The following is a 56845-nucleotide window of genomic DNA, read 5'->3' on the forward strand; positions in this document are numbered from 1 at the left end:
TAGAGGCCCTCCTTCCTGGCGAGCTTCGCTGTGTCGAGGACGAACTCGTACCATATAACCGGCTCGTTGTAGGTGTAGGCTATGCTCTCGCAGCCGTAGCGCTTGGCCATCGCGACCACCATTTCTGGCGTCATGTCGTGGAGGTAGGGAAAGTCCTCGTCGCTCTGGCTTATCTCCCAGTTCTGGCAGTGCTTGCAGTGCATGTTGCAACCGACCGTCGCTATCGAGAAGGCACAGGAGCCGGGCCAGAAGTGAAAGAGCGGCTTCTTCTCCACGGGATCCGCACCTATGGCGGAGACCTTACCGTAGTTGAGGGTGTAGAGTTTTCCACCGATGTTCTTCCGTATCCTGCAGGAGCCGCGATGGCCCTCTTCGATTATGCAGTTGAGGGGGCAGAGCCTACAGCGAACCCTCCCTCCATCCAGCGGCTCCCACCAGGCTGCCTCACGCATGGTATCACCATAAAAAAGTCGGCTCACTCACGTTTAAGGTTTCCGTAGAGATCGTAGTACTCCCTCATCGTCAGGAACCTAGCGCCCATGGACTTGTAGTGGTCTATCAGCATCCCGAGGAGTTCCACGGCCCTGTCGCCGGTGTTGAATTTGCAGTCCCATCTGATCTTCTCCTTCTGCATCGGCACGAACTCCCAGGGGTGTGCGAAGTAGATCCTCGGCTCCTTGAGACGGGAGTGGATGAGGCTCTGAAGCCTCCAAGGGAGCCTTATTACAGAGCTCGTTGTCGAGGCAGGAACCTCGAGGACCTCCCCAAAGAACCTCACGCCCTTCTTGTACCCCTTGTAGGTGGCCTTTGATGAATCAACGAGAACGCCGTTCCTCTCGAGAACGCCGTAGTAGTAATCCGGGAACTGGAGGTTGGGAGCGCGGAAAGATACAACGTCGCCGAACTCCCTGAGAACCCGGAGGGACTTCCCGATGACCTTACTCCCCTCGTCCTTAGTCAGCTTGTCCAGCCTCTCGTGGTTGTAGTTGTGGCTCCCGAGCTCGTGCCCCTCGTCCACAACGCGCTTCACCAGCTCCGGAAAGCGCCTCGCCATCTCCGCGGTAAAGAAGAAAGTGGCCTTAACCTTCTTCTCAGCCATCAGGTCAAGAAGCCTCGGAAGGCCCTCTTCCATACCCCTCGTTGTTGTGAGGTAGGGAGGGCAGTCGTGCTCAACGTCGAAGGTTATTGAAACGATCATCCCGAAACCCTCCTCCAGAGCTTGTAGAGGAGATACCTCTTGTCCACCCCATCGCTCGCTTCAATGGTGGCCCTGTAAACTTCGAGGATCCTCTTCAGCACCACGTCCCACGAAAACTCCTCCACAACGCGCTTCCTGGCCTCTCTGCCCATCTTCTCGATGATCTCGGGGTTTGTAAGGACTTCCCCGAGCTTCTGGGCAACCTCCCCCTCGCTGTCCCCGAGGAAGCCCGTTGTCCCGTCCAGGATAAGATCTGAGAGGCCGCTCTCGTTCCTCCCGACTATCATCCTTCCTGTTGCGGAAGCCTCAAGGCCGACCATTGGGAACGCTTCCAGAATACCGGGCATCAGAACGATGTCGGCGGCCCAATAGAACTCTATGAGTCTGTCCCTGGGAACGAAGTCGAAGAGGAGGGTTCTCCCCATCAGATTGGTTCTCCTCAGGTTCTCCTCGAATTTGGCCCTCATCTCCCCGTTGCCAACGGCGACGAGTCTGATCTTTTCTCTGGGAACACCCGAGACCTCTAGAGCCTTGGACACTATGAACGGGAGCCTGTGGGCCTGCTTCCTCTCAGTCATCCTGCCGGTGTAGAAGAGAACTATCTCATCTGCGAGGCCGAGGGCTCTTCTGGCGTTTTCCCTCTCCTCCGGCTCTGGGGGACGCCACTTCTCCGTATCTATACCGTTGGGAACCACGATGACCGGCCTTCCGTTAAGCCTTTTCCCGAGGAGCCGCTTGGTGTCTCTGGCCACGGGGGTGCTGACGGCGACGAACGAATCAACTCTCCTGAGGTAGTACCTTAGCATCGGGCCTATTATGGGATCAGCCTTTGGATCGCCGTAGAAAGAGTGGTTGGTCGCAACCACTGGAACGTCGCGGATACCCCTGGAGAGGTTCGCCACGGCTATCGAAAAAGGGGAGTATATGCTGTGGACGTGGGTTATATCGAAGCGGATCTCCTTGTAGAACTGGTTTATCTTCCAGAGCTGGGAGGGACTCAGGCTTATGTGGTAGCTCTTCAGGTATATCGATGAGTGGAACCTCTTAACGGGGTAGGGGAACCCGTCTTCGTAGGGCCCCATGTGTCTGTAATCATGGGTTATGACGTAGGGCTCGTGCCCGGCCGCGAGAAGGTTGCGGGCGAGCTCGTCCATGTGAGTCTCAATCCCTCCGATTTTAGGAAAAAACCAGTCGCTCGCTATGGCGATTTTAAGGCTCTCCATACCTCTCTTCCCCCCGAGGTCAGCAGTACTACGAACCCCACGATGGTGCTGAGTACATAGGATATAAAGCGCTCCACGAGGGTTACGGAGACTGCGAGGGTTATTGGAAGACCGAAGTGGGTGAGCGTTCCCACAAGACCGCCCTCCACTATTCCAACCCCACCCGGAGTGAGGGCCACCAAGCCGAGCAGGAGGTTGGCTATGGATACGACGACTATCAGCGGAAGGCTCAAGTGGAGACCAAAGGCGAGGGTTATGAGTTTAAGGCGGACGACGTCGAGGAGCCATATCGAAGAGCTTAGGAGGATTCCCCCCAGGGTTATGTTGTGGGAGCGCCTGAGAGAGAGGATCTTCTCCATCTCCTCCTCGTCCACGGAGGCCTTAAAGACGCGCAGGGATATCCTGACGAAGTCCTCCCACCTGATCCATATGAGCGCTACGGCAACGACCCCCAGGACGAACAGCACCCCGGGCATCGAAGAGAAGTACAGCATCCCCACTAAAAACAGGACGAAGACTGGAACGGTCTCCAGGATGCGCTCGTAGACGACGCTCATCGTGGAGAGCCCAAATGGAACACCGCCCCTCCTACTTATCCAGGCTATCCTCAGTATCTCGCCGCCGCTGCGGCTCATGGGGGTTATGTTGTTCATGAAGATCGACGCCAGGATCGATTTAACGAGCTCGAAGAATGGGACGTCCTTTCCCATTCCCCTCAGAACGAGCTTCCACCTAATAGCGTATATGAGAACGCTGAAGTAGTACACAAAGATAGCCAGAAGGAAGTACGGCAGGGAAACGCGCCCGAGAACAAGGAGGTAATTACGGCCTTCCTCTAAAATACCGCCAATCATCAATTTTTAACCCCCACAGGCGTTCTCAACCTTTCCTCACCTTGTGGGTAATAGACGGCGGGATTATAAACTTTTCTTCCATGCCCATCGAAATGAAAAGAGAATCAACCGCCCAGATCCCTCTCCCTGTACTTCTCCAGGGTTTTTCCAAGGGCTTCGTCAAGATCGATCCCGTAGTAGTTGGCTATGCAGGAGAGGGCGAAGAGGACATCGCCGAGCTCTTCCTCAAGCCGTTCTTTTCCGGCACGGCCCTTAACGCCCTCCAGGGCAAGCATGACATCCGCCAGTTCACCCACTTCCTCGGTGAGGGCCGCCAGCATCTCAAAAGGCTTCCAGTAGCCACCCATGGATCTTATCAGGGCGTCCACTTCCCTCTGACCCTTCACACGCCATCACCGAGGAGCTCAGACGAAAGGGCCTTCATGTAGCGCTCCAGTACTTCCCGGTTAACCCTGTAGAAGCGGAGCTTCCCCTCCCTTTTCTCTTCCAGGAGGTCCAGGAGCTTCAGCGTGCGGAGGTGGTGGCTGATGAGGGTCTGATCCTGGTTCAGGGCTTTCGCGATGAGGCAGACGCAGAGCCAGCGGTCCCTGAGCATCTTGAGGATACCCATCCTTATCGGGTTGGCTATAACCTTGGAGAACTCAACAACGTCCCTCGGGATCTCAACTGGTATTTCCTCATCGAGATCGATCAAATTGCACTTTTCAAGACAGCCCTCCACACTCTTCCTCTGCCTGTCGGGAAGCTTATCCATGAGCTCTTTGACTTTCATAACGACTCACCCAGAATAAAAGCGCATCCCCGCTATTTAAAAATTTTCATTTGAAACTCATATTAAGTGCTCCCACCCCTTTGGCTCCATGGGCCTGCCGTCAAGGTAGAGGCCACTTCCCTCGGTCACCCTCCCGATCACGGTGAAATCAAAGCTCAGTCCTTTGATCTCCCCTGGGGGAATTGTAAAGACCAGCTCGAACTCTTCACCGCTGGCGAGGGCGATATCAACGGGATCCATCCCCACGAGCCGGGCCACCTCAAAAACCTCTTTCCTGATCGGCAGGCTCGCAGACCTCACCTCAATCCCAACGCCGCTCATCTTAGCTATCAAACCCAGCTCCTTGGAAAGGCCGTCGCTTACGTCTATGGCCGCGTTGGCCACACCGCTGAGGAGAACTCCCTCCATGACCCTCGCCTTTGGGGAGAGGAACTTCTCGTAAAGCGACTCCCTTACATCCCCCGGAACTTCAAGACCGTGCCTCCACACGAGGTATCCAGCGAGAGCCCGTCCGAGGTCGCCGGTAACGCAGACGAGGTCTCCGGGCTTCGCGCCGGAGCGCGTGAGGAGTTTTTTCGTCATCCCAAGGGCGATGCCGTCTATTATCAAATCGTCGGCTTCGTTGGTGTCGGCGCTCAGAACTGGAAGGCTATAGAATTCGAGCGCTTCCCTTATCCCCTTTGCAATTCCCTCCAGATACTCCTCACCCACATCGCGGGGAACGCCGAGGGAGAAGAGAAAGCCAAGGGGCCTGGCTCCCATAGCTGCCACATCGCTCACGTTCATGGTGACAGATTTAAAGCCGACCTGCTCCGGCGTCATTATATCCGGAACGTCCGTCTTCCTAACGAGCATGTCGTTCGTCGCTACGAGCCACTCATCGCCGATCCTCAGCGCTCCGGCATCGTCTCCAAGGGGAAGGTCGCCCTGATTTTTCAGGTGCTTGAGGAAGAGCTCGATTATCTCGGATTCCCTCATTTCACTCACCCGCCTTAAGGAACCTCATCAAACTCGTCTGCTTCGGCTTGTAGTCCTCGTTCTCCACCTTGACTTCGATGCTCTCAAGCTCTTCAATCTTAGCCGTTCTTATCTCCTCCGGGAGCCTAATCTCGCCGTACTTACCTCCTCCGCCGGGGATGACGATGAGCTTGCCCTCTCTGTATGCCCACACCGCCTTCGCCACATCCTCGTGAATCTCGGCAAGAGCCTCCAGGGGCGCATCAACCAGAACCCTTATTTCGCTCCCGAACTCCCTCAAAAAGCGCTCCCAGATTATTCTAACGGACTTGGTTTCCACTCCCTTCCCAATGACCATCCCTATTATCTCCGCGAGCGGGGCGAGGTGGAGGTAGGGCGGCCTCTCCTTCGGCCTCTCCTCGGTATCGGCGAGCTCAAGGATCCTGTCCTTCACGCCCTTCTTTATCCTCCCGCCGCACTTCGGGCACTTCCATTTGAAGGCCCTTGCCTCCCCCAGCGTGTACTTCGTGTAGCAGCGGGAGCAAGCTGTCAGGTGGTACTTCCCGAGCCTCGGATCTAAACCGGCGTTGAGGACTATTCTCCTCCCGCCGCGCTTCAGAATGGCCTTCCGCACCTCCTCGAAGGTGGCATCCTCGACCTCAAAGCGGTTGAACTCCCTACCAAGGCGGTGGGGCATTGGAGAGTGTGCGTCGCTGTTGCTCAGGTAGGTTAGTTTGTGGTGGGCCTTGATTTTATCCGCCATCCCGCTGTCAGCCGAGAGGCCCAGCTCGAGGAACTGGATTTTCGCCCCATCGTAGGCCTCTTTCAAAGAGTCGTACTCCTTGTAGAGGCTAGTCCAGGGGGTAAAAGCGTGGGCGGGACCGATTAAAACGTCGAGCTCGTTGGCCAAATCTGCAATCTCTGCCGCCGAAAGGCTGAGGTGGGGTCTTCCCTCGGTTTCAATATCCGCAGAATACGGCCTCAATCTCTCCCTCATCCCGCGGACCGCTTCTATACCCGGAAAGATGAGAACGTGGTGAACCCTTCTGCTGTCCTCGACCTCCGTCGTGAGCAGAAACCTAACGCCGCTCCTCTCGTAGGTGCCTTCATCAACCTTTCCAGCGTGTTTGAGAAGTTCCTCTTCCCATTTGGGGTTGAGTATGTCGCCCGTTCCGACTATGCCCAGCCCCTTGAAGCGCGCGTTCTCCGCAAGATTCGGTATCGTCATTGCCTTCGAGACGGCCTTTGAGTAGCGCGAGTGTATGTGGAGATCGGCATCAACCTGCATGGAACCACCTCATTCTATGTACATTCCCTCAAGGCCCCGGTAGTAGGCGCGGTATATGTCCCTTTTGGTCACCACACCGATGAGCCTCCGGTTTGCGGGGCTCTCCACCACCGGGAGAAGGTTCTGGTCGTAGGCCATGAGCTTTTCAAACGCGAGTTCGGCTGTCTCAGTTGGATAAGTGATGCCGTATGCCCTTCTCAAGAAACGGCGCACGTTCATTCGCTTCAGCGAGCCGGGCTTCTTGAGTATGTCCTTGATCCCGATTATTCCTATGACCTCCATGTCATCGTTGACCACGGGGAAGCAGTCATGACCAGTTTCTCCTATGAGGTGCTCAACCTCGAAGAGCGTCATGCTCTCCCGTACATAAACGACTTCTCGGGTCATTATCTCTGCAACGGAGATCGTCTCCAGTATAACGGGCTTTCCGGTTTTAACACGGTACCCCTTCCTGATGAGCTTAAGGGTGTAGATGGACTCACCACGAAGGAAGAACCTAGCTGTGAGAAAGCCCATTGTAGCAGAGGTCATAACCGCAGGGAGAACGGCATAGCTCCTGGTCAGTTCAGTAACCATGAGGATCTGCGTTATCGGGGCTTGGGTCATGCCGCTGAAGAACGCCGCCATGCCCGCGAGGGCGTAGACTGTGGGATTTGCCTGGAGAAAGGGGAAGGCAAGCTTAACTATCTCTCCAAATGCGGCACCGAACATGGTTCCTATGTAAAGGCTCGGAGCGAAAACTCCACCGCTCTGACCCGAACCCACGGTAAGGGCCGTGGTCAGCATCTTCACCGCGGCCAAGGTCAGGAGGATGCCAACTGCAAGTTCTCCGTAAAAGGCCATTTTCATACCCTCGTAGCCGATTCCGAATATTCCGTAAGCTGGAAAGAACATTCCGAGCACTCCAACGCCAAAGCCACCCAGGACAGGTTTTAAAGCCTCCGGCAGTTTGGATTCCGAGAACCTGTCCACCACCCAATAGAGAAACCGGGCGTAGAAAGCTGCAAGAACACCCAAAAAAAGCCCCAAGAGGAAGAAAAACGGCAGCTCTGGAAGGGTATGCCCGATTCCACCGGGTATATCTATCTCCACGGCCCTTTTTAGAACGGCGAGAGTGACCGCGTTGCCCGTCACAGAGGCGATGAATATCGGAACCAGGTTTATTGAAAAGGCCCCCATATAAACGACCTCAAGGGCGAACATTGCGCCTGCCAAGGGGGTGTTGAACGTTCCCGCTATTCCCGCCGCCAGGCCGCAGGTGACCAGGAGCTTCTTCATGTCCCTCGAGAGGTTGAACCACCGGGCAAGCATCGAGGTGAGTGAAGCACCTATGAATCCTATCGGCCCTTCACGCCCCACACTGCCCCCGGAGCCTATGGTTATCGCCGTTGCGATTATTTTTATGGCAGCGAAGCTCCCCGGGATGTTGCCTCCCTTAAAGATAACGGCTTCAATAACCTCCGGGATCCCGTTCCCCTTTATATCCGGGTATTTAGCTACAAAGATGGAGACGATAAGCGCACCAAGAGTCGGGAGAAAAACGTACCCAAAGTTGAGGCCTCCTGCCCTGTAGGCAAATACCCGAAGAATCCTCCCGAAGAAAAGATCGTGAACGAACGATATCATGACCCTGAAAACCACGGCCCCCAATCCACCCACTAGGCCCGCGAAGATGGAGAACCCTATTACCACACCCCACCTCTTGATGTAGTTTCCGTTTTCCAGTTCCATCGAATAGAGTTTGACCTCGGGGATAATAAAGCTTAAGCTTTTATAGGCCCTCCCCGAATTCCCTCCGGTGAAAACATGAAGGTTGAAGGATTCGTTGCAAAACTCAGGGAAGCCGAGACTATAGGCGAGCTCTTCAGGATACTGGCCGAGAACGGGGCCCCTCTAGCCGAGCTGGACGGGAGCAGGTTCCTTATCGTCGTCGAGGGCGACTTCGAGGGGAGGAAGTTCTGGACCGAGATAAACGGCGAGAGGGCCAACCAGGCACTTGGGGATGCGATGCTGAACTCATCGAGCTTCCCCTTCAAGTGCAAGAGGCCCTACACCGGGGGAAACGTCATATTTGTGAGCTTCGACGACATAGAGGTGGAGAAGTTTCTAGTTGCGTACCGCGACCCCGACTACGGGATGTTCTACATCGTCGAGAAAGGGGAGGCAAAGGAGATAACCGGTGAAGAGTACGAGAAGCTGAAAGGGGAGATGCCAGAGTTCCAGATAAAGGGAATGAGTGAGGAGCAGATGGACATGATGGGGGCGTTCTTCGGCTGACGCCCTCACGTCCTTCTCCCCACTGCCCCCATGAAGTAGAAGAGCAGCTTCGCAGCAGTCAGCGCCGTTGGATCGCCCAGGTTCTCACCGGCAACCTCCATTATGTCGAAGCCGGCTATCCTCTTGTTCTCAACGAGCCACTCTATCGCCTCAATGACGTCCCAGAACCTCAAGCCACCCGCTTCCGGTGTTCCAGTCGAAGGCACGAGCGGGAGATCGAAGGCATCTATGTCGACCGAGAGGTAAACCGGCTCTGGAAGGGGCTTCACCAGGTCAACGAACGCGTCGAAGTCGTAGTCCCTCGCGTGAACCCACATGATTCCATTTTCCTCCGCGTACTCCACTTCATCCTTCGTGCCGCTCCTTATTCCGAACATGGCCTCCTTAACCCCAAGCTCGCTTATCCTCCTCGCAACGCAGGCGTGGTTGTAGGAGTTGTCCTCGTAGGAATCGCGGAGGTCGAGGTGGGCGTCGAAGACGACGTAGCTTGCCGGCTTCAGCGCTTCAACGGCTCCGAGGGTCTGCGAGTGCTCGCCGCCGAGGAGAACTGGAATGGCATCCGGATTTGCCCTCTTAAGCTCCTCAATGGTCTCTCTAACCCTGTCCGCCGTCTTCCTCGGATCCCCAGCGACGACCGCGACATCGCCTATATCAGCTATCGGGAGCTCCGCTATGTCAATGCCGTAGTCGAGGATATAGCTCTCAAGGTTCAGCGTCGCGTGCCTTATGAGAGTTGGACCGAAGCGCGCGCCGGGCTTGAAGCTGGTCGTTCCGTCGAAGGGAACGCCCGTGATGACGAACCTAGCATTCTCCGGCTCAGTAAGCGGGAACTCAAGTTTGAGAGTATCGTACGTGTAGAGGAACTCCATGTTCTCACCCGGCCCCAGAAGAGACAACGGGTAAAAAAGGTTTTTGTAGTTGAAGAGCGTAGGTTTTACGGTGACCAACGTGACGAAGGAACAGGTTCTCGAGTGGCTGAGGAACGGGAGTGAGGGGGCGGAGGACATAGTTGACCTCCCTTGGAACGTTAAGGAGGAAGGAGAAAACCACTACGTAGCCGAGCACCCAAAGATACCGTTTCTCCTGAACGTTCTCTTCCTGGACGGCTTCGTTAGACTAGCGGTTCCCTCCGGCGTGGAGACGATAGCCATGAGACTCGAGGACAAGGTGAAAGTTTATCACACACTCCTGGTTCTGAACGAGCGCATGAACCTCCTGAAGTTCACCCTCAGCGGGATGAACGACGAGATAACCCTCCGCGTTGATCTCGATGAGAAAACCCTTGGAAAGGAGGAGTTCAACGATGCATTAACCGCTCTCCTCGTCGGAATGAACGTCCTCATGGAGTCCCTAGGTTTGACCCAGGAGTTCCAAGAGATGATATTCGAGAGGCTGGCCCTGATGGTCATTGAGAGGATGCAGAACGGCGCCAGCGAGAGGGAGATAGTCGAGTTCCTCACGAAGAAGGTGGGGATGGAGAAGAAAGAGGCCGAGGCCCTTCTATCGGAGCTCAAAAAGGCCGTCAAGGAGGACGAGAGGGGGTACATCTGAGGCAACTTACCGGGGGGTAATTTGTAAGAAAATGAAATGTCAACTGAAGCTTGCAAAGCCTATCTCGTAGAGTTGGCGGAGCATGTGAAGGACTTTCTTGGCTGTGTGCTTAAAGCGGAAGTTGTTCTTTTGGACTTGCCAGTTCTTTAATATTTCAACAATCTCAGCCCTACCAAGGTTGTCAATGCTGATCTCCAAGCTTTCCCCACTGCAGAACTTCAAGACTTCTTTTAACGGCTTCTCAAGCTTCTTTCTGTTGCCGTGGAACTTGGGAAGGACTTTCATAAGCAGTGCCAAGTCAAAGATTTCATCATGGCTCTCGAACTTCACAATGCCCTTTCCTTCACTTTCCTTTGCGTTTTTGAAGAACAGGGCGATTTCATCAACAACCCTGTAGCCAAAGTGCAGGTCGTAGGGTTCAAGGGCCCTGTTAAGGTCTTGGAGGATTTGCCAGTACTCTTTTGTTTTGAGCTCATTAACCACCTCGTTTATCTCTTTCTTCCTGTTAGCAAGAAACTTTCCGTTGGAGCCCCTCAGATCACACAGCAATGAATCCCTCAAGCCTTCAAAGTTTTCTGATGAGTTTCCACCGGCAGGTGGATAGTTCCCAAGGTCAACATCGTGGAACTCCACCACAAAGGCCCTGTCAAGGACTTTTGGGCTGAAGGCGTAAGTTGTCTCGTCCATATTGACGGTTCCGATTATGTAAAGGTTCGGTGGGAGTTTAAACTCCTTTGGAATCCCCTGCTTTTTAGCAATCTCATCATTATCATGGAGCCTGAGCGGTTCCTTACTAAAGCCATTTTCATCTCTCCCACTCTCAAGGACGCTGAGGAAGTCTGCGAAGTAGTACTCAACGTGGGCCAGGTTCATCTCGTCAAGGAGGAGGAAGTAGAGCTTTGCATTGGCGCGGTTATTCTGGTAGTCCTCCACAGCCCTTAGAAGAAAGCCGAGGAGTTTGGTTCTATGATACTCATCCGTTAGTGGGTTATAATACCCTAAGAGTGCTTTAGAATCACGCCAGTCCGGGCGAATGGGGAGGAAAAGGAAGTTTTCTTTTGAAGGATCAAGTAACTCGGCCAGCTCTTGGGTTATCTTAGTCTTGCCTGTTCCAGTTAAGCCAGAGAGTATTACGAAGCCCTTAGTTTTCAAAGCAACATAAAACTGGGAGACAAGGTGCTTCGGGTAGAGGAAACCTTTAGAGAGAAGATATTTCCAAAGCAGGTTCACTTTCTCATCCCCTAGAGTACTTATAGATAACTTATCCATAATTATGTGAACTTCAGACAACAGCTGATCTCTAATAGTGAGGAGTTTTTGCTGGTTTTCTTCACTAAATTTGGAGATCGGTATTTTCGAAAGACTCCCTCGCGGGGGTATCAACTGCCCTGCATCGAATAGTTCCCCAACTTCTTTGGCCAACCTTTCGTCCATATATTCCCTGAGTTTTACAAAGAACACATTGGGAAACTTGTCAGGCTCATTCCAAGTAACATCAGTGTGGTTTCTTAAATACCCCCTCAATCTTTCATCATTATAAGTGCGGCTTGTTATTCCAATAAACATTGCGGGTTCATATCTTCCTCTCTGGTATCCAATCAGTATTATCATGTCGCCAAAATCCGGAAGGCCATATCTTTCATATGACTGTCCCTTGCCCCAGAATCGCACTTTCTTTCTGCCATTGTCTCTAGTTACAAAGTCTGAGTATTCCTCTTCCCCAAGAACTTCCTTCAAAATAACCTCTAATTTCTCGTTAATCTCGACCCCATTTTTTATCGTTCTCTCAAAATTTTCCTTCATATCCTCGTTGCCTAAGTTTATTCGTTCAACCCACACATATTCAATGTCGCTTATCATTCTTTCACCTCCGGAGTAAAACTTAGGTACCCAACTCCCTGAATATTTCCGGTTAGCATTTTTTCAAGGAGGATTTCAGTGACCCTTTTATTATGCTTGTCAAAAAACACATTCCTATTTCCAGGGTACAGCACCACGGCAAACTTAGCCCCTAAAGCATCTCTGTATGTGTGCATCTTGTAGATGTCTTCAAGCTTTGCCCACGTCTCGTAGCTTCCTGTCTTTTCAGCAGTCTCAGTTTCTTTATCAAACTCCCTTCTCCCCTTTTCGTCTACCACGTCAAGCTTGAACTTTGCATCGAATACTCCTATTAACTGGGTTTTTCTCCTAGTAGGATTTCCAGTGAACAGCGAGAAGTCAGGCCTCAGCGTCACTGAATAGCTCCACTTCCTGGGAACTAGCCGTTTGTTGTAATACAGCCGCCAACCGTTGTCAAACTCAGCGTAGACGTCTCCCCTCTCAGAGAGCTCTCCCAGCGGTGTTACGTGGAGTTTAAGCCCCCTACTCCCGAGGATATTCCCAAGTTTCCCTACCAGCTTAAAGAAGCACCAGTACTCATAGAGCTTCGCAATGTCTTTGTTGTCAATCGCTTTTCCAAGCTCTTCGAAGAAGGGGACGTAAGCAGTGAACTCACGGTAAAGCTCAAGCAGGTCACGGTAACCATTACCCTTCAGCAGGGTCTGGGAGGTGTGAGGGAAGACAATCATGTCACCAACATCATCCCATACTCCATCCATAGCTATAAACTCAAGTTTCCCGAGAAGCTCTCTGATCTCATCGATCCCTGCTATGTTTTCATTTTCAAAGGCTCCAATAACCCGCTCACCCCACTCAATGAGCAGGTTTAGGAGGTACTTGACAAAGCGGTTTTCTGGAGTATCGGGGCTTTCATACTTTCTTGTACCTAGAACCCTAGTGGGGGCATAACCGTCGAGATACTCGGCTATCAGAACCCCCTCCCCCGCAGGTGATAGATAATCCGGGTGTTGAACAATGGATAAAAGGGTTTCCAGGGTTACGTCGTTGACTTCATCTGCTCTCAGCCATTCATTCTCGACGATCAGCTTTTTCTCAATACGGTGAAGCACAGTCTCAAAGGCACTGATTATTCTCCCGCTGTTCGAGCGGAGATAGTGGTAAGCGAAGAGCTCGTTGATGGGCTCCTCACTTTCTACCGTTGAGAATTCAGTAGGAGACTCCAGATGGAACGGAATTGTGCTTGAATACTGAAGGACGTCCCCAGTTAGCACGTTCACAAAGATGTTTTGAAGGTGGGAAAGTCTCTCTACCCAGTGCCCTCTAAGGGAGGAAAACTTTCCAGGGTATATCTTTGAGACTTTTAGAGAAAGCACTTCCACGGGAAGTTCTATCACCTTCCTCCTGAACTTGAGAGTTAAGTTAGAGAACCCAACGAAATTCCCAAAAGAGACTAAAAAGAAGCCATTTTTAAGCCTCTTAGCCGGCTTGCCGTTGATCAGCACTGCCTCAAGGTCTTTCCCTTCAATGAGATAGCCGGTCCATTCCAGCAGATAAACTCTGTCTGCCCCTTTAAATGCCCTACAACCGCCTCTAGCAGGAAATATTACCCAATCCTCGCTCCACTTATCATCATTAGGGTCAATGCACTCCATACTTGCATCAAAAAGTTACTCACTACAAAAGCTAATAAGCCTTTTGGAAGGGAAAGAAAAACAGAGGGCATCAAAGCCCCAGCATTTCCTTGGCGGCCTTAACGCCGAGCTCAAAGGCCTTCATGTTGACGTCAATGGTTTTCGGCGGAACGCTGATCCTGATGACTTCCTTTATCCCCTCCTCTGAAAGCGGGAAGCCCGGCGTCTGGCTGAGGGCGCCGATGAGGACGACGTTCGTTGTCACGATGTTTCCAGCTTCGAGGGCCAGCTTCTCGGCGTCGAAGGCCATGAACTTACCGCCGAAGTCCTCTTCCACGATCTTCTTCATCTCGTCGAGGGTTGGGTAAGTCGCGAGTCCCATCGAGACCTGGACCGGCGGAATCGGTCTCGCGTTGGTGAAGACTAAACCGCCCTTCTTGAGGTAGTTGATGTAGCGGAGCGCTTCAACCGGCTCGAAGGAGAGTATGACGTCGGCCTTTCCCTCGGGAACCATCGCGCCGTAGACGTCCTCCCCAAACCTTACGTAAGCGATGACGCTTCCAAAGCGCTGGCTCATTCCGTGGACTTCGCCAACACGAACTTTGTGGCCGGCGTGAAGGGCGGCCCAGCCGAGCAAGTTAGCGGCGGTGAGTATTCCCTGGCCGCCAACTCCGGTGATAACGATGTTGTACTCCCTCATTTCACTCACCCTCCTTCATGGGCTCGAAGGCATCGAACGGACATACCTGGGCACATCCGCCGCAGCCCCAGCACATGCTCGGGTCGATCTTCGCCTTCTTGGTCTCTGGATCCCAGTAGATCGCCGGACAGCCGTAGGCGTTGATACAGATCTTACAGCCGGTACACTTGTCCTCGATGACGTGGTAGATGGGCCACTTCTCGCCCCTCCTGCGCATCTGGCCGATCCTGTAGAGGGCGCACGGCTGTCTTGAGACGACTACACTAACTCCCTCGACCTTGAGGGCCTTCTTTATGGTCTCGTAGGTGGCCTTTATGTCGTAGGGGTCAACAACTTCCACAAAGTCGGCGCCCATTGCCCTAGCGACTTCCTCAATTAGAATCCTCTTTCCTGGTCCGTGCGGTGTCTGGCCGGTTCCGGGGTTGGGCTGGTCTCCGGTCATGGCAGTGACCTCGTTATCGAGGACGACGATGAGAACGTTGGAGCGGTTGTAGATGGCGTTCGCCAAAGCCGGGAGCCCGGTGTGGAAGAACGTCGAATCACCTATGGTGGCCACGATGATCTGCTTCTCCTTGCCGCCCTTGTACTCCTTCTCGGCCAGGGAGCCGTTGGTCGCTATGCTGAGGCCGTGGGCAACTCCAATTGAGGCACCCATCGCAACGGTGGTGTCAACGGTCTTGAGCGGCGGAAGGACACCGAGGGTGTAACATCCTATGTCGCTCGGGAATATGGCCTTTGGCCCGGCCGCCTTTCTTATCGCGAAGAAAGTGTTCCTGTGCGGACAGGCCGGACAGAGGCTCGGCGGTCTCGGGGGGACTATCTGGGAGACCTTCTCGTACTTCTCGTCGATCTCGGCGAAGTTTATCGGAGTTTCGATTCCAAGGAACTTTGCTATCGCTTCAACCGCCCTCCTCGTGGTCATCTCGTATACCCTTGGAACGAGATCCTTTCCGTGTATCGGGACCCTCAAACCTTTGTCGTAGGCCCAGGTCTTGACCTGCTCCTCGACGACGGGCTCAAGCTCCTCAACGATGAGGACCTTCTCAAGGCCATCCATGAACTTCTCAAGCAGGCCGTATGGGACTGGGAAAGGTGTTCCGAGCTTAAGGATCTTGACGTCCTCGACTCCAAGCCAGGCAAGAGCTTCCTTGACGTAGGAGTAGCTGAGACCCGGGGCGATGATACCAACCTTTGCATCCTCTTTGCCCTCTATCCAGTTGAAGGGGCAGTTGTTCAGCTCCTCACGTATCTTCTCGATCTTCTCAAGGATCAGCGGGTGGAACTTCCTCGAATGGGCGGGGATGTCAACGAACCTTGTCGGGTCCTTCTTGAACTTCCCGAACTTCCTCTTGCCTGTCTTGATCTCCTCCGGGAGCTCGCCGAGGACAACGTCGCCCCTCGCGTGGGAGCTCCTCGTAGTCGTCCTCAGGATGACGAAGTGCTTGAACTTCTCGCTCAGCTCAAAGGCATACTTCGTCATCTCCTTTGCCTCGTGCGGCGAGCTGGGCTCAAGGACGGGGACGTTGGCGAACTTGGCGTACATCCTAGTGTCCTGCTCGTTCTGAGAAGACCACATGCTCGGGTCGTCGGCGACCATTATCACGAATCCGCCCTCGACGCCCATGCCAACGGCACTCATGAAGGTATCGGCCGCGACGTTCAGTCCAACGTGCTTCATGGCAGTCATTGCCCTGAGACCGCTCCATGCTGCGGAGAGGGCGGTTTCAAAGGCCACCTTCTCATTGGTTGAGTACTCCATGTAAACGCCGGCCTTCTCTGCAACGGCCGCCATAGTATCAGTCAGCTCGGAACTCGGAGTCCCAGGATAGGCCGCGTAAACCGCTATGTTCGCCTCGAGCGCTCCCCTGGCTATCGCGTGGTTGCCCAGGAGGAGAACCTTCTCCCCCGGCTTGTCCCACAACACTATGTCGGTAACTTTCGCCATCTAAACGGCACCTCCAGATACCTCTTTCAGGAAATCCTCAAGTTCAGCCTCATCCAAAATGTAAAACGCCTTAACACCCATCTTTCGAGCTCTACTAACCATATCCCTGTCTGATGAAATCAACATTGCATCAAATTTCTTGGCAGTGGGGATGAAGTATGCATCAGCAGCCCGAGGGTGAATTTTTCTGGCAACATCCTTTGCATCCTCGAATATCCAGTCCTCCGAAACCTGGAGAACTCTACTTGAGAGATACTCCTCAATGAGGCTAACTACATCGTCCCTTCCAGTTAGCCTTTTGATGAGACTTATGGTCTCAACTACCCCAAGCCTTGGCATTGCTAAGGGGATTCCAGCACTCTCGGCACTGGACATTGCCCGTCTTGCCATCATGTTCCGGTGTTCCTTGCCCTTCACAGGTATTGCTGCATCCACCAATGCTGAGGTGTCAACCACGAGCATCCCGCATCTCCTTCAGGAGTTCGTGAGGATCCTTTTCAATCTCACCAATAAGACCCTTGATCTTTTCGTAGACATCATTGATGGTCAGGGGAGCCACAGGGGGAAGCTTTGCTTCTTTCTCACCTGGCTTCGCGTGGGCCTCCATGCTCACTCCTCCTTCAAAACTCCCCTGGCTCTGGCAAACTCAACCAGGGCGTAGGCACCTGCAGCAACATCCTCCGGCCTCTCGTAGCTTGGAATTCCGTTCGCTTCGAGGACTTCCTTGGCCTTCTCACTCACGTAGCCTGCCATGAAGAGGCCGAGGACGGGCTTGCCGTTGTCAACCTCCTTAACTGCCTTAACAACCCCCTCCGCGTGTTCCGTCGGCGTCATTCCAGCGAAAGTGGGCACGACGCAGATGCTTATGAGCATGTCAACGTTCGGGTCCTGGAGAAGGAGCTTTGCAGTCCTGTAGTAGTCCTCCCCCCTCGCTGATGCTATCATGTCCACCGGGTTCTTGACTGCGGCCATTGGAGGCAGGAACGAGCGGAGCTCCTCAATCGTCTTCTCCTCGAGGTTGGCCAGCTTAAGGCCGAGTTTGTCTATTGCGTCAGCCGTTAGAACTCCGGGGCCGCCGGCGTTGGTCATTATGGCAACGCGCTTACCCTTCGGAAGCGGCTGGGTGAAGGCCCTCGCCATACTCAGCATGTCATCTATGGTGTCGGCGATTATAACGCCGCTCTGCTTGAAGGCCGCCTCGTATATCTTCCAGCTTCCGGCGAGAGAGCCGGTGTGGCTCGATGCGGCCCTGGCACCGCTCTCGCTCTTCCCAGCTTTAAGGACTATCACAGGCTTCCTCTTGGTGACGCGCTTAGCAACCTCCATGAACTTCCTGCCGTCCTTGAGGCCCTCTATGTAGAGGGCAATGGCCTTGTCCTCCTCAGTGTTAGCGAGGTACTCCATGAACTCGGAGAAGTCAACGTCCGCCATGTTGCCTATACTTACGAACTTGGAGAAGCCTATTCCCTCCTTGACGGTCTTGTAGATGATTCCGGCACCGAGAGCACCGCTCTGGCTGATGAAGGCTATATCGCCCTTCTTCGCGTCCATGACGAAGGTGGCGTTCATATCGTCCTGTGTGTTCATAACTCCAACGCAGTTAGGACCGACTATCCTCATTCCGTACTTGTGGGCTATCTCGACGAGCTCGCGCTCTTCCTTCTTGCCCTCCTCGCCGACCTCGCCGAAGCCCGCTGTAATGAGGACTATCCCCTTAACGCCCTTTTCGCCGCAGTCGATTATCGTTTGCTTGACGAACCTCTTCGGCACCACTATCACCGCGAGGTCAACCTCGTCAGGAATGTCCCTCACGTTCTTGTAGGCTTTTACTCCCTGAACTTCCTCGTCCTTGACGTTTACAGGGTAAACCTTCCCGGCTTTGTACTTCTTGAGGTTCTTGAAGACCTCGTAGCCCAGCTTGAGGGGGTCGTTCGATGCCCCGATAACGGCTATAGCCTTTGGCTTGAAGAAGTAGTCCAGCGTCATCCATTACTCACCGTTAAAACCTCGGTGGAATCGTATATAAGCTTTCCCAAAACGGGCATCGGGGAATTTTCAGGCACTATTGAGCGTAAAGATTCCTCTATGGGCAAAAAAGGACACTAAAAAGCCCAGCATGAACACCCGAAACCTTTAAGTAAGCTCCGGTTATTTTATTCTGGAGGTGGTGGCAATGGTGAAGGTGAAGTTCCTGGGCCACGCGGCTTTTCTGATCGAGGGGAGCAAGAAGATCCTGATAGACCCGTTCCTCAGCGGCAACCCGAAGGCGGCCGTTAAGCCAGAGGAAGTTGAGGCAGACCTCATCCTAGTAACCCACGCCCATGGCGACCACGTTGGAGATTCAATTGAGATAGCAAAGAGGACTGGAGCGAAGATAGTTGCCATGTATGACGTGGCGAACTACATAAGCGAGCAGTCCGATGGAAAAGTTGAGACGATAGGAATGAACTACGGGCCCACTGAAATCGACGGGGTCTTCATCGTCCAGGTCCCGGCCTGGCACTCCAGCAGCGACGGGATACACAGCATAGGCAACGCCTCCGGCTTCATAGTGAAGCTCGACGGGAAGACCATCTACCACGCGGGAGATACGTTCGTGTTCTCCGATATGGCGCTCTTCAACGAGCTCTACGGTCCGATTGACGTGGCCCTCCTCCCGATAGGAGGGCACTTCACTATGGGTCCAAAAGAAGCGGCCAAAGCAGTTGAACTTCTCAAGTCGAAGAAGGTTGTGCCGATGCACTACAGCACTTGGCCTCCAATAGCTCAAGATCCCGAGGAGTTCAAGAGGCTCGTTGGAGAGAAGGCTGAGGTCGTTATACTCCAGCCCGGAGAAGAGTTAAAGGTTTGAAGCTATAAGGAATTTTTTTCTATTCTTACCATTGATGCACCGCATCAACTAAGGTACTAGTTGCTAATGTTTTGTGTATCCAGATATTGAGAAATCGATTTGACAGGTTTTCTTCCTAGAAGAACGAGTTTATTTGGGCACGCACGTTAACTCCACGGTTGATCGCGAACGGCTTAAGCGGGTGATAAACATTGTAGTTTTGGTTATAGGCGTGATAACCCTGCTCATTTGACCCCTCGAAAAGGTTTAAAGCTTTAAAGGGATTAATTTTTACGGTGTGGTGTAATGAAAGCGCTCATACTCTCTGGAGGTCACGGCACCAGGCTTAGACCGCTCACATATTCCCAGCAGAAGCAGCTAATTCCAGTGGCAAACAAGCCCGTGCTGTTCTACGCCATTGAAGATGTAATCGAGGCAGGTGTTCATGAAATAGGAATAATAGTTGGCCCTAACGCAGATCAGGTTAAGAAGACGGTCTTAAGCAGGGAATGGGATGCCAACATTGAGTTCATCTACCAGGGGGAGCCAAAGGGGCTGGCCCATGCCATTCTAGTCGCGAGGGATTTTTTGGGTGATGAGGACTTCGTAATGTACCTTGGAGACAACATACTGAGAGAGGGAATCGTGAAACACAAAAAGTACTTCGAGAAGAACGACTTCGATGCCAGCATACTCCTTCAGGAGGTTCCTAATCCCCAGCAGTTCGGAGTTGCCGAGCTGAGCGAAGACGGTAAGACCATAAAGAGACTCATTGAAAAGCCCAAAGCTCCACCGAGCAACCTTGCACTGGTCGGCATATACTTCTTCAAGCCGGTTATCCATGAAGCGGTGAGGAACATAAAGCCGTCCTGGAGGAACGAGCTTGAGATTACGGATGCAATCCAGTGGCTTATTGACAATGGCTACAAAGTCGGGTGGACAAAGGTCACCGGCTGGTGGAAGGACACGGGGAAGCCCGAGGACCTCTTAGACGCCAACAGGCTGATTCTGGACGACATAAAGAGGGACGTTAGAGTTAACACAAAGGCCAGAATCCACGGAAGGGTTGTCATTGAGGAAGGAACAGAAATTGACGAGAATACTGTTATCAAGGGACCGGTCGTTATAGGGAAGAACTGCAGGATTAAAAACGCCTACATCGGGCCATACACGAGCATTGGCGACAATGTCCTCATTGAGAACACCGAGATCGAGGATTCGATAGTTCTGGAAGGCAGCGAGATAAGGAACGCGGGGAGGATAGTTGAGAGCCTGATAGGGCGGGGCGTGAGGATAATCAACGGCACTTCCCACCCACTTGGCAGGAAACTCGTCGTCGGCGACAATTCCAGGCTTATACTGTGAGGTGAAACCATGAGGCTTCTTGTAACGGGAGGGATGGGCTTCATAGGAAGCAACTTTATCCGCTACGTTCTGGAGAAACACGATGACTGGGAAGTGATAAACCTGGACAAGCTCGGCTACGGCTCCAACCCTGCAAATCTGAAAGAGTTTGAAGAGGATGAAAGATATACCTTCATCAAAGGAGACATAGCGGACTTTGAACTCGTGAGCAAGTTGGTTAAGAAAGCTGACGGAGTGGTACATTTCGCCGCAGAAAGCCACGTGGACAGGAGCATTTCAAGCCCGGAGCACTTTTTGAATAGCAATGTTGTTGGAACATACACTCTTTTGGAAGCCGTCAGGAAAGAAAATCCTCAAGTTAGGTTCGTCCACATAAGCACGGATGAGGTCTACGGTGACATTTTAAGGGGTTCCTTTACCGAAAACGACCGCCTGATGCCGTCCTCACCCTATTCCGCCACCAAAGCGGCCAGCGACATGCTCGTCCTCGGATGGGCTAGAACTTACAGCTTGAACGCTTCCATAACAAGGTGCACCAACAACTATGGCCCGTACCAGTTCCCAGAGAAGCTCATCCCAAAGACGATAATACGGGCAAGCATGGATCTCAAGATTCCAATATATGGCACGGGCCAAAACGTCAGGGATTGGCTCTATGTGGAGGATCACGTGAGGGCAATTGAGGCCGTTTTACTCAATGGAGAATCAAGGGAGGTATACAACATCTCCGCCGGCGAGGAGAAGAGGAATATAGAGGTTGTCAAGACTATCCTGAAACTTATGGGTAAAGATAATAGTCTAATCGAGTTCGTCGAGGACAGGCCCGGCCATGACCTCCGCTATTCCCTCGACTCCTGGAAGATAACCCGCGACCTCAAGTGGCGCCCCAAATACAGCTTCGAGGAGGGCATTGGGAGAACCGTTAGATGGTACCTCGAAAACGAGTGGTGGTGGAGGCCGTTAGTTAACGAGAAAGTTCTCCATCCTACGCCCTGGAAACTGGGATGGTAAACTGGTTATTGACCCGCTTTGAAGAAAGGTGATAAAAATGCCCTTCGAGTTCAAGAGGCTGGAGATTCCTGACGTCATCCTGATAAAGCCCACGGTCTTCGAGGACGCGAGGGGCTTCTTCATGGAGACCTACAAGAAGTCCGACTTTGAGAAGGCCGGCATTAAGGGGGAGTTCGTGCAGGACAACCACTCTCGCTCAAAATACGGCGTTCTTAGGGGTCTGCACTTCCAGAGAGGGCCCTACGCGCAGGCGAAGATAGTGAGGGCCGTTAGGGGGGTCATCTACGATGTTGCCGTGGACTTGAGAAAAGACTCTCCGACCTTCGGGAAGTACGTTGGGGTTATTTTATCAGAGTTCAACAAGTACCAGCTCTACATTCCAAGGGGCTTTGCCCACGGGTTCGTGGTTCTGAGCGATGTCGCAGAGGTTGTTTACAAGGTGGACAACGTCTACGCCCCCGACTATGAAGGCGGCCTGATATGGAACGATCCCGATGTGGGAATTAAGTGGCCGGTTGAAGACCCTATAATCTCGCCAAAGGACCAGAAGTGGCCAACTTTGAGGGAGCTTGTTGAGAAAGGCGAGCTGTTTTAGGTGATAACAAATGAGGGTAGCTATAATTGGAGCAAACGGTCAGCTTGGGACAGACCTCGTAAAGATCTTCAGTGAAGACTCGAATTTTGAGGTTATCCCTTTAACACATAAAGACCTCGATGTGACTATTCCGAAAACTCTTGAAATTCTCAAACGAATGAAGCCAGACGTTATTATCAACACTGCCGCGTACGTTAGGGTGGACGATGCCGAGCGTTATCCTGAGAAAGCCTTTGCTGTGAATGCGATAGGGGCTTTGAATGTTGCAAGGGTTGCAAATGAGATTGGAGCGATCAACGTTTATATCAGCACTGACTACGTTTTTGATGGAGAAAAGGGAGAGCCGTATACTGAAGATGATGTTCCAAACCCGATAAACGTCTATGGGGCTAGCAAGTACACTGGGGAGATTTTCACTCAGAACTACTCTTCTAAGCATTATATAATCAGGGTAGCAAGCCTTTACGGAAAAGCTGGAGCAAGCGGCAAGGGCGGGAACTTCGTCGAGTGGGTCATTGAGAAGGCAAAAAGAGGAGAAGAACTTAGAATCGTGGAAGACCAGTTCATGAGCCCAACGTACACAAAGGATGTCGCCAGAACTTTGAGGAAGTTTCTGAAATTAAAGGCGGAGTTCGGAATCTATCACATAGTCAATGAAGGCTTTTGCTCGTGGTATGAGTTCACCAAGATAATATTTGAGATTTTGAACTGGGACGTCCAAATAAAGCCCATAAAGTCAAATGAGCTCAATAGGTTGGCAAGGAGGCCGAGGTTCTCCGCGCTGAAGAATAAGAAACTGAGAAAACTCCATTTGAGAATGGAGTCTTGGGAAGATGCATTACGGAAGTATTTAACAGAGAAGGCAGAAGTGTAAAACAACAATAAAACTAAAAAGATTAACAGGAAGGCTTCTATATGAACGAGACAAGCCAAGAATTACACAAGATTGCGAGGGGAACAGGAATAGTCTTCGTTGGAACTGTTGTTTCAATGTTCTTTGGATTCTTAAATAGGGCTGTAATAGCAAGATACTTTTCTGTCAGTGAGTACGGAGTGTTTAATTTGGCTTTAACTGTTTTGAACGTCATATTTATTATAGTTACACTTGGTATTCCTAATGCCCTACCAAGAGAAGTTGCAGTTTACAAGAAAACCGAACCTTCGAAAGTTAAGGTACTGGTTTCTACGGCTCTGATTGTGGTTGCATTGAGCAGTTTAGCTGGGACAATATTTCTAGTTCTCGGAGCGGAAAATATTTCCCAAGTCTTCAGTGAAGGAAGATTAGCTTATGGTCTAAAAATAATGTCCTTTGCATTACCATTTGCCGCAGTAACTGTGAATATAGTGTCAAGTACTCAAGGCTTTGGGAGAGTCAGAGAGAGGGTATTTTTTAATATATTTTATCCATTATTGTTGCTAATATTTGTTCTATCTATAGCGCTACTTAACTTCCCATTTATTTCAATATTTTTGGCGTATACCCTAGCCCAATCTGCAATATGGTTCATACTATTTGTTGAAGTCAAAACTCGTGGTATCTTTGAGATAGGATTCTACTTTGATTGGAGAATTGGAATGGAACTTATCAAATTTTCAATTCCCCTCATGCTTACAGGTATCATAGGTTTTGTGATTACCTGGGCAGATACATTAATGTTAGGTTATTACAAAAGTTCCAATATTGTTGGTCTTTACAACGCCGCAACTCCTTTAGCCCAGTTACTTCCAGTTTTCTTGAACTCTGCCGCATTTCTTTATCTCTCTTCTTTATCTCAACTCTATGTCCAGAGAAAGATACCGGAAATGAAGAGAATTTACCAAGTGTTAACCAAATGGATTTTTCTGTTAACTTTTCCTCTCTTCAGCGTAATTTTTATATTTCCCGAGGCAACCATAAACTTTCTATTTGGGGAAAACTATATCCCTGCTAGCTTGACACTTCAGATTCTAGCACTAGGGTTTATGACCCATGCATTTTTAGGCTTAAATGAGTGGACTTTAATTGCAATTGGGGAACCAAAATTAAATTTGATTGGAAACTCTTTCGCAGCCATTTTCAATATTATACTGAATGCCCTTCTAATTCCCAGATACGGAATAGTCGGAGCCGCTAGTGCTACTGCAACTTCATATACTGCCGCTAATGTGATTAAGTCTTTCTGGCTTTATCGGAGGATCAAAATTCATCCCTTTAGCAGAAATTGCACAAAGTCTTTAGTTATTGGCTTCGTTTTGCTTGGATTTGTTAAGAGCATACATATAACAGTACTAACCCTTCGGTATGCAGTTCTTATTCTCTTGGTATTTTTGGGGGTTTATTATATTTTAGTTTATCTTAGCGGAAGTATTGATAAAGAAGATACTGAGCTGTTTTTAATGATAAAGAAAAGATTTAGGGAGTAAATCCAGCTAGTCATAAGCTCATTTAGCTCATTTAGTATTTCGGCACACTACAGTTGCCAAGAGGAGACAAAATTTTTAAGCTATGGATTGCACATAGCATTTGAGGGAGAAGAAACATGTGGTTAGAAGTTAAAATTCCAAAAACAGAAGTCGTCATAAAACCTGAAAAAATTATTGAATTGATTAAAGGGAAAAAAGTTTGTCACATCGGTGCTATTGGAGATGCAAAAAATTTTGAAGAGTCGTTACATGTAAAGATGAGAGAACATGCGAAGTTCCTACTTGGTATCGATGTAGATAAAGAGGCCATAGAGTTAATAAAACAACCGGATATAATCTATGGTAATGTAGAGGAATTTGATAAAATCGAAGAAATAAAGAATATAAAATGGGATGTAATAGTTGCTGCAGATGTTATCGAACACACTAAAAATCCAGGGGAGGCTCTTGAGAGGATCAGCAAGGTCATGTCTAAGGAAACAAAATTAATTGTTACATTACCAAATGCCTTCAGTTTGCGCTTCATTTATTATATGCTCAGACATGGAATTTTTGGTAGGGAGATGTATCTTGCAGGTCACACTTTCTGGCCAACTTATGCGACCTTTATGCGATTGATTAAAGGAACTGACCTAGAAGTTGAATCTTTTTATTTTTCAGTAGGAACAGCACCAAGAGGTTTTTGGAAAATAGCATATAAAATATTAAAAAAGTTTCCCATATATTCGCCAGGATTGTTTTTTATTTTGAGAAAAAAGGAGGATAGTAATAATGGAAGACAAGAATATACCCATAGTAGTAGTGTTCCCATTTGATCCAGCATATGTGGAAAGTAAAGCTTCAGGAAATCCTGCCACATATTTAAGATTCATAAAATATCTCCTAAAAAAAAGAGAATATAAAGTTACACTTATTGGAATGAAAGAAGGAGAAAAAAAATTCGAAGATGAAAACTTCACTTTCATCCCTATATTTGAAAAGCCTAAAAATTGGATATTGTTTACCTTAAAACTTATGTTCCAAGTCCCTTTTTTAAAAATACCAGATTCTGCAGTTATAATATCCTCTCATCCAGCATATCTTCTACCATTTATAATGTTTAAACCTAAAAATCCAAAAGTTTTCGAGAGTGTTTTTACACATTTTCGAGCAGTTAGAGAAGAAAATCGCGTTTTATCTTATCTCATGGAAATAGTTTACAATATAGTAGAACCGATATTTTTAAGATATGTAGATATAATCATTGCTTCACCTCGATACAGTGGTTATTATAAAAATAGATACCTGTGGGTTGCAAAGAAAATATATAGAATGACGCACGAGTCTGTAGATACTAAGTTATTTAAACCTCTAGATAAAGGAAGAGTTCGGCGCAAGTATGGAATTCCCATGTCAAGCAAGGTCATATTACAAGTTGCAGTAGTCAACAGGATAAAAAGAGGAGATTTACTAATCAGATCGTTTGCTATTGTTAGGTCAATGATCCCAAATACAAAGCTTGTATTCGTAGGACCCGTGAAGAACTATAAATATAAAGAGTATCTAGATACTTTAATAAAAGAGCTTGATTTGAATAAAGATGTTATTTTTATGGGAGAGTTCCCACTTAAATCAATCCCAGAATTGATCAACTGTGCAGACGTGTTAGCTATAACATCCACGGTAGAAACAGGACCTCTTCCTGCGCTTGAAGCATTTGCATGTGGTATCCCTGTAGTCTCTACAGACGTTGGCCTCGTACCATTGCTAATCAGAAATAGTAAACTCGGACGTCTTCTCCCAGCAAACGTAGATGAAAAAACTTTCGCCAAAGCCCTCATTGAGGTTTTAAATGAAAATGATGAAAAAGATAATCGAAAACTCAAAATACAAAGACGAAATATTGCAAAAGAGTTTGATATTGAGATCAACCAACAAAAACGGCTAAGAGCATGCGAGATCGCGAAAAGTATAAAATCACAATGTCAGCAGTTTATATGGTGATACATAACAATCAGCCTATTATCATATATCTTGTTTAAATTATGGTTAAAGTTAAGTTTGCCCATTATAGTCGCGATAGGCTTCAAGGGGATCCATCCTTGGTCAACTTCCACTGGTTTTTTAATATATTTAATATCAACTAGAACATATCTAAACTCCTTCAAACTTCCACTGTCACTGAATTTTTTGATTTTATGGTAATCTCCAGAAAGTACCTGATAATATTCTGGAGTAAAGCATATGTAATTAAATTGTATATTGCGTTTTGCAAGCAAAGTCGAGACTTTAGTAGCCGTTTTAAAATCAGTCAACACCCCTTTAGAGGCTATTTCTTTGGCACTTAGTTTCTCACTGAACCAGTACGCACTTGTCGCGAGGTCTATGTATTTAAGACCTGGATGTTCAACCTTGTCTACTACCGGATAAACAACACCTAAAGTGTTCAAGATAAGGAGTACCGCTAAGTATAAAGTCAATAAATTTTTAAACATCTCCCATTTCAGATAATGCTTTATCTCCAGGATACTAATAACGGAAGCGATTGGAAACAGCGTTGTAGTTATTCCCGGGCCTGCCCCACCAGTGAGGCCATAAAAAATTGTTAAAAGAACTTGAGTCGATATCAATGACCATTTAAGGACCAATAATCTTGTAAAAGAATAGTCCTTACTTATTAATATTTTAATGTCCACAATATAACTAACTATAACTGGAAATATAATAAATAGTATAAGTATGGAATCGGCCACTGTACTCACGGTGGCTAGTTTACTAGAGGGAGTGTAGTAAAAAGAATTACTTAGTTTCGTGTTGACATTAATGAGTCTTAACCTAACAGCCACTAGATGTATCCAATCAGTATAGGATCTAACAAAGGTACTCAAACTTATTTGAGATATGTATCCGCCTTTCGTAAACAGCAACTCCTTAAACGACAAAGTTGTAACTAACATTGATATATAAACAAAAATATATTTCCCATTAATCTCCTTTTTATGATCCATTTTTGTCATTAAACTTACAATTATCAATACAACGACCAAAGATGTGAAAAAGAATAATGCTATAGCTTCTGGTGTATGCCAGTACATAAATAACCCAACATATAGAAAGTAAACAATAACTACAAATTTATGATTTTCACTATCTAATGTATATTTATATAAAAAAAGTATAAACAGGGCAAGTAGTATAAAGACCCACGCCCCAGCATAAGCTCCAATTTGATCTCCACTTGCGAGACCACCAATTAGTGCATATACCAAAAAGAAAAATCCAATTTTGGTTGAATTAAATATTTCCTTAAATAACACATAGTAGCCCAAGGATGTAAAGAAAATTCCAAATGGAAACAACAATATATGCTCCGGGGACTCAGATAAAAGTTCTGATAAGACTGTAAGTATAACCACACTTCCCTTATCTACCAATGAAAAAGAATAATGATAATTTTGAAAGTTAGTATAAATAAAAGTGACAACCTTTCCTGGAAACCCACCACTGGTAATTTCATAGGTCAGATTCAGATAAGCTGATAAGGTTATAAATAAACACATGACCCCCACTATTAAGAGTTTCTTCATGTGTACTCACCTCTCCCGAATTAGCGATTTGTAGACTTCAAGGTAGCTTTTTGCAACGGTTTCAAAACTAAACCGCTTCAAAGCTACTTCTCTGCATTTTTCTTTTACTTCCTCTGGATGATCTCTGACTAATTTAAGAGTCTCAAATAGAGCGTCTGCGAAAAGTTTCTCATTATATTCATTAACAATAATACCTAACTTTGGGTTAGTGATTATCTTATTTACATCTCCTACATTCATGGACACAACAGGAATACCACATGCCAACGCTTCTCTTACTACTGTAGGGCTAGCTTCGGAGAGAGAAGGCAAAGCAAGTACATCTGCACAGTTATAGACTTCAGGGATTTTTTCTGGATTAACCTCTCCCATAAAGGTAATTCTATCCTCTATACCAAGATCTTTAGCTAGATTGGCCAAATTCTTCTGTTGAGTCCCACGTCCAACAATAACCAATCTCGAATTTGGGGCATTTCTTAATAATATGGCAAATGAACGTATTAAGAAATCCACATTTTTTATTTTCTCAAGTCTTCCCACAAAGAGAACTACACTTTCATTGACCTCAAATCCATATTTCTCACGCATTTTTTCTTTATCCATAGGCCTAAACTTGTCTACATCAATTCCAGATCCCGATATTACTTTTATTTTGCCTTTAATTTTTGGATATCTTTTCTCATATGCAGATTTTATGTCTTCATTAATAGCTATAATTGCATCAATATTATCTAAACAAAAGAACTCAATAAGTTTATGTGGAATATCAACTAATTTAAAATAACGAGGATATTCTACTCGAACAAACTCCAGAGGTTTCATGTGTAATGTAACTACCTTGGGCACTCGAGGATGGAATAGGATAAATGGAAGAAGGAAATATGACCGATGAGCATGTATAATTGAATTTTCTTTGAATTTTAGGAATGGAACCTTTAGAAATAAGTTAATGAAAAATTTTAAAGCACTATCAGAATTTCTTGCTACATAAATCGTGCTGGGACCGGACTTATAAAATGCTGTTTTGTTAATATTTGGCAGGTGTACTCCAATCAATGTGACGTCTAAATCTCGTTTAAGTAAATATCTTATTAAATTATGAGTATACCTTATCCCGCCTCCGTTTCTTGGATTGTAATAATCATAGTTATAAACTATGTAAATATGCATCAAACTCACCCTTAAGAGTTATTGGCAGTTCTTTTTTATTCATGTTCTCTAAGAACCTAACACTATCCCCAACATAGATATCCAGCGGGAACTTATGAAATGTCGCCCAGCTTCTTTCCCTCATCACAAATATACATGCCCTCACGCCATTAATAACTCCTAGCTTCCTTATAAGCCTAATGTCTAAATCTGAAGTTTCTTTGAATTCTCCCCTTACCAAGCTCCCATAAACTCCTGCCCAAACAATACTTGGTTCATTTTCAACCCTTTTCTTTAGCCTCTCTAAATATACATCAAACTTTTCTCTCGGGGTCGTTATAATTTTAAGATTTTTAAAAACCACAAAAACATGCCCATTCAATATCCAATTGAAAGTATGACCAATCAATATAGAGACCCCCAGGTTTACTCCCAAAAAAACCAACACCAGAGTGAACAACATATCTAAAGCTAATTTAAAAACTCTCTCCGTTTTGTCCATATATAAAATTCCTTGAAACAACCAGTTGGACAAAAGCAATATCGGAGCCTTAATGTACATTGGACAGTCGCCTTTGGCCAAGTTATGATAGATTCTTGAAATTCCCATTACTCTCACCGCATACTGCCCACAATATTTGTTCCTGAATACGTTCAATGTCCGAGGAGGCATCTACTATTTTTATTGATGGAAATTCTTTACTAGACTCTTTGTATATCATAACTCTCTTTTCAAGGCTCTTATCAAATTTTAAATCCTCTCTGCGTTTTTTAATTCTTTCGTACGGAGCAATTAATAGTATCGTCTGGCAATCTTTTGGAATTAACTTCAAGTATTTCTTGGCTATCTTAGAATTGATGAAGTCTGGGTCGTTCAAATCTATTGCTAGATCCACTAAGGTATCATGAACAAATCTGTCACAAACAATTCTTTTTCTTTGAATCTTTAGCGGAATGTAAATTTTGAATATCATAGCAAGAAGAGTGTCAATATAGAGAATGAAAGGGTAGATCGTAGAAACCAGTTTGGATTTATAAAAGTGGTGATATCCCAATTTTTTTCCATCTGACAAAGTTTCGACTTCGGTTAATTTCATAAGCCTCGCAAGCGCAAGAAGAGGCAGAGAAAACAAATGGTGAAACCTCATCCACCTGTATTCATACTTATACCCCCTCTCACGTAGTTTTTCAATTAACAACTTGGCTTGGGTCGTTTTTCCAGCCCCATCTGGCCCGATGATACATATGAGCCTCGGAGGATCCATAACCTCTTCACCCTATTAACTCTGAAACCTCATCTGCAATGTCATCCCATCTCCTCCACTGCATCATGTATTCATGGGCTTTTTTTTCCAAATCTCTTCTCAACTCCTCATCGTCCAACACCAGTAAAATTGAGTTAGCCAAGTCTTTAGGATCATTTGGCCTAACGACAAGTCCCCTGCCTCTTAATATCTCTGGGATTCCATCAACATTAGTGCTGATAACAGCTTTTCCCAAAGCCATTGATTCTAAGATGCTCAGAGGAACGTCCGAGAAGACAAGCTTAAACGGGAGTACAATAACATCCGAGGAACTTACATATGCTTTAACTTTGTTTGGTGGAAAATATTTTGAAATTATTACAAGATTTTCTTTAACGCCCAGATTTTCTGCAAGTTTTCTGAGCTTCATCTCTTCTTTTAAGACTCTTTTATAGTCCGGCCTAGAGAGGATTAGTAGTTTAACTTCTTTTTCCTTCAAAATATAGGGTAAAGCCCTAACTAACGTATCAGTCCCCCTTAGAGTCAATGGAGAGGTATAGTACATTACTATCGGTATCCCGCCTGGATCAATTTCCGATCTAATACGATTGATAGCTTCCTGCTCCGGAAGCTCTAAGAACTCTTCATCTATCCCAGGAGGTACTACAACAACTTTATCCTCTGAAACTCCTTTTTTGATAAGTCTCTCCTGGTTATGTCGACTCAGTACGAGTATATATTCAAATTTCTGCGACCATTTTCTTACTAGAAAGCTGGGTACGAGTGAGTTTATGAGGTGCATGACTGTGTATCTGTAATAAGATATCAAGTCTCTGATTCCAATGTTTTTTACCAGCTCCCCCAATGAGTATATTGGGCTTGTGAGGATACCAATAACAGGCTGTTTGATCTCAAAGTGAGTCCGAAGGAAGCTTGTCAGCCCTAGGAGCATGATTACCCGGTCAGGATTTTCCCGGTCTAAGACCTCTATGACTTCTTTCGATTCCCCTTTTAGGGGAATGAACAATCTACCAACGCCAAAAACCCGTATTCCGGTGATATCCGTCTTATTGTTCGAGTTGGTTATGATGAAAACCTCATGTCCGTGGGATTTAAGTCCCTTTGCAATTTCGTACACGTATCTCCATGGCTGCTTTCGAAGGTTTGATTCCTTGAAATCGAAGCAGATTATCGCCACTTTCATAGTTCTACCACCTTTAGCTAGTGGCTGACTCGTAAATTCTCTCAAATTTCCTGCTTATTTTATTCCATGTGAACTTTCTCTCGATAGTCTTTCTTGCGTTTTTTTCAAGTTTCTTCTTAAGCTTTTCATCTTCTAGAACTGTTAAAATGTTCTCAGCTATACTTTCTGGAGAACCTTTCTTTGAAAGAAGACCATTGTATCCTGTGACTATGACATCCCTATGAGCAGGAATGTCACTGGCAACAACGGGAAGACCTGATGACATGGCCTCAAGAACTACCGTGGGCAATCCTTCATAGTGGGAGGGAAATACAAACACTTCCGCATTGCGGTATAGCCACAAGAGTCTTTCCCACGGAATATGCCCAAGAAGTTTAACATTATCTAAGTTGTTTCTTGTGATCGCCACTTTAATATTATTATACAACGGGCCTTTCCCCACAATGAGGATCTTAACATAGCCCAAATCATTCCTTAAAACCTGGGCGGCTTTTAGAAGATCAATCACGCCTTTTCTGTAGTCGAGTCTGCCTACGTAAAGCAGGTACCCTCCTTCTTTATTCTCTACAGGGTAGAACTTCCTTTCATCAACTCCATTCCCCAAAATTAGAGGAGTTCTACCATAGTATTCTTGAACCTCTCTTGCCACCGCGGACGATACTGTGGTGATAATACTAGAATTTTCTATCAACTTCATCGTTAGAGGGTATCCGGATAAATATGTTGTCAATTTTTGTCCGATAGTTTCCACGTTCTGCACTTGATAATGCTTTATATCCTCCATTAATGAGGTGTGAATGGTAGAGATTAGTGGTATATTGACTACTTCAGGTTCAATCGGAGGGGATAAAGGAGAGTGCACATGAATAACATCAAATTCTCTGCCCAGCCGGTTAAAGAACCTCTTCAGGAACAGTTTATGAACATGAACGTGAAACGGATACACTGGAAAGAATGGAAGTTTATATACTTCGATTCCGTCAAAATAAAAGTGTTCAATGCCCTCGATATTTCCTCTAGTTATCACTGTAACTTCATGCCCTCGCCCAATTAACTTCTTGGAAAGATTATAAGCATAATACCCAATACCCTCCTCTGGTGGAAACGGAGTTGAGATTATCATTGCAATTTTCATGCATCTATCCCTCGCAGGTATTCTTTCAAGAAGTTAACGAGCCTTCTGTTTCGTTTAATTGGCTTAGATGCCATTAGCATAAAATTTTTTATCGTGTCTTCCAATTTTTCAACATCATAGACAACAATTGCTCTTCCTGCGCTTTCTAGCGCTTCTGCAAGCTCCACTTCATGGTCATCATAGACTTCTCCAAATTTTTTTAGTCGTGGAACAATTACAATTGGCCTATTAAATCGGAGAGCATCCAATAATGTCCCTGCTCCACCATGGCAAACAATCACATCACTATTTTTAATAAATTCCAGCATTTTCTCATATTCAACAAACCTAAACCATTTGGCATTTTTTGGTTCGTAGGTTGTGTATCCTATCTGCATTATTACTTCGTCGTTTATCCTACCAGCTATCTCGTCCATTTTTCTTATCAGTCTCTCAAATCCTTGATAATGAGTACCCACAGTTACGAATATCATACAACCGCACCCACGTACTTTGCTTTATTTCCATAGAGTTCCAGCAACTGAGGCCATTGGACTAAGAACAAATCCGATAAATAGTAAACTATCTTTCCAGTTCCGGATTTAGTCTTTATCCTGCACCAGCTTTCAATAAAGATAGTCTTAATGCCCATAAATCTGGCTATGACAAATGCTGGAATTGCTATTTCCGAACCAGTGCTTATTATGACCCCTGGCTTTTCTTTGGCCAATATAACTCCAATTTGGAAAAACGATTTCAACATTCTTACAGGATTTGTCCCAATATTTTCCAGGAGATATTTTTTGTACGGCAGATCGCGAGTTCTAAAGTTATCATAAGTTATGAAGAATACATCATGATTCCTAACTGCATCCATCAAGTAAAGCATTTCCGTTAGATGACCCCCATGGGAACAAACTAAAGCTACCTTCACCTTGCAATCACCTTGTAATTTAACCAATAGATAATATTTGCAATCTTCTTCATAGCCATATCAACCACACTATAACTTAGTTGCTCCTCAGGAACCTTCCAATCAAGTTTTTTCAATAGTTTTTTCTTATTACATCCTATTTTTTCGACTTTCATGGTTATGCCATCTTTTAGTCCTTTTATTTTAAATTTAACCCCACTAATTCCATTTAAAATTGAGTAGCCCCAAGTCAAAATTTCCGTCATAATTAAAGAAGGAAGTATCAGCAAAAGTTCCCTCCACCCTAAGTACTTCCTCAAAATTATATACCTCCCTTTTTCTAGGTGATAAATCTTCTCCGGGGGGACTTTGAGCTCATAATCATGATAAACTACCGCAGTCGGCACATACAAAATTCTAAACCCCCAAGCATGAGCTCTCCAAGAAAATTCTCCATCCTCATTATATGCAAAGAAATTCTCATCAAAACCCCCCAGTTTTAGATAATCCTCCCTTAGCATAGCAAAACAAGCACCAGAGATACCGCTTAGATATTCAGGCTTGCTGTATTTCTCTGGAGATTCTAAATAACCCCTTGTGAATGTTAATCCAGTAAAATGCACAATATTGCCAACCGTGTTTATTGCCGAACCATCATAGAGAAGTATCTTAGGAGTCGTTATCAGATGCTCACTTTTTGTTAGAGGATTTAAAAGCTCTTCAAGCCAATTTTTCTCGACCTTTGTATCGGGGTTCAAGATAACCACATACTCCCCTCTCGCATGTCTAACTCCAAGGTTGTTCCCCCCACCATATCCAAGGTTCCGTGAACTTTTAATTAATTTAATCTGAGGGAATTCTTTTTCAATTAATTCAACGGTCCCATCAGTAGAACCGTTGTCAACGACAATAACCTCCAAAGGATCGTTCATAAGAACAGAGCCCAAACACTCTTTCAGGTATTCTTTATGATTGTAGGTAACTATAATTACACTAGCTTTCTTTGAAAGCTCCATACTTCACTCCCTCACCATCTTCGCTAACACATTCAACATCAGACCTGAAACAAAGAATTGTATTCCAATAATCACAAATATTCCAGCACCTATAGTTTGAGTCAGGACCACGTGTCCAGTCTGCTGATACGGTCGAAAGCCCCAGTACCCCAGAACTGCAGCAACCCCAAATGACAGCAGGCTTAAAATACCAAAGAACAACATCGGTCTTCTGTATCCGATCAACCCCAATATCGCAGCAAGAAGGCTAAGACCATGAGATAAGGGGTTCCTCTTATGCTTGTTTGGGACATCATACCTCACGCTTATCGGGACTTCCTTTATAACCAACCCAGCTTCGCGAGCTTTTACTATCATATCCGTCTCAGCGGAATAATCATCACTGTTTAAGTTCAACTTTCCTAGGGCTGTGACACGTATAGCTCGAAAACCGCTCTGGGAATCCACCTCTGTATCCGCAGCAAGCTTAGTTCCTTTATTGAGGACCCATAGGCCAAGGCGCCGGTAGAGAGGCACCTTTTTGCTGGCCCCTCCAAGGTATCGAGAGCCAATCACGAGATCAGCTTTCCCAGTGACTATTGGATTAACAAGGCGAGGTATTTCATCTGGGTTGTGCTGGCCGTCGGCGTCTATCGTCACGACAACATCATAATCCCCGGCAAGAGCGTACTTAAAGCCCGTTCTGAGGGCGGCACCCTTACCCCTGTTAACCTCGTGCCGTATGACAACGGCCCCTGCTTCTTTGGCTATCTCTGACGTCCTGTCCGTGGACCCATCATCCACTACAAGAACATCCCCATACTTCTTGGCAAGAGCAACGACTGACCCAATCGTCAGTTCCTCGTTGTACGCTGGGATTATTATCAGTGTTCTCAAGATGGTTCACCCTATCCTCTGTTTCGAATCTAAATTAAACATTTTTACCTTTTTAATATTTATCCTTGTAAGGCTGTAGAGCAGAAGGAATACCCCAAAGGCAGACACCACCCCCACCTGCAGAGATGCTCCACCGTTGATGTCAAGGCTCTCCTGGAACAGGAGGAGAAAAACTAGAAGTGCGGTGGAAACAATGACCGAGACGTAGTCCAGCCTGAGTTTGAGGGCGAGGTACAGCACAGCTCCCGCCACTAGAAGCTCGGGGGATACAGCACCGCCGAGGACAAGGACGGAGAGGACGAACTCGACTCTGTCTCTGCGGGTTCCCCCCCTCAGAACATCTTCGAGGAGCAGGAGAGCGGACGATGCCACAGCAAGGGCTTCAACAAGGGGAATGTATAGATAGATAGTGTCTACCCGGAGGAAGTTTGCAATATAGAGAGCGTAGACAGAATAAGCGAGCAGGCCCAAATCCCGGTTCCTGCGCGAGAGCAGCCAGACAGCTACCCCGATAAGGGGAACATAGCTCCGCAGGTAAACCGCGAGAGCCAGTGAAGCAGCTATCCCTATCACTCACACCACCTTCACGATCTCCCTTATGTAATCGCTCGGACCGAGGTCTATGGTTGGAACAAGTACGTTAAAACGCCTTATGAGCTCTTCCCTATCCTTGTAAGCCTGATAGAGACGCCTTAGAGCATCCTTGTCCAGCTTGCCAGAGTAGAAGAGTACGGGATTCGGAGATAAGATGAGAACGCGGTGCTTTTTGAGGGCGAGCGAAACGGCCCTGTAGACGTCGCCGGGGTTGCTGAGATCAGTTACAAGGATTATGAATGATGGATTCTTGAGGAGGGATAACGCTTCAAAGAGGCCCTTAGGGCCTTTCCTGCCCTTCCTCATTGGGAGGATCTTTCCAAGGAACGCTTTTGCCTTTTTACTAAGGGAAGTCTCAAAGGAGAACCTGAAGCTGCTTTCCTTGGGCTCACTGCGGAGGTCGAGCCTCCTCCTTATGGTCTCAAGCTGGGTGCCCCCTTTGCCAGGATTAACTATGTCCGCGCTCAGCTCGTCGTAGATCACCAGCCCGACGCGGTACTTCCTGATGAGTGCCGCCGCCACTTGAACCACGAGGATCGCGGCGTAGTCTATCCTTGCCCTCTTTATCCCCTTCCTCATCTCACGGGTGTTGTCGAGGAATATGTAGACGTCAGCGTTCTCCTCCTTCAGGAACTCGCGCACTATGAGCTCGCCAAGTCTGGCACTAGCTTTCCAGTCAATTCTTTTGAACTCATCGCCGTACTGGTACTCTCTGAGATCGCGTATCTCAAGGCTCTCTCCCCCGAAGAGCTTCCCAGTCCGGTAGAACTCAGCCAGACGGAGGTTTCTATCAACCTTCGCGGCCTCCTTTATAGTCTCAACCGAGGGATAGACGGAGACTTTGATCGGGAAAAGCGGAAAGAACTCTTCGTAAAGGCCCCTCTCATCCACCACCCTGAAACCAACTGAATCAATGTGAAAGGACCCCTTCCGGAGGGGCTTAATCCTAAAACTGGCATCCCACGTTGATGCCGTGGGAAGGAACACCTCATAGGGGATATCCAGCTCAAAGTCCCCCGTTTTAATAACAGGGGTCACGATAGCGTTGGAACCGTGGTTGGCAAGGGAAAGCTTCCCCTCGTGCCATTTCCCTTCTTCCATGCTTTCGGGAACCTCAACCGATCCCTCAACGGAGAGGACAACACCCCTCCTGAGGGAGACTATGTAGAGGGATAGGAGGAAGGCCAAGACCGCGGGAAGGACGTTATCCGCTAAATAGCCCTCGAGCATCAGCAGGAGGGAAGTAAGCAGGAGGAGCTCTTCCCTGTCCATCACTCACACCGGAACCTCAGTGTTTTTGATTATGTCCTCGATGACGGCGCGGGACTTTAATCCCTCCACCTCGTACTCCGTCCTGAGGAGGATCCTGTGTAGAAGAACCGGGACCGCGACCTTTTTGACGTCGTCCGGGATGACGTAGTCCCTGCCATCGAGGAAGGCGGCGGCCTTGGAGGCGTAGAGAAGGTGCTCGCCGGCCCTGGGGGAGGCGCCCAGCAGTACCCTCTCGTCCCTGCGCGTTGCCGAGATTATGGAGTATATGTACTCGATTATCTCGTCGCTCGTGCTCACCATCATGGCCTCTTTCATCAGCCCCAAGAGCTCATCCCGCCCGATGATGGGATTAACCTCGGAGAACTCGCCCAGGCTCTTCCTCTTGAGAAGGCTGAGTTCCTCCTCCTTGCTTGGATATCCCATCTCTATCTTCAGCATGAACCTGTCGAGCTGGGCCTCGGGGAGGGTGTAGACGCCCTCCTGCTCCAGCGGGTTCATCGTGGCTATCACGAGGAAGGGGCGGGGGAGCTTAAACGTGGTGCCCTCAATTGTGACCTGCCTCTCCTGCATCGCCTCAAGAAGGGCGGACTGCGTCTTGGGCTGGGCTCTGTTGAGCTCATCGGCGAGGACGACGTTGGCGAAGACGGGACCCTTCTTCGTCTTCCACTCCCCACTCTTCTGGTCATAGTAAAGCACACCGATTATATCCGCGGGTAAGAGGTCAGGAGTTAGCTGTATCCTGGAGAAGCTCAGGCTGATCGCGCTGGAGAAGGCCTTCGCTATCGTGGTCTTTGCCACACCAGGTATGCCCTCCAGCATTACATGACCCTCCGAAAGAAGGGCTATGGTGAGGAGTTCGATTATGTCCTCTTTACCGACCACTGCTTTAGATATCTCCCGTTTGAGCGCCTCAATGAATGACTTACCGTTCATAAGCACCACCCAGCTTTGATCCGGTCTCAATTTCGCGGAGCATCCTTTTTAACTTATCCTCGTCAAAGCCTTCCTCGACCAGAGCGCGGACGGCATCCTCAACGCTTTCCTCCTCTGCAGGGAAAAGCTTCTCAAGCAGTGAGAAAGACCACTGAAGAGCCATCGAAGCCAGACCTGACTCAACGGTGATTATCAATACAGCTATGAAGAGGACGTAGTAGAAGGCCAAATTTCTGTTCACTCCCCGCCTTAGGACAACACTGCCGCTGGAGTACACGTTCAGGTCGCCGTGGTGGGCCTCGTCTATGTAGAAGTTCCTGCCAGGAAGGTGGAGAATAAGGTTCTGAAGGAAGGGGGCGTTCTTCTGGAAGAGGGCATTGGTGAATATGTCCGGGTCAGAGATGAGGACTATTCGTCCCTTCTTATAGGGAACCTCATCTATGATGGGAAACGCCCCGTATTTTCCATTTAAAAGGGAGGCGTTGCTCGTGTAGAGGAGTGGGTTTCTGGCGTTTAGTATGGCATGGGGGTTGTGGAGAACGACTTCGTTGGCTCCCGATGTGAGGGCCTGCCCAGTTATCTCTCTGGTCACAGGGTACTGAGAGTTCCCGGAATAAGTCACGCTGATTACCTCATCCTTCGAAAACCTCTCCGGGAGCTTTAGAGCGGACAAAAGCCTGTTCCCAACCTTAGAATCGTCCGCCAGGACCAGAGTGCCCCCCTTCTCCAGGAACCTTTTAAGCTGACTCACCTCCGGACCTGAAAAATCTAGGCTGGGCCCTATAACCACCAGAGTCCCGTTGACACTCCCGAGGGAGAAGGAGTCGTAGGGAACGAGTATAGGCTGAACGCTGCCGGTCTTGTAGAGGAGATACCCGAAGCTGGAGGTCCCAGAGGGACCAGTGTTGAGGACGCTGTAGGATGCGTTGCTCTTAAAGATGGGAACTGTAATGGGCATTACGGCAAGGAAGATGCCAATGATGGCGAGGATGACGTAGATGTAGCGTCTCACAGCTCATCCCCCACCAGAGCCGAGACGATGACCATTGAGGCCTTCTTTAACAGCCCCCTAACGTCAAGTGATCCAAGCCGCTCCTTTGCGTAGACCGCCCTCTCATGGAGCCTCGTCAGCTCGGCCAGATCCTCAAGGTAGCTTCCCCTCACCCATTTGAGAAGTTCTCTGGGGGTTGTTGATGGGGGAAGGAAGAGGAGCCTTCTGAAAAAGCGGTAGAGGAAGCGGTAGATCTCCACAACGTCGGGCGGGATGCCGCCCTCTTCTTTCTTTTGAGGGACTGTTTCAGGGGCAGTGGTTTCCTCAACGCCAACTTCCCTTTTTCTCTTCGTAAGAGCCCAGTAGAGAGCCCCCGTCAAGAGCAGGCCCAGGAAGAGGAGCAGGGCGCGGAGGGTGTAGTTTATCGGGGTGGCCGTTATCACCAAGACGTTCGATCTCGCCGGGGCAAAGACTTCGTTTCCGGAAAAAACCGCGTATATTCTGTGAGTTCCCTTCCTAAGACTCACCTCAAAGGAGAACACACCATCTACCTTCATACGCTTGTAGGGGGATTCATCAACGTAGATCGTTATCGTGAGGGGAACTTGGGGACTAACGCTGCCCTTTATCCTTATCCTCTCTCCCACCCCCACCTGAGAGCGCCCGTAGGAGAGGAGTATCACAGGAGCCGACTTTCCTGGGAATATCGGAAAGGTGGTGTAGGACGGTGCGTAGAGTTCGCTTCCGTTGAAGAGTACGATGGCATTTATCGGCGACGTCAGGGGGAAAGAAATACTGAAAAACCCCCTGTCATTTGTTCTTGTGGAATAGCTCTCCTTGGTAATCACCGAAATAATCTCGTTGGGCACAGGCCTTCCCCTCCAGTCGAGGAGGTAGCCGGAGATCGTGACGTTCTTTCCACCGCGCTCCGACGCAATTATCTCCGTTGGAGCCCTTAGAACCCGAACCGTCAGCCTGTTTGAGATGAACGTGCCGCTGGAGTTCCTGCCCATCGCGTAGAGCACATGGTTCCCCGTACTGTTGAAGACGACCGCGAAGGAGAAGGTCCCGTTCTCGACCGGGACAGTAAAAGCACTTTTATTGTCAATAAAAAGCCTCACGCTGCTCATGTTCTGAGCCCACCCGAACACGGTAACGTTCTCAAGGGCATAAGCTGGGTTTTTTGATACATCGATCACGAAACCTCCAGGAGCCCCCATGGAGGAGAGTCTCCTTTTGTATCCCTCGACGAGGGCCGAAACCCTTTCCAGGGCAGAAGAGACGTTGCCGGGGTCAAATCTCAGCTCTTTCCCACCCTCTCCACGGAGAGAAACCGCAGAGAGACTTGAAAGGGACGCCTCCACCATCGAAAGTCCATCTTCCATCTCTAGAACAGCAGATTTGCCAAGGAGATAGTTGTTGAGCCTGAGGGATCTCTGAAAGGCTTCATCACCAGAGTACAGGAGGTTGATTCCGTAGGCAAGATCCCTGAAGGTGGAAGAGAGCCCAATCAGCCTCTCATCGGTGGAATAGAGAAGGAGCGTGCGGTAGGTGGTGTTCGTGACGTTCCAGAAATCGATGGCAAGGGAGGCGTTGTAGTCGTGCTCAGCCAAGGAGTTCAGAAGATCCGCCGCCTGGGAAAGGAGGTTCCCAAAATAGACGTAGGCCCCGTAGTCATCGCCGCCTGAGCCCGAATAGGGCTGGGCGGCGGAGGGATAGAGGGGAAGACCAACGATTAGCAGGAGGGTAACGAGAACTCCAATCCGCTTCATTTCCACAGGAGTAAGAGGGGAAACCTTTTATAAGGTTAGTGGCGGGAATTAGACTGGTAAAAATGAGGGATGTGGAGAATAAGGACATAGCGAGTGGAATACTGATCGTCCTTGGAGTTCTCCTGTCGGTATACGGATTTCTCCGGAGCAATCAGACGTGGACAAACCTTGGAATAGCAGGTATCTTCCTCGGAACGGTGGTCTTCACTTTCAAATCATCGAAATACGTGAAGCGGGATGCCCTCCAGGGTGTCTGGGGCTCATATCGGGATCTCCTCTCCACGTTCTCGGACAACCTATACCTGGAGGGAAAGGCCATCTACATCCCCCCCTACCGGAACCTCCCCAGGGGTGGCGTCTTCGTGCCCCTTCATGAGGACTTTGACCTAGACCTCGCCAGACTGGACGAGGGAACGGTTTTCCTGACCGATGTCCCCAGCGAGAAGCAGATGGGCCTCCTGCTAGGGCCCTTCGGCGGCAGACTGATAGAGAAGTACGAGGAGCACTTTGAGGGGTCCCTGAAGGGCACGGGGAGCCAGGCCGTCGAGAGCGTTGCCGGCTCGGTTCTCCGTTCGATGGGGCTGGCAAAGAGGGTGTACATAGAGGAGGAAGAGGACTCTTTCAGGATAGTGGTTGACCCTGGAATCAAGTGCACGCCAGAAAACTGCGAGAGAACCCCGTGTCCGGTGTGTTCATCCATACTCCTCTCCCTAGCAACTGCCACGGGAGAGCTCATCCAGGCGGAGAGCTTTGAACGGAAAGACTACGGTGTCGAGATAAAAGCCAGAAAGCTTGGGGGAGTCGAGAGATGGATGTAGAGGACTACGTTCTCCTCTTCCTGACGCTGTGGATCATCGGCTCCGCCCTGGCCGTTAAGGCCCTCGACGTTTTCTTAACTCTCACCCTTATAGGCCTTTTAATAGCGGTGGAAGTGGGGAGCCTGTTCATGAGCAAAAGACAGAAAGAGGGACTGAGACCCCTCATAGAGATCCTCATCACGATATTCGTTATTATAGTTCTGAAAAAGGTCTACGAAGTCCTATCGGGGTGAAAATGAATGGAGCAAAAGAGCGAGCCTCAAGGACTGTGGAGGTACTGGGATCTGTTCACGATCATCGCGCTCTCACTGCTTCTCGATCTGTTTATAGCGTTCTTTCCGGACAGCATTCTGAGGAAAGTTCTGGGCCTGGCATTCGTCCTGTTCTTTCCGGGGTACGTCTTCATAACTGCCCTCTTCCCTGAGAGGAAGGAGCTCGACAACCTGGAGCGCTTGGCGTTGAGCTTCGGGCTGAGCATAGCGGTAGTGCCCCTCATAGGCCTCGTCCTCAACTACACCCCTTGGGGAATAAGGCTCACCCCTATACTCGTCAGCCTGACTCTCTTCAACATCGTTCTTGCCGTTGCGGCAGTTTACCGGCGGAAGACCGCCATAAACCCGTGGATACCCTGGATGACCCCGGAAGACATAAAGCGGGAGCTGGAGTGGGATAGCGCAAGCAGACTCGACAAAGCGCTGACTGTGGCACTGATAATAGCAATAATCATCTCCCTCGTGACCCTAGGCTACGTAGTAACCCACCCCAAGCCAGGGGAGGCCTTCACGGAGTTCTACATCCTGGGGCCAGGTGGAAAGGCCGCTGATTACCCCACAAAGCTCCTCCCGGGAGAGAACGGGACGGTCATCATCGGAATAGTCAACCACGAGCACCGCAACGTAACCTACTACGTGCAGATCTGGCTCGTTAACCTGACGTGGGACAGCGCCACGAACACAACGATAATCCATGAGATGTACCCTATGCCCGGCTGGTTCAACGTAACGCTCCCCCATGTTCCTGTGAACATTGAGGGCAACTGGACTCCACAGTTCAAGACGAACTACACGTTCTCAATAGATAAACCCGGCAAATGGCAGGTCTGGTTCCTGCTCTTCAAGGATAACCCTCCAGAACTGCCTCCCGCCCCGCCCGATGGAAACTACGCAGAAACGGACGCAAGGAATCTCATACTGGAGGCCGTGAACGGGACGATCCAGAGCCTCAAGCTAAACGTGGAGGTCGAGAAGGTTTAATAAGAATCAGAACAAAAACAAAACGATATATTAAAGAGCGGCCCGGGGGTAGATCCATGAAAAGGAAGATCTTGAAAAAGAAAATCAACCCTTTTGAGCCCAAAATAGGGCTCTCAATTATAACCGCTTTAGCCCTGATCATAAGACTCCTTCCGATGAGGTTTAAATACCTCCTCGGCGTGGACCCGTATTTTCACCTGACATACATAGAGGAAGCCCTGAAGGCGGGGAAATGGTTCAACTTCTTCACGATAGCCTACGGTCCATGGGGAGCTCAAATGAAAGCCTCTTCTCCGAAGGGCCTCTGGATGACTCCAGCATACGTGTACGATACTTTAAAGATCTTTAGGATTTCACTCTACAACGCTTTCAGAATAACTCCAGTAATCTTCGGCGTTCTGACGATCATCCTGTTCTACTTAACAGTCCTGAAGTTCTACGGTGAGAGGAAGGCGTTTTTTGCATCCTTCTTCCTGGCGACGAGCTTTGGACACTCATTCAGGTCAATGGCAGGCTACTACCGCGGCGACAACTACATGCTCTTTTGGTACAGCGTCGCCCTCTTAGGGATAGTCTACGCCATCAGGATGAAGAAGAGACTCGGAAATATGAGGCTTCTTCTGTACCTGATCCCTGCCCTGGCGAGCGGACTTGCCAGCGCATTCTGGCAGGCGTACTACCCGATCTTCGTTTTCTTGCTCCTTAATGCCGTTCTGTTCAGCATGGGGGCTTTCCTGCTGAACAGGGACGAGTATATAGTAGATGGGTTAGCACTAACCATCGCAACGGCAGTTGGGGCAGTCATAGCCAACCATATTGGGGAGATTCTGGGCTATGGGATACTGGGCTATAAGTCAGGTGGAGGTAAAGTTCTCACTAAGAAGCTCTCCCTTGAGTTTGGATACGTCAAGGATGCTTACCTACTAATCCACCTCAAGTACTTAGTCCCCCTTGCTATCTTGGCTATAATCCTATTGATAGGACTCTCACACGTTCTGAAGGACAGAAAAAGGAGGATAATCACAATCTCAGTGCTTCTCCTTGTGGGTACAATAGTCCTGTTCGCTAGATTTCCAGCACTGAGAGATCTCTCTTCGGGGTTTGGAGTAGTTAAATCCAATCCCTTGATAGTCGAGACCCTCCCATCTGACTTCTCCGACCTCTGGAGATCCTACGGAATCGGAATACTCCTTACCCCCCTGTTCCTTGTCAGGTTCCTGCCCAGCAGGGCAAAACCCCACGACTTCATGTTCTTAGGGCTGATAGTTCCTAGCCTCTACATGCTGAAAACATGGACAAGGTTTCTCTTCATCGGATCCATGTCAGTTGCTCTTATGGCGGGTGTAGGCCTGGTCGAACTCTACGAGATCATCTCCAAACTCGGCCTCAAAAAGAGCACTGCCCTAAGTTTAGTGTTCTTCCTCATTCTGCCCAGCATAAACGTGTACGTGGGAGCAAAGAACACATGGGAGCAGAGGCCGATGATCAACGAAAACTGGGAAAAGGCGCTCACATGGCTTAGGGACAACTCCAACGAGAACGACGTGGTTATGGCCTGGTGGGACCGCGGGCACTGGGTGACATACTTCACCAGACGCCCCCCCGTAGCTCAAGCGGGACCAAACGTTGGCGTTGCAAAATACTATCTAGGGCTACTCAAAGAGAACTGGGCAGAAAGTTCGGGGGTAGATTACGTTATAGTCTCCTACTACGACCTCCTCGAATTCGGCTCTATGGTATACACAGCAAACGCCAAAGGAAACTACGGCCTCGTGGTAATCCCGCTGGTGTCATCTGGGGAGAAGCTCGTGTTCCAGGGGGCATACGAAGGAACAAGCTACCGGGTAGAAGTTAGTAAGGGAAAGGACTGGGAGACGACCATATACTACCAGGGGCAGAAGTTCCCGCCACGCGGGGTCTACATCGAGTACCAGAATGAGACGATAAAACCGGAAGTCCCGAACCCAATTTCAAACGCCTACGTTTACATAAACCTCAACTACGGTTATGCGGTTCTCATGAACGAGGAGACCCTGAACACGACCCTAATGCAGCTGTGGATCCAGCCTAAGTCACCATACAAGCTGGTCTACTCAGATGGAGGGATGATAAAGATATTCAAACTGGAGCACCCCAACGTTGCCATCGAGAGGGAAAACGGCACCATAATATTCCACTTCGAGAACGCGACTGGTACAGGTCTGGGGATATGGGGCTTCCTGGACAACGGAACACTGGTATTCCACAAATGGTATGGCGTAAAAGGGAAGGAAACCTTTGAACTTCCTAGCGAGGTTAAGGGGATCGTGATAAGGTACGCCTACGCGGAAGGGAAGAAGATCGTTGACAGAGGCATCTTCAGGAGGGACTTCAGTCCCTGAACAGCGGTGATATCCATGATCGGCATCGTATTCGACATGGACGGCGTCATATACAGGGGAAACGAGCCGATAAACGGCGCGAAAGAACTCATCGAGTTCTTAAAGGAGAGGGGAATACCCTTCCTCTTCCTCACGAACAACTCCACTAGAGATCCGGCTATGTACAGGGAGAAACTACTCCCTATGGGCATCGACGTCCCGGAGGAGGTTATAATCACCTCCGGCCTCGCAACGAGGCTCTACATGGAGAAGCACCTCGAACCCGGGGGAGTCTTCATCATCGGGGGGGCAGGCCTCCGGAGAGAAATGGAGCGGCTTGGCTGGGGAGTTGTGGACATTGAAGAGGCCAGAGAAGGCGCCTGGAGAAAGATACACCACGTCGTCGTTGGCCTCGACCCAAACTTAACCTACGAGAAGCTCAAGTACGCGACGCTCGCCATAAGGAACGGGGCGAGCTTCATAGGCACGAACCCGGACACGACTTATCCAGCGGAGGAAGGCCTCTACCCGGGAGCGGGGGCGATAATAGCCGCCCTTCGGGCGTCGACAGAGAGAGAACCAATAATCATCGGCAAGCCCAACGAACCGGCCTACGAGATCGTCAAGGACAAACTGGGAGACGTTGATGAAGTATGGATGGTCGGCGACAGGCTGGACACAGACATCGCCTTCGCGAAGAGATTCGACATGAAGGCAATAATGGTGCTCACTGGGGTGAGTACCCTCGAAGACGTTGCAGAAAGAAGAATAAAGCCAGATCTCGTCATCCCAAACGTGGGGGAGCTCCGGCGATACCTAGAACTGCACATGGAGGAGCCCAGATGAATCTCGAAGAGATCCTGAAAAGGCTTATCTGGCAGGAGAACGAGCTCTACAACCTCCACAAACTAGGGGAAACCTTCGCCGCTTATGAGGCCCCCAAACTCAGGGAGGTCTTCCAGATAATGGCAGAGGAAGAGCTCAGACACAGAAAAACCCTAGAAGGTATGCTCTCAAACGGAAGCCTGGAAGGAACCGCGGTGATAGACTACCTCGATGCGATATCCCTTGAACCAATGCTGGAGGATGAGAGGGCAGAACCGGATTCGCTTGAAGAGCTCATAACCGAGGCACTTCTACGGGAGAAACACGCATACGAGCTCTATACCAAGCTGGCAGAGATCCTTGAGGGTCCGATGAGCCACATATTTAGAATGATGGCAGGTGAAGAGCTAAAGCACGCGTACAGGCTCAGGGTTGTATACGAGGGGCTTTGAGTTTTGGATAAATTATCCGACACCCCCTTTTTCTACCCCTTCACCCCCGAGGCAAAGTTGTAACTGCAAATTCGTCAGGATGGCAACCCCCATAGGGGTAAGGTATATTTACCATCCCGGCCAACTCCACCCTGCCGTTCATTTTACCAATGCCGAATAACATCGGTAAAAATATGCCAGGGGTGTTTATATGCCCATTGAAAAAGTGATGAAAAGGGACGGTAGAATAGTGCCATTCGATAAAGAACGTATAAGATGGGCTATCCAAAGGGCAATGCTCGAAGTTGGAGTCCACGACGATAGGCTTCTCAACAAAGTCGTTCGGCGCGTGGTCAGGAGGATAAACGAACTCTACGACGGCCAAGTGCCGAACATCGAGAACATCCAGGACATAGTCGAGCTCGAGCTCATGCGCGCGGGCCTCTTCGACGTGGCAAAGGCCTACATCCTCTACCGCAAGAGGAAGGCCGAGATCCGCGAGGAAAAGAAGAAGATACTCAACAAAGATAAACTAGACGAGATAGACAAGCGCTTCTCAATCAACGCCCTCCGCGTCCTCGCTTCCCGCTACCTGATAAAGAATGAAAGGGGGGAAATAATCGAGAGCCCGAAGGAACTTTTCGAGCGCGTCGCGGTTCTCTCCGTGATTCCAGATGTTCTCTACGATGAGAGAGTTTTTGATAGGAATGGAGGTCACGAGCAGGATTTGAGCGCCCTCGAGGGGTACATTAAGAACCTCGACGAGTACGATGGAAAGTTCTCCATAGGCCGCTTCAAGCTCAACAAGTACCACTTCGAGCGCTTCATCAACCTCTACCGCGAGCTGGCTGAGAAAGGCCAGATGAAGCTCCCCATAGACGAAGTTGTCCAGATGCTTGAAAATGGAGCCTTCGACAAATACGAGGACGAGGTTGAGGAGTACTTCAGGCTCATGACAAGTCAGGTGTTCATGCCCAACACCCCAGCCCTCATCAATTCAGGAAGGCCCCTCGGGATGCTCTCGGCGTGCTTCGTCGTGCCGATAGAGGACGACATGGAGAGCATAATGAAGGCCGCCCACGACGTAGCTATGATACAGAAGATGGGCGGTGGTACGGGTTTGAATTTCTCAAAGCTCCGTCCTGAGGGGGATCTCGTTGGAACGACCACCGGGGCAGCGAGCGGGCCGGTCTCGTTCATGCACCTCATAGATGCGGTCAGCGACGTCATAAAGCAGGGCGGCGTCAGAAGGGGCGCCAACATGGGGATTCTGGAGGTATGGCATCCCGACGTCGAGAAGTTCATTCACGCCAAGGAGAAGAACGTCGGAACCAACGTGCTGAGCAACTTCAACATAAGCGTGGGCCTGTGGGAGGACTTCTGGGAGGCTCTGAAAGAAGGAAAGCGCTACCCGCTGATAAACCCGAGGACCGGTGAGAAGACGAAGGAGATAGACCCCAAGAGCCTCTTTGAGGAGCTCGCCTTTATGGCCTGGGCCAAGGCCGATCCGGGAGTTGTTTTCTTTGACGTGATTAACAGGAGGAACGTTCTGGAGCCCGCAAAGGGCGAGAAGATAAGGGCCACCAACCCTTGCGGAGAAGAGCCCCTCTACGACTACGAATCATGCAATCTGGCCTCCATAAACCTTGCAAAGTTCGTGAAGTATGACGACGAAGGAAAGCCATACTTCGACTGGGACGAGTACGCCTACGTGATTCAAAAAGTGGCAAAGTACCTCGACAACGCCATCGACGTCAACAAGTTCCCGCTTCCAGAAATCGATCGCAACACGAAACTCACAAGAAGAATAGGCGTTGGAATGATGGGCCTGGCGGATGCCCTCTTCAAACTCGGCATAGCTTACAACAGCAAGGAAGGCTTCGAGTTCATGAGGAAAGCCACCGAGTACCTCACTTTCTACGCGTACAAGCAGAGCGTTGAGACCGCAAAGAAGCGCGGATCATTCCCGCTCTATGAGAAGACGAAATACAAGAACGGTGAACTGCCTGTTGAGGGCTTCTACCACCGGGAGATATGGAACCTGCCCTGGGACGAGCTGGCCGAGGAGATCAAGAAGTTTGGGGTCAGAAACGGAATGGTCACCACCTGCCCACCCACCGGAAGCGTTTCGATGATAGCGGACACCTCCAGCGGAATCGAGCCCATCTTTGCCCTCGTCTACAAGAAGAGCGTCACTGTGGGAGAGTTCTACTACGTCGATCCAGTTTTTGAGTCAGAGCTCAGAAAGCGCGGCCTCTACAGCGACGAACTCCTTAGAAAGATAAGCGACAACTACGGCTCGATACAAGGGCTTGAGGAGGTTCCGGAAGAGCTTCAGAGGGTTTTCGTCACCTCGATGGACATCCACTGGCTCGACCACCTCCTAGCCCAGGCCAACATCCAGCTCTGGCTTACAGATTCAGCAAGCAAGACCATAAACATGCCCAACGACGCGACCGTTGAGGATGTGAAGGCAGCTTACCTGCTCGCGTACAAGCTCGGATGCAAGGGTGTGACGGTTTACCGCGACGGCTCACTCTCGGTTCAGGTCTACAGCGTTGAAAGTGAGAAGAAGAAGCAGCGCGTTAAGGCGAAGCCAAGCAAGTACGCGGTTGAGAAGCTGAAGGCCATAGTTGAAGCGGAGCCGTGGCTCTCGCGCTTCATCAACGTCGAGGCCATACTGAACGGAACGAACGGAAAGGAAAAGAGCGTTCAAACGGGGGGACTAACCTTCTCGGTTTCACATGTCAGCGTCCCCAAACCGGCCCACGAGCACCCGCACCACGCTGAAAAGCCCGAGATTCCGGAGGAGAAGATAAGGGAGCTCCTCGGGGCGGCATACTGTCCGGTCTGCTACGAGAAGGACGGAGAACTGGTGGAGCTCCGGATGGAGAGCGGCTGTGCCACATGTCCAAGATGCGGCTGGAGCAAGTGCGTGATAAGCTGAACTCTCTGCCCATTTTCCCCAATTTTCAAGATCTCCGATTTTAACATTTTCTTGTCAAAGCATCCTTTTTAAGCCCTATGTTTTAACTTCTGCCATTCAGCGGAAAACCTTAAGTGGAACCGATGTTAACCCGGGGTATTCGGAGGTGTTGACATGGACAAGGTTTATCTTACCTGGTGGCAGGTTGATAGGGCGATATTTGCCTTGGCGGACGAGCTCAGGAAGAACTTCATGCCCGACGTCATCGTTGGGGTCGCGAGGGGCGGGCTCATACCGGCCGTGAGGCTCAGCCATATTTTAGGAGACCTCGAAGTTAAGGTCATAGACGTGAAGTTCTACAAGGACATCGATGAGAGGATGGAGAAGCCCGTGGTAACTATTCCGCTCCACGGCTCTCTAGAGGGTAAGAAGGTCGTAATCGTCGACGACGTCAGTGACACCGGGAAGACCCTTGAAGTTGTAACAGAGGAAGTGAAGAAGGCAGGGGCAAGCGAGGTCAAGATCGCCTGCCTCAGCATGAAGCCCTGGACGAAGGTAGTTCCAGACTTCTACGTCTTCAGGACGGACAAGTGGATCGTCTTTCCCTGGGAGGAGTTCCCGGTTGTCGTGAGGGAGTAAAGCCTTCCTTCCCCACAAGGTCTTTAATTGCATCCGAGTATGCAGAGTGCGACTTTTCATCAAAATGCTGAGGGGAGAGGAATGAAACGCCGGGAACTGCTGGCCTCCATTACCCTTTCCTTTATTCTCTCATCGTCCATAATAGGCTGGACATTCCTCTCGATAGCCTTAAACCAGAAAAATGCATCTGGAATTCTCAGGACATACACCGCTATCCACTTGGATATACTAGTTCCCGCGGTAGTCTACCTCTGCTTCGGTTACCTCCTGGGAAGCAACCTAAATAGCAGATCCCTTGAAAGAGTCGGCATTCCCGCGTTTCTACTTTCATTTTTCCTCACATTGGCATTCTCAACCCCCTTCAGCACCGTGCTCCCCCCATGCAGCACTTCCGCGGGTGAGGAGGATTGTCTCTTGCAGCTGGCGTTCATAACCAGCACCTCGCTGTTCTTCATAGTCGGATGGGCAGTTTCCTCAAAGGGAGGAATCAAGGGGAGACATCGGAAACCTCTTTAACCTTCCACCCCAACTTTTCCCGGTGGTGCTATGAGGGCTTTCATAGCCATAGAGGTTAGCGATACCGTCAGGAACAACCTCATTAAAGCCCAGGAGCGGATAGGAAGCAAGGCTGCTAAGATAAAGTTCGTCGAGAGGGAAAACTTCCATGTGACGCTCAAGTTCCTAGGTGAGATAGATGAGGCCACCGCAGAGGAAGTGAAGAAGGCTCTAGCAGAGATAGCGAAGAAGCACAAAAAACACAGAGCAAAGGTGAAGGGAATAGGCGTCTTCCCGAACCCGAACTACGTGAGGGTTATTTGGGCTGGAATAGAGAACGACGAGGGGATAAAGGCCATAGCGAACGACGTCGAGAGGGAGATGCGCCGTCTGGGCTTCAAGAAGGATAAGGATTTCGTCGCTCACATCACAATCGGCCGCGTTAAGTTCGTGCGCGACAAGCTGGAGCTGGCGATGGCATTGAAAGATCTCGCCAATGAGGACTTCGGAGAGTTCGATGTTGAGGCGATAGAGCTGAAGAAGAGCACACTGACACCAAAGGGGCCGATATACGAAACGGTGGCAAGGTTCGAGCTGGCCGAATGAGGTGTGAGCATGGACATCGAGGCCATCATGGGGGAAGTCCTTCGAAGGATAAAGCCCACGGAGGAGGAGAGGGCATTCATCAACGGGCTCATGCGGGAACTGGAAGATCTTGTCAGGGAAACCAGTGAGGATCTCGGTCTCGACGTTAGGCCGTACTTCGTGGGTTCGCTCGCAAAGGACACCTACTTGGCAGGAGACCACGACGTCGACCTCTTTCTGGCTTTTCCTCTGAGAACTCCCCTCAAGAAGCTTAGAGAGAAAGGCCTCGAACTTGGAAGAGCCATAGCAGAAGAGCTCGACTCGTATGAGATAGCCTACGCGGAGCACCCGTACGTGAGGGCCAGCTACAAAGGCGTTAAAGTCGATCTGGTTCCCTGCTACGATGTAAAGGACTGGAGGGACGTTAGAACTGCCGTCGACCGCTCGATTCTGCATACAGAATGGGTGCTGGAGAACCTGAAAGGGAGGAACGATGAAGTCAGGCTCCTTAAAAGGTTCCTGAAAGGTATCGGGGCCTACGGCAGCGAGATCTACGTACGCGGCTTTTCAGGCTATCTGGCCGAGATACTCGTGATAAAGTACGGTTCCTTTCTGGAGGTTCTCAGAAACGCCGACTTCATGCTCAGGCAGAAGATCATCGATCCTGGAAACTGGCTCAAGCATGAGTACGAGACTGCAATGAAAACCATAAAGCGGGAAGCAGAAGAAGACAGACCTCTGGTGGTTATAGACCCCGTTGACCCCAGAAGGAACGTAGCAGCTAACCTGAGCTGGGAAAAGTACGGGAGGTTCTACTTCAAGGCCCAAGAGTTCCTTCAGAATCCATCGGCAGGATTCTTTTTCCCGACGGAATTTATCGGAGGAGACTACCTAGCAGAGCTGAGGAGAAAGGGAACGCACCTTGTTACACTGCTCTTTGCTGTCCCGGAGATGGTGGATGACCTGCTCTTCCCCCAGCTGGAGAGGAGCGCGAAGGGTTTTGAGAAGGCGCTCGCGAGGGAGGGTTTTGCAGTTTTAGGGTGGAACATCGGAAGGTGTAAATCTGGAAAGGCCTTCATAATGCTTGAAGTCGATAGGATTGAAAGGCCGATGGTTAGAATCCATCCAGGTCCAGAGTTCTTCACCAACAGGGGTTGGGACTTCTACCAAAAGAACGAGAGGGTCTGGCTCGTTGGAAAGAGGCTCTACGCCGAGAAGGCAGTTAAAGAGTCGATCACCGATGTAATCCTTGAGCTCCTCGAAAAGAACCAGGTGGCCATGGGGAAGAACCTGAGGAAACCAATAAAAGGAACGGACGTTCTCGTGGACTACGTCCCGAGGGATCTGGAGACGGAGGCGTATCTGTTTTTGAGCAGGAAAAAGGAGGGGTTAAAGAACTAAGCCCTGTGCTCGCACCATTCCCTCCTCTCCCAGTTCCCGTGAACCTCTCCGGGTATGTGGCCTGTGTCGGCCACCGCCCCCTTGAAGTCGTAGAGTATTCCCAGGGCTTCCTTAACCTCATCTGGCAACGCCTCCTTGCCCGTGTAGAGCGCCGCCCTCGTGACGACGTTGTATTGACTGTTGGGAACCTCGCTCTTCAGGGATTTGAACCAGGCCTTTTCCGTCGTCTCCCAGCCCTCAAGTCCTGGGAGCTTGTAGAGGTCGTAGTCGTAGTAGAGCTGCGGGAAAGCCAGGAGCTTCATGTATTCAAGGAGGAGGAAGTTGGCCCTTTCCCCCATGCCCTCCTTCATGTAGACCTCCATGAGCTCAATCAGGGCCTTGCTTATCGCGGCGACGTTTCCAAAGGTCACCCTCGTGTCGATGTTCTCCCAGAAGCGCGGACAGGAGTGGTTGGCCAGGAGCATCATGTAGTATATCCTACCAAGCTTCATAGCCAAGGTAGGATCAACGTCCTTTATAGGCTCCATGATGTAGTCAACCCCCGTGTCCATCTCAAAGTACTCATAGTGCTCCCTGAAGAAGACGCGAGCGTAGCGAACAAGGAATTCCTGAATGGACTCTTTGTTCGCCTCTGGGGAGTGCCCCCTGATGAGGTCTATGACGCCAAAGCGGACGGCCCTGTTGAGCTCGCGGAACAGCTTTGTAAACGCATACTTCCAGAGCTGGGAGATCTTCTTACCCCTGTAAAAGCGGTTTATGACCTTACCGTCCTCCCGCCTCATACCGAGCCATCTCATATCGCCTGTTCTGCCGTCGAGGCTCAGATCATAGTAGTCGCTCCAGCTTGAGTAGTCCTTCACGTTTATCCTGAAGTACTCACTACACTCACCCTCAAGGCACCTGTACTCACCGCTCCGCTTCTTTCTCACGAAGTGCACGGCGTTGATGCCCTCGACACCCTTCTCATCGAGACCCCTCATCCATCCGAGGAACCTGTCGAGTTGCTGGGGATTGGCCAGCAGTGCCTCCAAGTCACTCGCAAGGTGGACCAGGTAGGGGATACCCTCCCTTTCCTTGAAAACATCAACTCTGCCTTCTGAGACTGCTCTGACCAAGCCATCGACGTCGAGGGTGTTGAAGGCGAAGGCGTCGCTGAGCTGATGGTCCCTGCCAAAGACGTACGCAAGCTTCCCACCACATTGGTAAGTGTTGCAGGAGAACTTGGCCTGAGGAAGGTTCAGACCAACAAACTGCCTTTCGTCAAGGAGGAAGAGGACGTCCGCACTAGTTGCGTTCACCACTATCCCTGCAGTTTCCTTGGTTATGACTCCCTCGGGGAGCCAGTAGCCCACTACCTTCTGATCTTTTATGAAGGGGGCGTAGAAGTCAAAGGAAACCCTCGCAAGGACCTCCTGGTCAAATTTTCCGAGGTGTGGCATTATGGGATGGAAGGGAGTTGTGGGAACTACCTCCACATGATCCATGAGGAGTTCAACTATCTCACCGTATATCCTGGGTTTGTAGCTGAGTATTGTGTAGAGGGTGAAGGGCTCAAAATCGACGCTCACGCTCTTCTCGGGTAGACTGCCGAGAACATCGGCAGTGTACTCGTAGGCCTTAATGACCGCCCGGGTCCAGTTCCTCCCCTTTACCTCGACGTCTCTTATTTTTAGAGAGACCGGGCTGAGCCGTTCGGAGTACTTTATCGGATCCCAGCCCGAGCCATCGTGGATGTAGATTATGTCACCCGGCTGGTAGGCATGGAAATGGTATGATCGTTTCATCTGCATCCGTCTCACCCTAAAAAGATATGATTGAGAAGTTTATTGCTCTTTCTCCAGTTCATTGTTACCCAAATTTGTCCGATAGTCTAATAAACTCGAACATCAAATTTCTAGTGGTGGAAAGATGGAGAGGGAGTTTCGAAAGATCCTGGGCGAAGAGCTGGCCAACTACCTCGAACTTCTGAGGGCTAAGATGGCCTTCGCGGAAGAACTCTACGGGATAAAGATGAACTACGTGCCGCTGATAACTGAGGGGGAGATAGTCGTACTGGACAAGAACGACGGAAGGGTAAAATGGCTGAAGGACAAGAGACCTCTCAGCATGGAGGAGTTCAAAAGACTGTCGGAGAAAATAAAGGAAAACCTCGAAAGCGGCTACGTGGAGAGCCTCCTAGCGATGAACATGTCGTGCGTTGGTGGGCCCGGGGAGTAACGACCTCCCTGCTCTGAAGAAAGTTTTTCAGGGAAAGAGTCAAACAAGTTCGAAATTCACTTTCACGGGAGTGGTGTTGGCAAGGTTGTCGCTTATAGGACAGCGCTCTTCCACTTCTTCCAGCCATCTCTTGAGGGTCCCGGGGTCTGCCTCGGTCTTCACTTTTATGATCGCCTTGACCTCCTTGAAGCCTGCCCTCCCCTCATCGGCACCCATGAACCTTGCCGGGTTGAAGATCCCCTCGATCTCAACGCTCAGATCTTCAATGCTTATCTTCATGTCCTTCGCAACGAGGGTTGCCACGATGTTCAGGCACCCCGCCAGTGCCGCAAGCTGGTAGTGGAGGGGGCTCGGGGCGTCACCACCCAATTTGTCCACGGTTATTTCAAAATCCTCCCCCACGACTTTCATTTTCGTTGGGGAGAGCCTCACACCGGAGAGCCTTATCGGCATGTCCTTATACTTCGGCATTTTTACCACCTCGGAGATTGATCCGCAGGAAGCTTTAAAAGAATCTCCGAAACCAAAGGTTTAGAAATCTCGGTTTATAGAAAGGAGACACCGGGGAGAAAAATGAAGCGTGAGGAGGCAGTACTGCTCGGAATCACGGCGATATGGGGTTCAACGTTCCCCATTATGAAGATAAGTCTCGAAAACACTGCCCCAGTGCTCTTCCTCGCATATCGCTTTGGGATAGCTTCCGTCCTTATGCTGCTAATTTTTAGAGGGAGGGTCCTCAAAAGGGATACTCTTAAGGAGGGCTTCGTTCTCGGACTGACCCTCTTCTTCGGCCACGGTTTCCAGATAATTGGGCTGGAGTACACAACCCCATCCAACTCCGGATTCATAACATCTCTCTACGTCGTGTTCACCCCATTTATCGCGTACTTTCTACTAGGTGAGACCATAAACCGGAGGGACATTACATCTCTCCTAACAGCCCTCACCGGCCTGTACATGATCTCGGGAGCAAATGCCAGAGTAAGCTACGGCGACCTGCTGACGGTTATGTGCGCGGTGAGCTTCGCGTTCCAGATAGTCCTCGTCGAGAGATTTGGAGAAAAAGACTACCTGAGCCTCGCATTCTGGCAGATATTCTGGAACTTCCTGCTGTCAGCTGTCTATGCGGCATTTTTTGAAGGGTTCAGTATTCCAACCGATCCCACCCCAATATTAGGAGCCCTCTATACTGGCATTTTTGCAACGGTGCTCGCCTTTACCCTCCAAATGAGGTATCAGAGAAGCGTTAAAGCCTACAAAGCGGCCCTCATATACTCATTAGAACCGATATTCGGCCACCTAGCTTCGTTTGCAATGCTTGGGGAAGTGCTGAACCCCACCGGTTACTTGGGAGCCATTCTTATCCTCGGTGGGGTCTGGAGTGAGATATCAAGGGATTAGCCGCTCAAAATCCTCTGGAGAAGTCTCCATTCACGCTCGTTCCATGCGCTTCTCTCGGAGACTATAATCACCGTCCCCTTGTGAATGACGGCAAAATCCCGGAGGGCCCCGAGGAATTTGGCGAGGGCATCAAAACCGTTATAGATGTTGAGATACTCCAGACAGTCGAGAACGACAATTCCCCTGCCCTCCAAAGAGTTAAGGTAGCGGTTTGAGAGTTCCAGTATTCTGGGCAGGTTGGTCGGGGGAATATTACGCTCCCCCTCCACCTGAGTCACAAAGTAAACGGTCCAGCTAGATGGAGGGTCCGTGATCTTCCTCAGGAAAGCAAGCACTGAGAGGTTCCCCAGTTCCGGGAGCATCCTCCTGTATTCCTCCGAAGTGATCAAGATAGTTCCAGGGGCGAGATCC

Annotated in this window: 58 protein-coding genes (2 of these 58 running past the window's edge); 23 read left to right on the forward strand and 35 right to left on the reverse strand. The window is 49.3% G+C overall.

What is annotated here, in order from left to right; translation table 11 throughout:
- The 9 genes from amrS to A3L09_RS10060 form a co-directional block, all read right to left on the reverse strand.
- Window positions 1–452, reverse strand: the start of a protein-coding gene (gene amrS / locus A3L09_RS10020; protein ID WP_088858816.1) for an AmmeMemoRadiSam system radical SAM enzyme. It extends 598 nt beyond the left edge of the window; 452 of the gene's 1050 nt are visible here — the first part of the coding sequence; it begins with the start codon at window positions 450–452; its stop codon lies off the left edge, out of view.
- Window positions 453–475: 23 nt separating this feature from the next.
- Window positions 476–1198 (reverse strand): polysaccharide deacetylase family protein, encoded by a 723-nt coding sequence (locus A3L09_RS10025; RefSeq protein ID WP_088858817.1) that lies wholly within the window; start codon window positions 1196–1198, stop codon window positions 476–478.
- Window positions 1195–2421, reverse strand: a complete 1227-nt coding sequence (locus A3L09_RS10030; RefSeq protein WP_088858818.1) for a glycosyltransferase family 4 protein — start codon at window positions 2419–2421, stop codon at window positions 1195–1197. The genes A3L09_RS10025 and A3L09_RS10030 overlap by 4 nt, the downstream gene beginning before the upstream one ends.
- On the reverse strand, window positions 2397–3275 hold the full coding sequence (locus A3L09_RS10035) for a lysylphosphatidylglycerol synthase transmembrane domain-containing protein (RefSeq protein ID WP_088858819.1): 879 nt from the start codon (window positions 3273–3275) through the stop codon (window positions 2397–2399). Before A3L09_RS10035 ends, A3L09_RS10030 begins: the two co-directional genes overlap by 25 nt.
- 104 nt (window positions 3276–3379) lie before the next feature.
- On the reverse strand, window positions 3380–3661 hold the full coding sequence (locus tag A3L09_RS10040) for a nucleotide pyrophosphohydrolase (RefSeq protein ID WP_088858820.1): 282 nt from the start codon (window positions 3659–3661) through the stop codon (window positions 3380–3382).
- Window positions 3658–4047, reverse strand: a complete 390-nt coding sequence (locus tag A3L09_RS10045; RefSeq protein ID WP_088858821.1) for an ArsR/SmtB family transcription factor — start codon at window positions 4045–4047, stop codon at window positions 3658–3660. The genes A3L09_RS10040 and A3L09_RS10045 overlap by 4 nt, the downstream gene beginning before the upstream one ends.
- Window positions 4048–4104: 57 nt before the next feature.
- Window positions 4105–5025: a thiamine-phosphate kinase gene (locus A3L09_RS10050; RefSeq protein WP_088858822.1), complete on the reverse strand. Its 921-nt coding sequence runs from the start codon at window positions 5023–5025 to the stop codon at window positions 4105–4107.
- A 1-nt stretch (window position 5026) separates the two neighbouring features.
- Window positions 5027–6292 carry a TIGR00375 family protein gene (locus A3L09_RS10055; protein ID WP_088858823.1) on the reverse strand — a complete coding sequence of 422 codons (1266 nt, stop codon included), beginning with the start codon at window positions 6290–6292 and terminating at the stop codon, window positions 5027–5029.
- A 9-nt stretch (window positions 6293–6301) separates the two neighbouring features.
- Window positions 6302–8023, reverse strand: coding sequence for a chloride channel protein (locus tag A3L09_RS10060; RefSeq protein WP_088858824.1), 1722 nt, complete (start codon window positions 8021–8023; stop codon window positions 6302–6304).
- A 75-nt stretch (window positions 8024–8098) separates the two neighbouring features.
- Here A3L09_RS10060 and A3L09_RS10065 point away from each other — a divergent pair, with 75 nt between their 5' ends.
- A complete protein-coding gene (locus A3L09_RS10065; protein WP_088858825.1) occupies window positions 8099–8569 on the forward strand; it encodes a hypothetical protein in 471 nt (156 codons plus the stop codon).
- A 5-nt stretch (window positions 8570–8574) separates the two neighbouring features.
- Here the strand turns inward: A3L09_RS10065 and speB are convergent, their stop codons facing one another.
- Window positions 8575–9438, reverse strand: coding sequence for an agmatinase (gene speB / locus A3L09_RS10070; protein ID WP_088858826.1), 864 nt, complete (start codon window positions 9436–9438; stop codon window positions 8575–8577).
- A 70-nt stretch (window positions 9439–9508) separates the two neighbouring features.
- Between speB and A3L09_RS10075 the strand changes: the two genes are divergently transcribed.
- Window positions 9509–10120, forward strand: coding sequence for a DNA-binding protein (locus A3L09_RS10075; protein WP_232473532.1), 612 nt, complete (start codon window positions 9509–9511; stop codon window positions 10118–10120).
- A gap of 39 nt (window positions 10121–10159) precedes the next feature.
- On the opposite strand, the gene A3L09_RS10080 is transcribed toward A3L09_RS10075, so the two are convergent.
- The 7 genes from A3L09_RS10080 to A3L09_RS10105 form a co-directional block, all read right to left on the reverse strand.
- Window positions 10160–11980 carry an McrB family protein gene (locus A3L09_RS10080; RefSeq protein ID WP_088858828.1) on the reverse strand — a complete coding sequence of 607 codons (1821 nt, stop codon included), beginning with the start codon at window positions 11978–11980 and terminating at the stop codon, window positions 10160–10162.
- Complete coding sequence (locus A3L09_RS10085; protein WP_088858829.1) at window positions 11977–13611, reverse strand: DUF2357 domain-containing protein; 1635 nt, start codon at window positions 13609–13611, stop codon at window positions 11977–11979. Before A3L09_RS10085 ends, A3L09_RS10080 begins: the two co-directional genes overlap by 4 nt.
- Before the next feature lie 70 nt (window positions 13612–13681).
- Window positions 13682–14290, reverse strand: coding sequence for an indolepyruvate oxidoreductase subunit beta (locus tag A3L09_RS10090; RefSeq protein WP_088858830.1), 609 nt, complete (start codon window positions 14288–14290; stop codon window positions 13682–13684).
- A gap of 1 nt (window position 14291) precedes the next feature.
- The gene (iorA, locus tag A3L09_RS10095) at window positions 14292–16235 is read right to left on the reverse strand and encodes an indolepyruvate ferredoxin oxidoreductase subunit alpha (protein ID WP_088858831.1); all 1944 of its coding nucleotides are present in this window, start codon (window positions 16233–16235) and stop codon (window positions 14292–14294) included.
- Window positions 16236–16697 carry a type II toxin-antitoxin system VapC family toxin gene (locus A3L09_RS10100; RefSeq protein WP_088858832.1) on the reverse strand — a complete coding sequence of 154 codons (462 nt, stop codon included), beginning with the start codon at window positions 16695–16697 and terminating at the stop codon, window positions 16236–16238. It lies immediately after the preceding gene.
- Window positions 16684–16842, reverse strand: coding sequence for a hypothetical protein (locus tag A3L09_RS10985; RefSeq protein WP_198362272.1), 159 nt, complete (start codon window positions 16840–16842; stop codon window positions 16684–16686). Before A3L09_RS10985 ends, A3L09_RS10100 begins: the two co-directional genes overlap by 14 nt.
- 2 nt (window positions 16843–16844) lie before the next feature.
- The gene (locus A3L09_RS10105; RefSeq protein WP_088858833.1) at window positions 16845–18221 is read right to left on the reverse strand and encodes an acetate--CoA ligase family protein; all 1377 of its coding nucleotides are present in this window, start codon (window positions 18219–18221) and stop codon (window positions 16845–16847) included.
- A gap of 187 nt (window positions 18222–18408) precedes the next feature.
- On the opposite strand from A3L09_RS10105, the gene A3L09_RS10110 reads away from it, so the two are divergent.
- The 8 genes from A3L09_RS10110 (at window position 18409) to A3L09_RS10145 (ending at window position 26422) form a co-directional block, all read left to right on the forward strand.
- On the forward strand, window positions 18409–19086 hold the full coding sequence (locus A3L09_RS10110) for a metal-dependent hydrolase (protein ID WP_088858834.1): 678 nt from the start codon (window positions 18409–18411) through the stop codon (window positions 19084–19086).
- Window positions 19087–19371: 285 nt separating this feature from the next.
- Window positions 19372–20430: a glucose-1-phosphate thymidylyltransferase gene (locus A3L09_RS10115; RefSeq protein ID WP_088858835.1), complete on the forward strand. Its 1059-nt coding sequence runs from the start codon at window positions 19372–19374 to the stop codon at window positions 20428–20430.
- Window positions 20431–20439: 9 nt separating this feature from the next.
- Entirely contained in the window at window positions 20440–21441 is a 1002-nt protein-coding gene (rfbB, locus tag A3L09_RS10120; RefSeq protein ID WP_088858836.1) for a dTDP-glucose 4,6-dehydratase, read from the forward strand.
- 37 nt (window positions 21442–21478) lie between these two features.
- Entirely contained in the window at window positions 21479–22036 is a 558-nt protein-coding gene (gene rfbC, locus A3L09_RS10125; protein ID WP_088858837.1) for a dTDP-4-dehydrorhamnose 3,5-epimerase, read from the forward strand.
- 10 nt (window positions 22037–22046) lie between these two features.
- A complete protein-coding gene (gene rfbD / locus A3L09_RS10130) occupies window positions 22047–22910 on the forward strand; it encodes a dTDP-4-dehydrorhamnose reductase (RefSeq protein WP_088858838.1) in 864 nt (287 codons plus the stop codon).
- A gap of 41 nt (window positions 22911–22951) precedes the next feature.
- The gene (locus A3L09_RS10135; RefSeq protein ID WP_088858839.1) at window positions 22952–24439 is read left to right on the forward strand and encodes a flippase; all 1488 of its coding nucleotides are present in this window, start codon (window positions 22952–22954) and stop codon (window positions 24437–24439) included.
- Window positions 24440–24555: 116 nt separating this feature from the next.
- Window positions 24556–25254 (forward strand): class I SAM-dependent methyltransferase, encoded by a 699-nt coding sequence (locus A3L09_RS10140; RefSeq protein ID WP_088858840.1) that lies wholly within the window; start codon window positions 24556–24558, stop codon window positions 25252–25254.
- Complete coding sequence (locus A3L09_RS10145; protein WP_088858841.1) at window positions 25211–26422, forward strand: glycosyltransferase family 4 protein; 1212 nt, start codon at window positions 25211–25213, stop codon at window positions 26420–26422. The genes A3L09_RS10140 and A3L09_RS10145 overlap by 44 nt, the downstream gene beginning before the upstream one ends.
- On the opposite strand, the gene A3L09_RS10150 is transcribed toward A3L09_RS10145, so the two are convergent.
- From A3L09_RS10150 to A3L09_RS10220, 15 genes are read right to left on the reverse strand one after another with little or no spacing between them, the layout of a single operon-like run.
- A complete protein-coding gene (locus tag A3L09_RS10150; protein ID WP_088858842.1) occupies window positions 26404–28005 on the reverse strand; it encodes a hypothetical protein in 1602 nt (533 codons plus the stop codon). The two genes, A3L09_RS10145 and A3L09_RS10150, sit on opposite strands and share 19 nt — an antisense overlap.
- 6 nt (window positions 28006–28011) lie before the next feature.
- Window positions 28012–29175, reverse strand: a complete 1164-nt coding sequence (locus tag A3L09_RS10155; protein WP_088858843.1) for a glycosyltransferase family 4 protein — start codon at window positions 29173–29175, stop codon at window positions 28012–28014.
- Window positions 29153–29764 (reverse strand): nucleotidyltransferase domain-containing protein, encoded by a 612-nt coding sequence (locus A3L09_RS10160; RefSeq protein WP_088858844.1) that lies wholly within the window; start codon window positions 29762–29764, stop codon window positions 29153–29155. The genes A3L09_RS10155 and A3L09_RS10160 overlap by 23 nt, the downstream gene beginning before the upstream one ends.
- On the reverse strand, window positions 29739–30419 hold the full coding sequence (locus A3L09_RS10165; RefSeq protein WP_088858845.1) for a dTMP kinase: 681 nt from the start codon (window positions 30417–30419) through the stop codon (window positions 29739–29741). Before A3L09_RS10165 ends, A3L09_RS10160 begins: the two co-directional genes overlap by 26 nt.
- A 7-nt stretch (window positions 30420–30426) precedes the next feature.
- On the reverse strand, window positions 30427–31602 hold the full coding sequence (locus A3L09_RS10170; protein ID WP_088858846.1) for a glycosyltransferase family 4 protein: 1176 nt from the start codon (window positions 31600–31602) through the stop codon (window positions 30427–30429).
- Window positions 31603–31615: 13 nt separating this feature from the next.
- Window positions 31616–32737: a glycosyltransferase family 4 protein gene (locus A3L09_RS10175; RefSeq protein ID WP_088858847.1), complete on the reverse strand. Its 1122-nt coding sequence runs from the start codon at window positions 32735–32737 to the stop codon at window positions 31616–31618.
- On the reverse strand, window positions 32734–33210 hold the full coding sequence (gene pssE, locus A3L09_RS10180; RefSeq protein WP_088858848.1) for a PssE/Cps14G family polysaccharide biosynthesis glycosyltransferase: 477 nt from the start codon (window positions 33208–33210) through the stop codon (window positions 32734–32736). Before pssE ends, A3L09_RS10175 begins: the two co-directional genes overlap by 4 nt.
- Window positions 33207–33650 carry a PssD/Cps14F family polysaccharide biosynthesis glycosyltransferase gene (gene pssD / locus A3L09_RS10185; protein WP_088858849.1) on the reverse strand — a complete coding sequence of 148 codons (444 nt, stop codon included), beginning with the start codon at window positions 33648–33650 and terminating at the stop codon, window positions 33207–33209. Before pssD ends, pssE begins: the two co-directional genes overlap by 4 nt.
- Entirely contained in the window at window positions 33647–34645 is a 999-nt protein-coding gene (locus A3L09_RS10190; protein ID WP_088858850.1) for a glycosyltransferase family 2 protein, read from the reverse strand. Before A3L09_RS10190 ends, pssD begins: the two co-directional genes overlap by 4 nt.
- A 3-nt stretch (window positions 34646–34648) precedes the next feature.
- Window positions 34649–35521, reverse strand: coding sequence for a glycosyltransferase family 2 protein (locus A3L09_RS10195; protein ID WP_088858851.1), 873 nt, complete (start codon window positions 35519–35521; stop codon window positions 34649–34651).
- A 6-nt stretch (window positions 35522–35527) separates the two neighbouring features.
- Window positions 35528–36094: a hypothetical protein gene (locus A3L09_RS10200; RefSeq protein ID WP_088858852.1), complete on the reverse strand. Its 567-nt coding sequence runs from the start codon at window positions 36092–36094 to the stop codon at window positions 35528–35530.
- Window positions 36095–37387: a DUF58 domain-containing protein gene (locus A3L09_RS10205; RefSeq protein WP_088858853.1), complete on the reverse strand. Its 1293-nt coding sequence runs from the start codon at window positions 37385–37387 to the stop codon at window positions 36095–36097. It lies immediately after the preceding gene.
- Window positions 37388–37390: 3 nt separating this feature from the next.
- Window positions 37391–38320, reverse strand: a complete 930-nt coding sequence (locus A3L09_RS10210) for an AAA family ATPase (protein WP_088858854.1) — start codon at window positions 38318–38320, stop codon at window positions 37391–37393.
- Window positions 38310–39332, reverse strand: a complete 1023-nt coding sequence (locus A3L09_RS10215) for a DUF4350 domain-containing protein (RefSeq protein ID WP_088858855.1) — start codon at window positions 39330–39332, stop codon at window positions 38310–38312. The genes A3L09_RS10210 and A3L09_RS10215 overlap by 11 nt, the downstream gene beginning before the upstream one ends.
- A complete protein-coding gene (locus A3L09_RS10220; RefSeq protein WP_157727233.1) occupies window positions 39329–41089 on the reverse strand; it encodes a hypothetical protein in 1761 nt (586 codons plus the stop codon). The genes A3L09_RS10215 and A3L09_RS10220 overlap by 4 nt, the downstream gene beginning before the upstream one ends.
- A 56-nt stretch (window positions 41090–41145) precedes the next feature.
- On the opposite strand from A3L09_RS10220, the gene A3L09_RS10225 reads away from it, so the two are divergent.
- The 11 genes from A3L09_RS10225 (at window position 41146) to cca (ending at window position 52816) form a co-directional block, all read left to right on the forward strand.
- On the forward strand, window positions 41146–41901 hold the full coding sequence (locus A3L09_RS10225; RefSeq protein ID WP_088858857.1) for a hypothetical protein: 756 nt from the start codon (window positions 41146–41148) through the stop codon (window positions 41899–41901).
- Complete coding sequence (locus A3L09_RS10230; RefSeq protein ID WP_088858858.1) at window positions 41892–42134, forward strand: hypothetical protein; 243 nt, start codon at window positions 41892–41894, stop codon at window positions 42132–42134. The genes A3L09_RS10225 and A3L09_RS10230 overlap by 10 nt, the downstream gene beginning before the upstream one ends.
- Window positions 42135–42140: 6 nt before the next feature.
- Window positions 42141–43154 (forward strand): DUF1616 domain-containing protein, encoded by a 1014-nt coding sequence (locus A3L09_RS10235; protein WP_088858859.1) that lies wholly within the window; start codon window positions 42141–42143, stop codon window positions 43152–43154.
- 155 nt (window positions 43155–43309) lie between these two features.
- Window positions 43310–45535, forward strand: a complete 2226-nt coding sequence (locus A3L09_RS10240; protein WP_232473533.1) for an STT3 domain-containing protein — start codon at window positions 43310–43312, stop codon at window positions 45533–45535.
- Between the two features lie 15 nt (window positions 45536–45550).
- Window positions 45551–46360 (forward strand): HAD-IIA family hydrolase, encoded by an 810-nt coding sequence (locus A3L09_RS10245; RefSeq protein ID WP_088858861.1) that lies wholly within the window; start codon window positions 45551–45553, stop codon window positions 46358–46360.
- Window positions 46357–46791 carry a ferritin family protein gene (locus tag A3L09_RS10250; RefSeq protein WP_088858862.1) on the forward strand — a complete coding sequence of 145 codons (435 nt, stop codon included), beginning with the start codon at window positions 46357–46359 and terminating at the stop codon, window positions 46789–46791. Before A3L09_RS10245 ends, A3L09_RS10250 begins: the two co-directional genes overlap by 4 nt.
- A 190-nt stretch (window positions 46792–46981) precedes the next feature.
- Window positions 46982–49717 carry an adenosylcobalamin-dependent ribonucleoside-diphosphate reductase gene (locus A3L09_RS10255; RefSeq protein WP_088858863.1) on the forward strand — a complete coding sequence of 912 codons (2736 nt, stop codon included), beginning with the start codon at window positions 46982–46984 and terminating at the stop codon, window positions 49715–49717.
- A gap of 153 nt (window positions 49718–49870) precedes the next feature.
- Window positions 49871–50335 carry a phosphoribosyltransferase gene (locus tag A3L09_RS10260; RefSeq protein ID WP_088858864.1) on the forward strand — a complete coding sequence of 155 codons (465 nt, stop codon included), beginning with the start codon at window positions 49871–49873 and terminating at the stop codon, window positions 50333–50335.
- A gap of 81 nt (window positions 50336–50416) precedes the next feature.
- Window positions 50417–50851: a hypothetical protein gene (locus A3L09_RS10265; RefSeq protein WP_088858865.1), complete on the forward strand. Its 435-nt coding sequence runs from the start codon at window positions 50417–50419 to the stop codon at window positions 50849–50851.
- Between the two features lie 30 nt (window positions 50852–50881).
- Complete coding sequence (gene thpR, locus A3L09_RS10270) at window positions 50882–51436, forward strand: RNA 2',3'-cyclic phosphodiesterase (RefSeq protein WP_088858866.1); 555 nt, start codon at window positions 50882–50884, stop codon at window positions 51434–51436.
- Window positions 51437–51445: 9 nt separating this feature from the next.
- Window positions 51446–52816 carry a CCA tRNA nucleotidyltransferase gene (cca, locus tag A3L09_RS10275; RefSeq protein ID WP_088858867.1) on the forward strand — a complete coding sequence of 457 codons (1371 nt, stop codon included), beginning with the start codon at window positions 51446–51448 and terminating at the stop codon, window positions 52814–52816.
- Here cca and A3L09_RS10280 read toward each other — a convergent pair.
- The gene (locus A3L09_RS10280; RefSeq protein WP_088858868.1) at window positions 52813–54606 is read right to left on the reverse strand and encodes a polysaccharide deacetylase family protein; all 1794 of its coding nucleotides are present in this window, start codon (window positions 54604–54606) and stop codon (window positions 52813–52815) included. The two genes, cca and A3L09_RS10280, sit on opposite strands and share 4 nt — an antisense overlap.
- A 118-nt stretch (window positions 54607–54724) precedes the next feature.
- Between A3L09_RS10280 and A3L09_RS10285 the strand changes: the two genes are divergently transcribed.
- The gene (locus tag A3L09_RS10285) at window positions 54725–55033 is read left to right on the forward strand and encodes a hypothetical protein (RefSeq protein WP_088858869.1); all 309 of its coding nucleotides are present in this window, start codon (window positions 54725–54727) and stop codon (window positions 55031–55033) included.
- A gap of 39 nt (window positions 55034–55072) precedes the next feature.
- On the opposite strand, the gene A3L09_RS10290 is transcribed toward A3L09_RS10285, so the two are convergent.
- Window positions 55073–55504 (reverse strand): OsmC family protein, encoded by a 432-nt coding sequence (locus tag A3L09_RS10290; protein WP_088858870.1) that lies wholly within the window; start codon window positions 55502–55504, stop codon window positions 55073–55075.
- Window positions 55505–55606: 102 nt separating this feature from the next.
- Between A3L09_RS10290 and A3L09_RS10295 the strand changes: the two genes are divergently transcribed.
- Window positions 55607–56434, forward strand: a complete 828-nt coding sequence (locus A3L09_RS10295; RefSeq protein ID WP_088858871.1) for a DMT family transporter — start codon at window positions 55607–55609, stop codon at window positions 56432–56434.
- On the opposite strand, the gene A3L09_RS10300 is transcribed toward A3L09_RS10295, so the two are convergent.
- Window positions 56431–56845, reverse strand: the end of a protein-coding gene (locus A3L09_RS10300) for a DUF835 domain-containing protein (RefSeq protein WP_232473534.1). Its footprint extends 611 nt past the window's final position; only the last 415 of its 1026 coding nucleotides appear in the window; the start codon falls outside the window, past its right edge; its stop codon occupies window positions 56431–56433. The genes A3L09_RS10295 and A3L09_RS10300 overlap by 4 nt on opposite strands.

It is taken from the genome of Thermococcus profundus (assembly GCF_002214585.1).
In the GTDB taxonomy this organism is placed as follows: Archaea; Methanobacteriota_B; Thermococci; order Thermococcales; family Thermococcaceae; genus Thermococcus; species Thermococcus profundus.

Bases quoted from the DNA above. Each gene is read 5' to 3' on its own strand.
- A3L09_RS10140 (WP_088858840.1), top strand. From the start codon at position 24,556: ATGTGGTTAGAAGTTAAAATTCCAAAAACAGAAGTCGTCATAAAACCT.
- A3L09_RS10210 (WP_088858854.1), bottom strand. From the start codon at position 38,320: ATGAACGGTAAGTCATTCATTGAGGCGCTCAAACGGGAGATATCTAAA.
- A3L09_RS10230 (WP_088858858.1), top strand. From the start codon at position 41,892: ATGGATGTAGAGGACTACGTTCTCCTCTTCCTGACGCTGTGGATCATC.
- A3L09_RS10155 (WP_088858843.1), bottom strand. From the start codon at position 29,175: ATGCATATTTACATAGTTTATAACTATGATTATTACAATCCAAGAAAC.
- A3L09_RS10250 (WP_088858862.1), top strand. From the start codon at position 46,357: ATGAATCTCGAAGAGATCCTGAAAAGGCTTATCTGGCAGGAGAACGAG.
- A3L09_RS10150 (WP_088858842.1), bottom strand. From the start codon at position 28,005: ATGAAGAAACTCTTAATAGTGGGGGTCATGTGTTTATTTATAACCTTA.
- A3L09_RS10190 (WP_088858850.1), bottom strand. From the start codon at position 34,645: ATGGAGCTTTCAAAGAAAGCTAGTGTAATTATAGTTACCTACAATCAT.
- A3L09_RS10235 (WP_088858859.1), top strand. From the start codon at position 42,141: ATGGAGCAAAAGAGCGAGCCTCAAGGACTGTGGAGGTACTGGGATCTG.
- A3L09_RS10280 (WP_088858868.1), bottom strand. From the start codon at position 54,606: ATGCAGATGAAACGATCATACCATTTCCATGCCTACCAGCCGGGTGAC.
- iorA (WP_088858831.1), bottom strand. From the start codon at position 16,235: ATGGCGAAAGTTACCGACATAGTGTTGTGGGACAAGCCGGGGGAGAAG.
- A3L09_RS10985 (WP_198362272.1), bottom strand. From the start codon at position 16,842: ATGGAGGCCCACGCGAAGCCAGGTGAGAAAGAAGCAAAGCTTCCCCCT.
- thpR (WP_088858866.1), top strand. From the start codon at position 50,882: ATGAGGGCTTTCATAGCCATAGAGGTTAGCGATACCGTCAGGAACAAC.
- cca (WP_088858867.1), top strand. From the start codon at position 51,446: ATGGACATCGAGGCCATCATGGGGGAAGTCCTTCGAAGGATAAAGCCC.
- A3L09_RS10105 (WP_088858833.1), bottom strand. From the start codon at position 18,221: ATGACGCTGGACTACTTCTTCAAGCCAAAGGCTATAGCCGTTATCGGG.
- A3L09_RS10060 (WP_088858824.1), bottom strand. From the start codon at position 8,023: ATGGAACTGGAAAACGGAAACTACATCAAGAGGTGGGGTGTGGTAATA.
- A3L09_RS10055 (WP_088858823.1), bottom strand. From the start codon at position 6,292: ATGCAGGTTGATGCCGATCTCCACATACACTCGCGCTACTCAAAGGCC.
- A3L09_RS10165 (WP_088858845.1), bottom strand. From the start codon at position 30,419: ATGGATCCTCCGAGGCTCATATGTATCATCGGGCCAGATGGGGCTGGA.
- A3L09_RS10035 (WP_088858819.1), bottom strand. From the start codon at position 3,275: ATGATTGGCGGTATTTTAGAGGAAGGCCGTAATTACCTCCTTGTTCTC.
- A3L09_RS10175 (WP_088858847.1), bottom strand. From the start codon at position 32,737: ATGAAAATTGCAATGATAATCTCAACTCCGTTTCCACCAGAGGAGGGT.
- A3L09_RS10090 (WP_088858830.1), bottom strand. From the start codon at position 14,290: ATGAGGGAGTACAACATCGTTATCACCGGAGTTGGCGGCCAGGGAATA.
- A3L09_RS10295 (WP_088858871.1), top strand. From the start codon at position 55,607: ATGAAGCGTGAGGAGGCAGTACTGCTCGGAATCACGGCGATATGGGGT.
- A3L09_RS10045 (WP_088858821.1), bottom strand. From the start codon at position 4,047: ATGAAAGTCAAAGAGCTCATGGATAAGCTTCCCGACAGGCAGAGGAAG.
- A3L09_RS10050 (WP_088858822.1), bottom strand. From the start codon at position 5,025: ATGAGGGAATCCGAGATAATCGAGCTCTTCCTCAAGCACCTGAAAAAT.
- A3L09_RS10160 (WP_088858844.1), bottom strand. From the start codon at position 29,764: ATGGGAATTTCAAGAATCTATCATAACTTGGCCAAAGGCGACTGTCCA.
- A3L09_RS10255 (WP_088858863.1), top strand. From the start codon at position 46,982: ATGCCCATTGAAAAAGTGATGAAAAGGGACGGTAGAATAGTGCCATTC.
- A3L09_RS10025 (WP_088858817.1), bottom strand. From the start codon at position 1,198: ATGATCGTTTCAATAACCTTCGACGTTGAGCACGACTGCCCTCCCTAC.
- A3L09_RS10285 (WP_088858869.1), top strand. From the start codon at position 54,725: ATGGAGAGGGAGTTTCGAAAGATCCTGGGCGAAGAGCTGGCCAACTAC.
- pssE (WP_088858848.1), bottom strand. From the start codon at position 33,210: ATGATATTCGTAACTGTGGGTACTCATTATCAAGGATTTGAGAGACTG.
- A3L09_RS10085 (WP_088858829.1), bottom strand. From the start codon at position 13,611: ATGGAGTGCATTGACCCTAATGATGATAAGTGGAGCGAGGATTGGGTA.
- A3L09_RS10030 (WP_088858818.1), bottom strand. From the start codon at position 2,421: ATGGAGAGCCTTAAAATCGCCATAGCGAGCGACTGGTTTTTTCCTAAA.
- A3L09_RS10245 (WP_088858861.1), top strand. From the start codon at position 45,551: ATGATCGGCATCGTATTCGACATGGACGGCGTCATATACAGGGGAAAC.
- rfbD (WP_088858838.1), top strand. From the start codon at position 22,047: ATGAGGGTAGCTATAATTGGAGCAAACGGTCAGCTTGGGACAGACCTC.
- A3L09_RS10265 (WP_088858865.1), top strand. From the start codon at position 50,417: ATGAAACGCCGGGAACTGCTGGCCTCCATTACCCTTTCCTTTATTCTC.
- A3L09_RS10205 (WP_088858853.1), bottom strand. From the start codon at position 37,387: ATGGACAGGGAAGAGCTCCTCCTGCTTACTTCCCTCCTGCTGATGCTC.
- A3L09_RS10080 (WP_088858828.1), bottom strand. From the start codon at position 11,980: ATGATAAGCGACATTGAATATGTGTGGGTTGAACGAATAAACTTAGGC.
- A3L09_RS10065 (WP_088858825.1), top strand. From the start codon at position 8,099: ATGAAGGTTGAAGGATTCGTTGCAAAACTCAGGGAAGCCGAGACTATA.
- A3L09_RS10100 (WP_088858832.1), bottom strand. From the start codon at position 16,697: ATGCTCGTGGTTGACACCTCAGCATTGGTGGATGCAGCAATACCTGTG.
- rfbB (WP_088858836.1), top strand. From the start codon at position 20,440: ATGAGGCTTCTTGTAACGGGAGGGATGGGCTTCATAGGAAGCAACTTT.
- A3L09_RS10290 (WP_088858870.1), bottom strand. From the start codon at position 55,504: ATGCCGAAGTATAAGGACATGCCGATAAGGCTCTCCGGTGTGAGGCTC.
- A3L09_RS10240 (WP_232473533.1), top strand. From the start codon at position 43,310: ATGAGGTTTAAATACCTCCTCGGCGTGGACCCGTATTTTCACCTGACA.
- A3L09_RS10115 (WP_088858835.1), top strand. From the start codon at position 19,372: ATGAAAGCGCTCATACTCTCTGGAGGTCACGGCACCAGGCTTAGACCG.
- rfbC (WP_088858837.1), top strand. From the start codon at position 21,479: ATGCCCTTCGAGTTCAAGAGGCTGGAGATTCCTGACGTCATCCTGATA.
- A3L09_RS10225 (WP_088858857.1), top strand. From the start codon at position 41,146: ATGAGGGATGTGGAGAATAAGGACATAGCGAGTGGAATACTGATCGTC.
- A3L09_RS10110 (WP_088858834.1), top strand. From the start codon at position 18,409: ATGGTGAAGGTGAAGTTCCTGGGCCACGCGGCTTTTCTGATCGAGGGG.
- A3L09_RS10170 (WP_088858846.1), bottom strand. From the start codon at position 31,602: ATGAAAGTGGCGATAATCTGCTTCGATTTCAAGGAATCAAACCTTCGA.
- speB (WP_088858826.1), bottom strand. From the start codon at position 9,438: ATGGAGTTCCTCTACACGTACGATACTCTCAAACTTGAGTTCCCGCTT.
- A3L09_RS10145 (WP_088858841.1), top strand. From the start codon at position 25,211: ATGGAAGACAAGAATATACCCATAGTAGTAGTGTTCCCATTTGATCCA.
- A3L09_RS10135 (WP_088858839.1), top strand. From the start codon at position 22,952: ATGAACGAGACAAGCCAAGAATTACACAAGATTGCGAGGGGAACAGGA.
- A3L09_RS10260 (WP_088858864.1), top strand. From the start codon at position 49,871: ATGGACAAGGTTTATCTTACCTGGTGGCAGGTTGATAGGGCGATATTT.